Below are 55345 nucleotides of genomic sequence, written 5' to 3' on the forward strand. Positions count from 1 at the left end.
CGAGGTGACGCAGCAGAACGCGGCGCTGGTGGAAGAGGCGGCCGCGGCGGCAGGTTCGCTGCAGGAGCAGGCGCAGCGCTTGTCCGAGGCAGTTGCCGTGTTCAAGATCAACGCGGGCGAAGTGATCGAAGTCCCCGCGCACCAGTTGTCGGGCGGTTACGGAGCGCCGACGCTGACGCAGTCATGAGGTCTGCCTGCTGAAATCTGCAAGAGGACCGCGGCCGCGCTGATGCGCGGCCGCGGTCCATGTGCCTTGCGGTTTGGCGTGCGCAGAAATCATGCGCACGTTAAGTTTTCGAAAATATGGCCGTTAACAACAATAACGCCTGAAAAGGGCGGTGAACAGTGTTCGAAAGTGCCAGGGGACAAGCTACCCCGGAGCCTGACGAATCTGGCGGGGGAACACGTCTAAGCGGGGCGTCAGATCCGGTTTGCTCGCCGATATTCATTCGCTGCTCGAAATGAAGCACCCGGAGGCAAGCTGTGCGCGTCAACCTACCCATCCACAATGTAGAAACCAAGCTGCGCGAGGATCAGTACCTGATCTCGCGCACGGATACCAAGGGCCGGATCGTCTATGCGAATCCGGCCTTTGTCGAAGTCAGCGGCTTTTCCCGTGAAGAACTCATCGGCAAGCCGCACAACATCGTGCGCCATCCCGACATGCCGCCCGAGGCCTACGAAGACCTGTGGGAAACCCTGCAGGCCGGAGAATCGTGGCTGGGGCTGGTGAAGAACCGGCGCAAGGACGGCGGCTACTACTGGGTGCTGGCCAATGCGACGCCCATCGTCGAGAACGGCGAGGTCGTGGCGTATTCGTCCGTTCGGGTGCGCCCGTCCGACGAGCAGATCGAAATGGCCGAGGACCTGTATGCGCGCATCCGCGAGGGTACGGCCAGGGGCGTGCGCATCCTGCGCGGACGTCCCGTGCGTGCAGGCTGGCGCCGCGGCGTGGATGTGCTGGCATTTCCGTTCCGGCACAACGTCCGCAGCCGCATGCTGCGCCACGCGCTGCTGTCGTCCGGAATCATGGCTGGCGCGGGCGTCTACGGCTTGCGGGCCAATTGGGCGGAACTGAGCACCCTGGGCGCGAGCGTCGGCTGCGCAGCCATCGCACTGGGCGTGGTCGCCATTTTCGGCATGGGCTGGCGTTTGTCCCGGTCGCTGCTGGATCCGATGGTCGATGCGGCCAATATGGCGCGCCAGGTTGCCGCGGGTAACCTGACCACGCAGATCGTGGCGGATTCCGATGACGAAGTCGGGAGCCTGAAGTTCTCGCTCGAAGTGATGCGCAAGAGCCTGATCGGGATCGCGCAGGACGTGTATCGCGGCATCGAAGGCACGACCCATGCCGCGGCGCATATCGCGCGCGGCAACCAGGAACTGGCGGGCCGTACCGAGGGGCAGGCTGCGTCCTTGCAGCAGACCGCCGCCAGCATGGAGCAACTGACCTCCACCGTGCGGCAGAACGCCGACAATGCGCGCCAGGCCAACCAGCTTGCGGCCAGCAGCATGGAAGTGGCGCGCAAGGGCGGCGTGGCGGTCGGGCAGGTGGTGAGCACCATGCATGGCATTTCCGACAGCTCGCGCAAGATTGCGGACATCGTCAGCATCATCGAAGGCATCGCGTTCCAGACCAATATTCTGGCGCTGAATGCCGCGGTCGAAGCGGCGCGGGCCGGGGAGTCCGGCAAGGGCTTCGCGGTGGTCGCAGGCGAAGTCCGCAGCCTGGCGCAGAAGAGCGCCCAGGCGGCCAAGGAGATCAAGGGCTTGATCGAGGATTCGGTGGAACGCGTGACGGAAGGCTCCCAGCAGGCCGAGCAGGCGGGCGCGACGATGGAGGACATCGTCGCCGCCGTGCACCGCGTCACTGACATCATCGGCGAGATTTCGCAGGCTTCCCAGGAGCAGTCCAGCGGTATCGAGCAGGTCGATACGGCGGTGTCGCAGATGGACGTGATGACCGTGCAGAACACCGCGCTGGTGCAGGACCTGGGCGGCGCCGTCATGCAGCTGGGTAATCAGTCCGGCGCGCTGCGCGAAACGATCCGCGTGTTCCGTCTGGTCGGGCAACAGTAAGGTTGACGAGGCGGCGCCAGGCGCCGCCTTGACGCCGGGGGGGTAATCAGGGCTTCTACTTGCCGGCCAGCGCGTCGGCGACGCGGCTCATCGCAGTGAGGCCCGATTCGAACAGCGACTCCAGGAACGGCCCGGCATGCGGCAACACGACGGTCAGAATCGTGACGCCGATAATGAGTGTCACCGGAAAGCCGATGGAGAACACGGACAGCTGTTGCGCGGCGCGGTTCAGGATACCCATGGCCAGGTTGATGGTCAGCAGTGCGCAGATCAACGGCAGCGCCAGCAGCAGGCCGGATATGAAGATGGTCTTGCCCCATTCCACCACGACGCCAAAACCGTTCTGGTGCAGCTGGATCATGGCGACGGGCAAGGTGTCAAAGGAGCGAACCAGCGCGGCCAGGACCAGCAGATGGCCGTCCAAGGCCAGAAAAGTCAGCATCGCAATGATGTTGAACATGCGCGACAGCACCGCGGTATTGGCGCCGGAGGCCGGGTCGAAGAACGAGGCGAAGGACAAGCCCATCTGCAGGCCCACGAATTCGCCGGCGGTTTGCACGGCGGCGAACACCAGCCGCATCGTGAAGCCCAGCGAGATGCCGATCAGCACTTGCTGCATGACCATCCACAGCCCGGTAAACGAGCCGGGCGCGATGGGTGGAACGGGATCCAGCGCGGGGCTGATCGCGACGGCGAGGATGAAAGACAGCCCCACCTTGACCTTGATCGGAATGAGCGATTCGGAGAACAGGGGGGCGGTGCCCACGAGCGCCAGAATGCGCACGAACGGCCAGAGAAACTGGCCGATCCAGCCGTTGAGCTGCTCGAGCGTGAAGGCGATCATGAGGGAGGTCGGGTGCCCGGCGGCGGCTGCCGCTCAGGACACCAGCATGGGGATCTGGCCGATCAGTTGCCGGATGTAGTCGACCATGACGCCGATGAGCCAGGGGCCCAGCAACACCAGCACGCCGCACATGGCCAGCAGCTTCGGAATGAACGACAGCGTCATTTCGTTGATCTGCGTGGCAGCCTGGAAGATGCTGATGACCAGACCCACCACCAGCGTCACGAGCAGCAGCGGCCCGGCCATCGCCAGCACGATCTTCATCGCCTGGTAGGTCATGGTCATGACGGTTTCGGCGGTCATGGCGATTCTCCTCCAGGAGTTATTGATAGAAGCTCTGGGCGAGCGAGCCCATGAGCAGGTTCCAGCCGTCGGCCAGCACGAAAAGCATCAGCTTGAAGGGCAGGGCCACCGTCACCGGCGGCACCATCATCATGCCCAAGGCCATCAGCACGCTGGCGATGACCAGGTCGATGATGAGAAAGGGAATGAAGATGGTGAAGCCGATCTGGAATGCGGTTTTCAGTTCGCTGGTGATGAAGGCGGGCACCAGGATGCGCAGCGGCACCTGCGAGGGGTCTTCCAGGGCGGGCTGCTTGGCCAGGTTGGCGAACAGGGACAGATCATTTTCGCGCGTCTGGTGCAGCATGAAGGTGCGCAGCGGCGCGGCGGCGCGTTCGACGGCAGCTTCGAACTGGATCGAGCCCTCGGACAGCGGCTTGTAGGCGTCGGTGTAGATCTTGTCGAACACCGGCGACATCGTATAGAAGGTCAGGAACAGCGCGAGGCCGATCAGCACATGGTTGGGCGGCGACATGGCCGTTCCCATGGCGCTGCGCAGCAGGCCCAGCACGATGATGATGCGGGTGAAACCCGTCATCATCAGCAGCGCGGCAGGCAGGAACGACAGCGACGTCATCAGCAGCAGGGTCTGCATGCTGAGCGAATAGGTTTCGGAGCCGTTGGGGCCGGGTGTGGCGGTCAGCGCGGGCAAGGTGGCCTGCGCGACGACACCCGCGGGGAACAGGGCCAGTCCCAGCAGCGCGGCGGCGCCGAGCAGGGGCAGCGCGCCGGAGCGGGCGCGGACGGGTGTCGTGCTTGTGGGCAAACTCATGGGTGTCGCTTGGAGGGCGCGGCCGCGCTAGCGGCGCTTGAGCGCCTGGCCCAGCTTGGCCGCGAAGGCGGCGGCGGGCAGGGTCGAAGCCTCCGGCAACTGGCCGGCGGGCAGGGTATGCAGGGTGTTGAGCTGGTTCGGGCCGACGCCCACCACCAGCCAGGTGTTGTCGACTTCGACCACCACGATGCTCTGGCGCGGACCGACCGGCAGGCTTGCCACCTGCCGCAGCAGGTTGCCGCCGCCGCGCGGCGTCAGCCCGGCGCGGCGCGCCAACCAGGCCGAAACCAGGATGGCGGCCACGACCAGGATCAGGCCGACAATGACGCGCAGGAGAGCGGATTCGTCCATGGCGCCAGGGTCAGCGGCGGTTGTTCAAGCGGTTGATCCGCTCGGAAGGCGTAATGATGTCGGTCAGGCGGATGCCGTACTTGTCTTCCACGACCACGACTTCGCCCTGGGCGATCAGGTAGCCGTTGACGAAGATGTCCATCGGTTCGCCCGCCAGGCCGTCCAGCTCGACCACGGAGCCCTGGCCCAGCTGGAGCAGGTTCTTGATGGTCAGGCGGGTGCGGCCCAGTTCGACCGTCAGTTGGACAGGTACGTCCATGATCAGGTCGATATCCGCGCCGGCGCCGCCAGTCGTGCCGGCCAGGGGCTTGAACACGGATTGCGCGGCGGGTTGGGCGGCGGCTTGCGGGGCAGATGCGGCGGGAGCGGCAGGCGCCGCCGCAGCGGGCGCCGGCGCGGCAGCGGGTGCCGCCGCGCTGGTCTGCTCGGCCATGGCGGCGGCCCAGTCGTCCTGGGGCTTCAGGCCGTCGGCTTGGGTCGGCGGGTTGGCGCGGGATTGTTCGGCGAGCGCGTCGGCCCAGTCGTCGGCCGGGGACGAGCCGGTACCGGGCTCGTTCTTGTCAGTCATGGTCAGAGGCCTCGTTGGATTCTGTATCGTGGGTAAACATGTTCTGTACGCGCAGGGCGTACTGGCCGTTGAAGACGCCGTAGCCGCATTCCATCAGCGGCACGCCGTCGACGCTGGCGACTATGGTTTCGGGCACGGTCACGGGCAGGATGTCGCCTACCTTCAGGCGCATCAGTTCGCGGATCGAAGAGGGAATGCGGGCAAATTCCGCAACTACGTCGATGTCGGCGCTGCGCACCTGGCGCGATAGCTGTTGCGCCCAGCGCTGGTCCACTTCTTCGAGCGTGGTTTCCTGCAGCGGGCGCGTCAGCAGATCGCGCACCGGCTCGATCATGGAGTAGGGCAGGCAGATGTTCAGGTCGCCGCCGGTCGCGCCGAATTCGATGTGGAAGGAGGTGACGACCACCACTTCGTTGTTGCCGGTGATACTGGCGAACTTGGTGTGCATCTCCGAGCGCACGTACTCGAATTCGATTGGATAGACGGGGTCCCAGGACTTGCCGTAGCTTTCCAGGGTCAGGTTGAGCAGGCGCCGGATGATGCGCTGTTCGGTCGTGGTGAAGTCGCGGCCTTCGACGCGCGTGTGGTAGCGGCCATCGCCGCCGAACAGGCTGTCGATGACCAGGAACACCAGGTTCGGGTCATAGGTAAAGAGCGCCGTGCCGCGCAGGGGCTTCATCTGAATCATGTTCAGATTGCTCGGCACCGGCAGGTTGCGCTCGAAATCCGCGTACTTCAGGATCTTGATCGAGCCCACCGTGATGTCGGCGCTGCGGCGCATGAAGTTCAGCAGCACATGGCGCATCTGGCGCGCGAAACGCTCGTTGATGAGCTCCAGCGTCTGCATGCGGCGGCGCACGACGCGCTCGGGCGAGCTGAGGTCGTAGGCGCGGGCGCCGGCGTTCTGGTCGGTCGCGCTAGCTTTGCTGTCGCTTTCGCCGGTGACGCCCGCCAACAGCGCATCGACCTCGTCCTGCGAAAGAAATGCCTCGTAGGCCATGCTTATTGCACCACGAACGCCGTGTACAGCACGTCGGTGACGTACTGGCCGTCCGGCAGGGGCGAGAAGGGGCGGTTCACGGCCTGCTTGATGGCGTTGGCCATGTCGGTCTTGCCTTGCTGCGTCTGCACGCCGGTGGGCGATTGCGACGACAGGACCATCAGGATGCGGCTGCGCACTTCAGGCATGTACTTTTCGAGGCGCGTGCGGGTCTGCTCGTCGCTGACGCGCAGCGTCAGGCCCACGTGCATGATGCGCTCGGTGTCGGGATTCTGCAGCGTGACGGTGAAGGGCTCGATCGGCACGAAGATCGGCGCGGGCACGGCTACCGGGTTGGCAGGAGGCGCGACGAAAGTGGCCGGGGTCGCCTGGGGGCCCTGCGCAGCTTGTCCGGGCTGGCCGGGCTGGCCGGGTTGACCTGGTTGACCGGCCGGGACCTGGCCGACGCCGAGCTGCACGGTTGCGCTGTTTTGCGGCTGCATGCGTTGGGTGATGAACCAGGTTGCCCCGGCGCTGGCCGCGGCAACGATGAGCAGGACCAGGATTGCCAGCAAGGGGCGAAGAATACGGCCCATGCCGCCGGAGCGGGAAGAAGGCGCGCCGCGCGCAGGCATGGGTGAAGGTTTGGAAGTCGCCATCTCGGAGTCGATGCGTATTTTGCCGCTGATGAAAACGGGTTCTTAGTGGATGAAAGCATTCTGCCCCAAATGCCGCCTCCGCTTGGAGGCGAAAAACAGGGCGAAAGCCGCGTATCTCAAGCTATTGCTGCAGCGCCCGCAGGCGCGGCCAGAGGCGATGCGCTTCTTTGTCAGGCGAAGGTGTCCACCAGCGCATTGGCGTTGCGCGGAGCCGTCACCGCGACGGGCGCTTCGGCCACGCTGTCGGCGCCAGCCTGGCCGCCGCCAGCATGGCGTTGCGAACCGTTGCCGCCGTGTTGCGCGAATTCCTGTTGGGCGGCCTGTTCGCCCACGCTGGTCTGGCCCAGCGAGATGCCGGCCTGGGCCAGCGCCTGCTGCAGTTGCGGGATGGCGGTTTCAATGGCCTGGCGCACCGAGGCGTGGGCCGACACGAAAGAAGCGCTGGCCACGCCGTCCGACAGGTTCAGGCTGACGCGCAGCGGACCCAGATCGGGGGGATCGAGGCGCAGCTCCGCCGTTTGCATGCCTTGGCGCGCGCTGTGGCTCATCATGACGACCTGTTGGCCGAGCTCGGTGCCCCAATGCGTGCCGCCAACGGGAGTGGCGACTTGCAGCACGACCGGTACGACGGGTGCCGCGATGGCCGCCGGGTTTGCAATCGGCGCGGCGGCCGGGCGTTGCGTGGCGGCGGCAAGCGCCTGTGCCAGGTGGTCCTGGGCGGAGGCGCCATGCTGCGGCGCCTGGAATTGTTGTTGGGTGCTGGCCAGGACCTGGGCCTCGGCGTCATCGGCCTGCTCAGGCATGGCGATGTGGCCGGCTTCGGGGCGTGCATCGCGCGCGGGGCGCGGCATTGCGGCTTCCGCGGCGAGGCGCGGCGTTTCGGCCTTGACGGGCGCGGCAGCGGCGGGGGCGCGGACCGGCGCTTGCGCGGCGGGGGCTGCGTCAGTGCCGGGCTTGGCTGCAGCAGTGATGATAGGCACGGCGATTTCGGCGTCGCGGGCGGCGAGCGCGGCGGCTGCCTCGGCCTGCGGGGCGGTAAAGGCGCCAGCGGCTGCCGCGGCTGCGCCGGCGGCCTGCGTCGCGGGTGTCGCAGGCGCGACGTCGGCGGCATTCAACGCGGCGGTCAGGACCGCTGCGCCGCTGCTCATCGCGGCGGCGGCTGCGGCGGCGTTGCCGCGCGCGAGCTGCACCTGTTCGGCGGCCTGGGCCGCGATCTCCAGGGCTTGCTGCGGCAGGATCACGGCGGGTTGCGCGGCCGCGACGGCCAGCGCGCCAGCCTCGGCCTGCGCGGCGGTCTGCACTGCCGTGTCGATGGCGCTGGCGGCGGCGCCTTCGGCGCGGGCGGCAGGGTCGCCGGAATTCTTGCCGTCAGCGGACGTCTTGGCGCCATTGTTCGCCGGCCGCGAGTCGGCGGCCTGGTTGGGGCGCTGCCGGGCCAGTACGTCCGAAAAGCTGGGGCCCTTTTTGTTCACGGGCACGGACTTGGCGCTGAGCGCGTCAGCGATCGAGGTCGGCGCGGCGGGCGCGACGGCGGGCAGGGGCAGGGGCAGGGGAGCGTTCATCTTGGGCTTCCTGTGAGATATCGCTTAATGCATGCCGGTCTGGCGTTGGACCAGGCGGGCGGAATATTCGTCGTTGGCACGCTGTTCGCGGCGGGATTCCACCACGGCCTGGGCGCGCAGTTCGCGCTGCGCCAGGGCGTCGTAGGAGTTGAGCTTGCGTTTTTCCTGTTGCCAGTAGAGCCGGCCTTTGGCGAGGTTGTCGTCGGCCTGGCGCAATACGCCTTGTTGCTGGCTGATGGCGTCGTCCAGCGTGCTGATGAAGCGCTGGTAGTTATGGCAGTCGCTTGCCGACATGCCGCTGGTCATCGCCTGCTGCAGCCGTTCCAGGTAATCCTGGCGGTAGTCGTGCAGCATGGACAATTGGCGCTCGGCATTGGTGCGCTCGGCGTTGAGCCTGCCGAGCAGGCGCGCCGCTTCGTCCGTGCTTTCCTTGGCCAGGTTGATCAGCATGTCCAAGGGCAATTGGCTAGGCATAGGCGTTCCTCAATTCGAAACTGGCGCGCAGCTGGCTCACGGCGGCTTCATAGCCGACGTTTTCGCCGATGTCCTGCTGCAGGAAGGCTTCCAGGCGCGGGTAGCGGGCGATGGCATCGTCCAACTGCGGATCGTTGCCGGCGGCGTAGGCGCCCACTGCGATCAGGTCGCGGTTGCGCTGATAGCGCGACAGGCTTTGCTTGAAGCGGCGAACCACGGCGAACTGCTCGGGCGTGATCAGCGAGGTCATGGCGCGCGAAATCGACGCTTCGATGTCGATGGCGGGGTAGTGGCCGGCTTCGGCCAGGTGGCGCGACAGGACGACGTGGCCGTCCAAGATGGCGCGGGCCGAATCGGCGATTGGATCCTGTTGGTCGTCGCCTTCGGCCAGCACGGTGTAGAACGCGGTGATCGAGCCGGCCTTGCCGGAAGGTCCGGGCGCGCCCATGCCGGCGCGCTCGACCAGCATCGGCAGCTTGGCGAAGACCGAGGGCGGATAGCCCTTGGTGGCGGGCGGCTCGCCGATGGCCAGCGCGATTTCGCGTTGGGCCATGGCGTAGCGGGTCAGCGAGTCCATGATCAGGAGCACGTCCAGGCCCTGGTCGCGGAAGTGTTCGGCCAGCCGCGTGGCGTAGGCGGCGCCCTGCAGGCGCAGCAGCGCCGACACGTCGGCCGGCGCGGCCACCACGACCGAGCGCGCCAGGCCCTCGGGCCCGAGGTTGTGCTCGATGAATTCCTTGACTTCGCGGCCGCGTTCGCCGATCAGCCCGACGACGATGACGTCGGCTTTGGTGTAGCGGGCCATCATGCCCAGCAGCACGCTTTTACCGACGCCGGAGCCTGCGAACAGGCCCATGCGCTGGCCCCGGCCAACCGTGAGCAGGCCGTTGATGGCGCGCACGCCGGTGTCCAGCACCGTATCGATGGGCGCGCGTGACAGGGGATTGATCGGCTGGGCCGACAGGGGCGCGAGTTCGGCGCCCGTCAGCGGACCCAGTCCGTCCAGCGGCCGCCCGGCGCCGTCCAGCACCCGGCCCAGCAGGGCATTGCCCACCGGCAGGTGGCGGCCCAGCTGGGGCTTGGCGTTGCCGTTCAGTTCGGCCTTGCGCGGCAGCGGAATCTGGCGCTGGACCGGTGGCTCGCCAGGTACGACGCGCGCGCCGGGCGGCAGGCCGGAAATATCGGCCTGCGGCATCAGATAGAGGGTGTGGCCGTCGAAACCGACGACTTCGGCGTCCGCCCAGTGGTCGTGGCCGCGGGCGATTTCGATGCGGGCGGCCGCCCCCACCGGCAGGCGCAGGCCGGTCGCGTGCAGCACCAGGCCGGTGGCGCGCGTGATCTTGCCGCTGACCAGCCAGGGGTCGGTCGAGGCGGCGCGGATCGAGCCGATCTGCAGCTGGGTCTGCCAGCGGTCGATGACCGGCACGGCGGCGGTGGACGCAGCCGGCTGGCCGGGCAGGGGGGAGGCCGGATTGGCGCTCACACCGGCTCCTCCCAGGAGACGTTGCGGCCCAGCGAGGCCGCGACGCGGCGCCAGCGCGTCTGCAGGGTGGCGTCGATGTCGCCGAAAGGCGTTTCGGCGCGGCAGCCGCCACGCGAAATGGATTCATCGGCCAGGACGCGCCAATGGCCTTCCTTGAGTTCGTCCGCCAGGTGCAGGCGGATCAGGTCGATGTCTTCGGGGTTGGCCCACAGACGCATCTGTCCGCCGGCGGTGGGATTGATGTGCAGGACTTCGCGCACGGCGCTGACCACGGTGTCCGGCTGCTCGGCGAGGGTGGTGCGCACGACCTGCTGGGCGATGTCCAGAGCCAGGGTCAGCAGGCCCTGGCCCATTTTTTCTTCAAGCGAGCCGAGGGACGCGGCGCAAGCCTCGACCAGCGCATGCAGGCGCTGCGCTTCGGCGGCGCCTTGTTCGCGCGCCTGAATGAGGCCTTCGGCATAGCCTTGCTCGCGGCCGGCGGCGAGGCCGGCTTCGTGGCCGGCCTGCAGGCCGCTTTCCAGGCCGGCGGCGTGGCCCAGGGCACGGCCTTCCTCGTGGCCTTCCGCAAGCGCCTGGGCACGCAGTTGGGCCATCACCACTTCCGGGTCCGGGCCCGGATCGGGTTCGGGCTCGGGTTCCGGTTCAACGACCGCGGGCTCGTCGAACGACAGCATCTGCCAGCGCCGCCAGGCGGCGCTGCGCGAGATGAGCGTCGTGGCGCCGCTGTCCACCTCAGACATAGGTGTCGTCTCCCTGGTTGCCCAGGACGATCTGGCCGCTCTCGGCCAGGCGGCGGGCGATCTGCAGGATCTTCTTCTGTTCGGTCTCGACCTTGGACATGCGGATCGGGCCTTGCGCGTCCAGGTCTTCGCGCAGCATTTCGGCGGCGCGGCTGGACATATTGCGCAGGAACTTCGCGCGCAGCTCTTCCGGTGCACCCTTGAGCGCGACCATGAGCGTGTCGTTGTCGATTTCCTTGAGGATGAGCTGGATGGCGCGATCCTCGACGTCGAGCAGGTTGTCGAAGACGAACATCTCGTCGATGATCTTCTGTGCCAGGTCGTTGTCGCGCTCGCGCAGGCTGGCGACCACGGTTTCTTCCTGGGTCGAGTTCATCATGTTCAGGATTTCGGCCGCGGTGCGCACGCCGCCCATCTTGCTGCGCTTTGCGCCCTGGCCGGCCAGGACCGAATTCAGGACTTCGGTCAGCTCGGACAGCGCCGCGGGCTGCACGCCGCCGAAAGTGGCGATGCGCAGCATGACGTCGTTGCGCAGGCGGTCCGTCAGCAGCGCAAGCACGCCGGCGGCGCGGTCGCGCTCCAGGTGCACCAGGATGGTCGCGATGATCTGGGGGTGTTCGTCGCCGATCAGCTCGGCCACGGTGTTCGGGTCCAGCCAGTTCAGCGCATCGATGCCGCTGCCGCCTTCGCCGGCTTCCAGGATGTCTTCGATCAGGCCGGCGGCGCGGTCGCTGCCCAGCGCCTTGGTCAGCACGGTGCGGATGTAGTCGTCCGAACCCAGCGTGACGGCCATGAACTGGTCGGCTTCCTGGCGGAATTCTTCCAGGACCACGGCCACGTCGCTGCGCGTGACCTGCTTCAGGCTGGCCATGGCGGCGCCGACCTGCTGGACTTCACGGGCGCCGAGGTACTTGAAGACCTCGGCCGCGGCGTCTTCGCCCAGCGACATCATCAGGACGGCGCTGCGCGTCATGCCGTCCAGCGGAGTGGAATCATTTTTCATCTTTGCTCATCCAGGTGCGCAGAACCATCGCAACGGCGCGCGGATCTTTGGTGGCCATCGTGCGGGCGCGTTCCAGGTTGTCCTGGTACCGGTCCACTTCCTTGGCGCGGGCCACGTCCTGGGCCTCGCGCGCCGCTTCGATGCGCTCGGCTTCGGCTTGTTCCGGATCGACCGGCGGGTAGAGGTAGTCGCCCACCGTGCGGCGCAGCACGCGATACAGCCACAGTGCCAGCACGCCACCGACCAGCCAGGCCAGGATCGTCTTGAACAGCGAGATCATTTCAGGATCGCGCCACATCGGCACCGGCGGCGGGCCGTCGTTGAACTGGCTGTTGACCAGGTTGAGCGAGTCGCCGCGGGTTTCGGAGTAGCCCATGGCTTCGCGCACCAGATTGGTCAGCTTGTTCAGTTCTTCGGGCGGCAGGGCCTGCAGTTCGCCGTCCTTGTCGCGGACGTAGTTGACGACCACGGCCACCGACAGGCGCTTGAGGTTGCCCACCGGTTGCTTGATGTGGCTGATCGTGCGGTCCACTTCATAGTTGGTGGTGGCGTCGCGGCGCTCGTTCAGGTTGCCGGTGACGGCCTGCGTGCCCGTTTGCTGCTGGGCGTTGGCGGGCTGCTGCGGCTGGCCTGGGCGGGGCGGCTGGGGTGCCGGTGGATTGGCGATGGCGGCCTGCGGATTGGCGATGGCGGCCTGCGGATTGGCCGGCGCCTGGTTCGATAGCGCGCCGGGCACGCCTTGCGCGGGATTGACGCCGCGCTGGGTCGAGTCGCTGGTCTGCTGGCTGCGCACGGCGGCCTGGCCAGGTTCCTGGTTCGGGCGGTAGACCTCGGAGGTTTCTTCGCGGCGGGCGAAGTCGACGTCGGCGCTGGCCTGGGCGTGGACGTTGCCCGGACCGACCAGCGGATTGAGGATGGTGAGAATGCGTTCGACCGTGCGCTGTTCCATTTCGCGCACGAAGCGCATCTGGTCGGCGTCCATGCCGCGGCCTTCGCCCATCGGCGCCGACAGCAGGCGGCCGTTCTGGTCGACGATGGACACGTTCTCGGCGGTGAGTTCGGGGACGCTGGAGGCCACCAACCAGGAAATCGCTGAGACCTGGGCGTCGCTCAGGCTGCGGCCGGGATGCATGTTCAGCAGCACCGAGGCGGTGGGCGCCTGGCGTTCGCGCACGAACAGCGACTGGCGCGGCATGGCCAGGTGCACGCGGGCATGCTGCACGGTGTGCATGGCTTCGATGGAACGCGCCAGCTCGCCTTCAAGACCGCGCTGATAGTTGATCTGTTCCGTGAACTGGCTGGCGCCGAAGCGGGCGTTGTCCATCAGTTCGAAGCCAACCGAGCCGCCGCGAGGCAGTCCCTGGGACGCCAGTTGCAGGCGGGCGTCGTACACGCGGTCGGCCGGCACCAGCACGGCGGTGCCCGTTTCGTTGTAGCGGTAGGGCACGTTCATCGCCCCCAGCGCCGTCACGATGGCGCCGCCATCGCGGTCGTCCAGGTTTGAGAACAGCACCTTGTACTTGGGCTCGCTGCTCCACATCGCCACGGCGACGATGATCGCGACTAAGGCTGCCGCGCCGCCCAGCAGTATGGGCTTGGGCAGCGCGCGCACCTTCTCCAGCACGGGGAATTTCGTCAACAGCGACGAACTCAGGGTGGCCTGCTGGTTCATTGGCGGCCCCCGCTGGCCACGCGGAGCTGGAACTGGGACTTCATGTCTGGGTAGGGCAGATTACACATGCAACGTGCTTCTGGTCTGGGGAGAGCGTGGATTATTGCCCCTGAGACGTCCATCCCAATCGTCGAAAACGGCCGGTTTTTGGCGTTACTTATCTCCTATGTCCCCGACAAGGCGAAAGTCGCCGCAGCCGCCCGGGATTCGGGTGGTCGCATTCGCGGAAATGTCGGGTTTTTTGGCGGTTTTTGTCGGCTATGAACCGGCGGGGGCGGGGTTACGCTGTGCGCAATATTGGCGTAATCCCAAACAGCAAGGAATCAGGTAATGGCTGTATCAGGCTTGTCCGGCATCGAAAGCATGCTTCAGCAGATGCGCGCGGTAGTGAGCAAGGCGGAAACCGGTAACCTCGGCGCGGGTGAAATGGTCGGCCAGCCGGATGGCTTCGCCGCGGAACTGCAACGTTCTATCCGTCGCGTCACGTCCGCCCAGAATGCCGCCACGGCCCAGGCCAAGGCGTTCGAGCTGGGGGCGCCCGATATTTCGCTCAACGACGTCATGATCGACATGCAGAAGGCCAGCATCGGCTTCCAGACGGCGGTGCAGGTGCGCAACAAGCTGGTTGCGGCCTACAAGGAAATCTCCTCGATGGCGGTCTGAGTCCCGGTTGTCGGGGCGCGCTTGCGGCTTGACCGGAAGCGCAAGCTGACATCAGGCGGGAACTTGCTGCGCATGCTTCCCGCCGCGCGGCCTCAATTGCGCTGGGCGCTCTTTTCCAGGCGCCAGACCACCTGCTGCAGCCAGTTTTCCTGGCGCGCGTCCAGATTCAGGAAGACAGCTCCGAGGTGGCTGACCGGCGGTTCGCCGGTGAGCGAAACGTGCCTGGGCGCCGGTTCGTCAGGATCCGCGGATTGCTTCATGGGTTGCCCCGAGACCGGATACACATTGCGCACTTCCAGGCTGGCGCTGAGCTTGCCCTGGGCGCCGAAATCCAGTTGCACGTTTTCCATCACGGTGCCTCGTTCCGGCAGGGCGGGGACCGCCAGGTCTGCGCGCAGGCCCACGCCGTCCACCGAGATGTCGCGTATCGTGAACGTGTAGGGCTTGTCGGCGGGAGCGGCTTGCCAACTGGCGCGGCACACGTTGGCGGCCGCGATCAGGGAGGCGCGGAACATCTTGCGGCGCTGGATCCGGGCCAGGCGTTCCGGGAATGGCGAAACCAGCGCGGCGCTGCCGTCGTCGAAATGTATGACCTGGGGCCGTTGCACGCGAAAGCGGATCTGCACGCCGCCATAGGCGGTGGCATGGAAGTGGAAGGCGGTGCCGCTCAGCAAGCCCATGGAGTCGGATTGCTCGAAGTCCGCGCCGGCGTAATCGCGCGGCCTCCAGAAGAATTCGCCGGCCTGCTTGTCCACGCCGAGGATCAGCACGGCCATCTCCCGGTCCGCGGCGTCGCGCACCAGGATATGGCTGTCGGGGTGGGTCAGCTCGAACAGGGCCGAACGCATCTCGTCAGGCCGGGTCAGCAGGAACTCCGGATCGCTGGCATCCAACACTTTGGTCTTCCTCAGGTAATAGGGTCAGGCGGGCGGAGCGGGTTCGGGGAACTCGCGCGATTCCAGGCGGTAGAGCCAGGCCAGCAATTCTGCCACCGCTACATAGAGTTGGGGAGGAATATGTGAATCCAGGTCCACCTGCATCAGCAGGCCGACCAGCTCGCGCGACTCGTGGACGTAGAGACCGTTTTCCTGGGCGGCGCGAACGATGGTGTCCGCGAGCTGGCCGTAGCCCTTGGCGATGACGCGCGGAGCGCCGTCCTTTTCTTCGTAGGAAATGGCGACTGCCGCGTTGCGGCCGGCGTTCGGGTCCGATTCCGGACGAGGGGTGAGGCGGCTCATCAGATATCGGTGGGGATCTCGGGGCGCGGTTCGACCACGCTTACCGACAGATTGCTCAAGGTCAGGCCGGCGGCCAGCAGGCGTGAACGCAGCGCGTCCGAGGAGTCATTGATCTCGGCTGCGCTGTGCGGCGCAATGAGTTGCAGGACGATCTGGTCGCCGGCCAGGTTCAGCCGGGCATCGACCAGGCCCAGCCGGGGCAGGTCCAGCTTCAGCCGCGTGGCCCAGGTCGAAACCGCCGACTCCGGATCGCCGCCGTAGGGGTCGCGCTCGACTTCCCATTCCATGGGTGTTCCGGGCCAGGCTTCGCCTTGCCAGGTCAGCGTCTGGTTGGCCAGCACGTCCAGTTGCTGGCGGACCAGCACGGTCAGGTCCTGGTGTATGCCGCTGACCGGGGGGGCGGGGGCGGGCGAACTGGAGCCGCCCGTACTGGGCGCGGCGTCGGCGCCCGGGCGGCCGCTGGGGGCTGCGCCAGCCCGTGGCCGAGAGGGCGCAGGATCCTGCGTGGGCGGATTCTTGCCGAGCACGGCCTGCGGCTCGCTGCGCAATTGTGCCGGGGTGGCCCGGCCGAAGACCATGTCGGTCAGGTGGGATTCGTAAAACAGTCCGCTGCCTTGCAGCGCCTGACGCAGGGCCTGTCCCAGCGCGCGGGCGGAAGGTCCGCCAGCGGCCAGGGCTGCATGCGCCGCGGCTTCGGGTCCTTTGCTTGCGTTGGGGCTTGCGCCCGGTCCGGCCGGTCGCTCCTGTTTCGCGCCGGCCGCCAGGCCGTCACCGTCGAGCGTTGCCGCGACAGAGGCGGCGAGGGCCGGGGCTTGTTGCTGTGCAGTGGCCTGCGCCGGCATCTGGCCAGGCATGGGGTGGGATGCTTGCGCGCCAGTCTGCGCGGGTTGCTGGCCCGCTTGTGCTGCGGGCATGGGGCCGGCGCCAGCTGCGGGTTGGCCCGGCTGCGCATCGGTGGCCCACAGGGGCGCGCGTCCCTGGACTGCCGGCGCGGCCTCGGGAAATTGGGCCAGCAAGGCAAGAATGGCGCGCGCCGTCGTGCCCAGTGTCGTGGGAGCCGAGGCCGTGGTGTCGCTGCTGGTGACCAAGCCGCGAGCGGCCAGCGCCAGCGCGGCTGCGATCTTGGGGTCGACAACAGTATTCTGGCGGTCGCCGCGGGCGCCGCCAGTCTGTATGCCTTGTCGCGGGTCGCGCGCCGATCCGTCAGAGGCGCCGGGCTTTTCCAGGTTGCCTGGCTGGCTGACCGCGTCGGGCCGGGCTCCGGAGACTTGATTGGCGCTGGCGGCGGACATCGTCGTGCCTAGCACGGCGTCCAGCCGCTGCACCAGGACATTGCCGAGTGCGGCGGGACCTACACTCATTCTTCAGACGCCTGCTGGTAACCGTAGGCGGACAGCAGGGTCTGCTGGCGTTTCATGCGTCCCAGCAAATCGCCCAGGCGCGCCAGTTGCGGAAGCGCCAGGTCCCGGGTGAGCGCATCGTTTTCCAGGATGCGCACGAGCAGGTCGTACTTCATGGCGCGGCCGGCTTCGTCCAGCGGCGCGGAATGCTCGATCTGGCGCAGGCGTTCCACCAGCTCGCAATATTGCTGTCCATGGACCATCGCGCCATCCCAGTCGCCGGCTTGCGCCGCCGCTAGCATTTCTCCCGTGATGAGAGCGATCTCCTGGTAGTTTTCCAGGATAGGGGAGGTGTACTGGGTCGTGGACGTCATGGAAATCTCGGGCGTTCGATGGCTGGCTGGGGCATATGCAATGCCGTCAAGGCTGCACGCCCCCGACAGGGCGATCAATGGATGTTTGCCAGGCCTCGGCCAGATCGGCCAACAGGCGATCCGCCGTTTCGAGCGCTTCCGAGTCTGCTTTCAGATTCGCCATGAGCAGCGTGCGGACGATGTAGTCGTACAGACGGGCGAGGTTTGCGGCAATTTCGCCGCCCGCCTCCATGTTCAGCCCGGTCTTCAAGCCTTCATCGACGATCTTGATGGCCTTCGAAATGGCGGCTCCCCGTTCAGTGGTTCTGCCTTCTTGAAGGTGCAGGCGCGCCTGCCCGATTGCCGCCCGGGCACCCATGTAGAGCAGGGAGATCAGCCTTTCCGGGCTGGCCCCGAGGATTTGCGTTTCCAGGCCGATCTCGGCGTAGGAACGCACGGAATAGGATCCGGTGGGGCGGCGGGCGGCGTAAGTCATCGATACATCTTCTATAAGTTACTTGGACTTGCTCAAGGCCGCGAACTGTTGGGTCAGATAATTGGCGGTGGCGGTCTGTTGAGACACGAATTTTTCCAATTGAACGAATTGGGCGCGCATGGTCGCCATGGAGGCGTCGCTGCTGGACCTGGCGCGTGCGAGCTGATCCTTGACGTCCTTGATCGATTCGGTCAAGCCGTCTTGACGGATCTTGATTGAACCCTTGTCACCCAGCATGCCTTTTGCTGCCGCGGTGAACTGTGCGGTGAGTCCGTTGGCCGAGGTCATAATGCGTTTGACGTCGGCGGGGTTTTCGGTCAACGCCTTGTCGAGCTGCTTTTGATCGATCTTCAACGTGCCGGTCTTCGGGTCTAGCGCGACCCCCAGGTCCGCCAGCGTGCGCAGCGACCCTTCCGAGGTCGCGATTCGCAGTGCGTTGGACATGGTGGATTGGATGCCGCGAGTCGTGCTGTCGCCGGTCAGCGCCTGATTGGTTTCGGCCTTGACGTCGAATGCCGTGTGCTTGGCAATGGTGTTTTGCAGTGAGTTGTACGCATTCACGAAGTCCTGCACGGCCGTGCTTGCGACGCTTGTGTCGCTTTCCAGCTTCAAGGTGATCGGCTTGCCTGCCTCGGTCGTTGCCGTCAGGTTCAAGGTCAGGCCATCGATAGCGCTGGAAATGCTGTTGCTGCCGCTCTTGACCACAATGCCGTTGACTTCTATTTCGGCGTCCACAGGAGCGGTCTGTTGCGCCATTTTCGGGCTGGTATCAGCAGGGTCCTTGTTGTAGTTCAGGATGTCCTTGAGTTTTTGGTCGCCGGTTACGGTAATCGACTTCACTGACGCCTGTTCGCCCGTGTCCTTGGCGCTCAGCATCAGATAGCTGCCGCCGCTGCCATCATTGATGATGGTGGCGCGCACGCCGACCTTGTCGTCAGCATTGATTGCATTGGCGATGCCGTTGAGCGACGTGTCGTTCTTCAGGTCGATGGTGCGCTTTTCGCCATTGGTCAGTTCAATCGTGAACGAGCCGGTTGCGCCGTTGGACGCTTTCCGGTCCGCGACCACGCCGGATTGCAGCGTGTGTGCGGTGGCCAGCCTGTTTACCTTGATGGAGTATTCGCCCTTCGTGGCGCCATCGGCGCCCACGGTCGCGGTCAAGCCGCTGCCGGATACGTTGGCCTTCACGGCGTTCAAGACGGAATTCTTGCCTAGTGCTTCGGCGGTTTTTTGCACGGCTTCCACCGCGCTCTGGATTTGGCCAAAGGCGCTTACGCGAGCTTCATAGCTCGCTTGACGGTCCGTGTACAGACTAAGCTTCTTTTCCTCGACAGCTTGGAGCTTTTTGAGGATGTCTTCCAAAGGAAGTCCGGTGGTCGAGCCGAGGTTGGTGATAGAAGCCATGTGAAATTCCTTCCTAGCGATGCGATTTTGTCAAAAATATGGTGCCGGCGATTGGCCGGGTAAGGGCATAAGGCGGGCCTAATTCGACGCTTCCGGATCCAGGCTCACTCCGGACGGGCATTCGAGCCGATTTCGGGGGCGGATCAGGCAGAGGTCTTGATGCCGTTTCCTTGCATGTTGACGATCATTTTGGCGATTTTCAGCAATGTTTCGCTGGGGATCGTGCGGATGACATCGCCCGACTCCGCATCTACCACAGAGACCACGACTTGATGCACGTTGGGGTCGACTTCGAACTTCAACTGCGTGGACCAGGCTTTCATCTGATCGTTGATTTCGTCCAGAGCCTTGTCCAGGGGTAGCTTCTGCGAGTCGGACTGATCCGACGTCGCGTTGTCCGAAGCCCCGCTGTTCGTTGCGGCGGCCGTGGGCACGACGCTCACGGCGGGGTCCGGCACGAGCGGCGCGGGGGCGACCGGCGCTGGCGCAAACGATGCAGGGGCTATGGGGGTTACGGCCATGATCACTCCAACGGCGATGTGGGCGTCTCGGAGGAACGCGCTGTTTTCAGGGAATTCTCAGCTACGATTACGGCAGGCCCGCAGGGAACTTTAGCCACCGGCGAGCCAGATGTTTCACGTGCTAAACAGTTCGGACCGGGTAATGAGTGTCAAGACGGCGCTGCGAGTCATCGAAATCATCGAAACCTATGCCCGCGAAAAGCGCGCGCTGCCGCTATCGGAGCTGGCCCGGCTGCTGGATGTGCCGGTGTCGAGCTGCCTGGCGCTAATCCGCACGCTGACCGGCTTGGGCTATCTGTATGAAACCGGGCGGCGCCAGGGCTATTACCCGACCGGCAGGCTGCTGGCCATGGCGCAGCGCATCGCCCGCGCCGACCCGGTGCTGGACCGGGTCTATCCCAGTCTCACGGAATTAAGGGACGCTACGCGCGAAACGATTGTTTTCGCCAAGCTGAGCCAGGATGGCCGGGTGGTGTACCTGGACGTGCTGGATTCGCCCCATACGATCAGATACGCGCCGGTTGCCGGTGAGTTCAAAGACGTTCACGCTAATTCGCTGGGGAAGGCGTTGCTGTCCCTGCTGGACGAGCCGGCCCGCGACACCATGCTTGCGAGCATGACCATGACCCGCCACAACGAGCGCACGCTGGTCACGCGCGAGGCGCTGCTGGCGGACCTGGACCTGTCGCGCCAGCGCGGCTGGTTCATGAACAGCGGCGAGTCCATCGCGGACGTGGGCGCGATCGCCTGGCCGGTCACGCTGTCCGGCGAGCACTACGCGATTTCGGTGGGCGGGCCGATCTATCGGATCGAGCCGCAACAGGAGGCCTATGCGCGCATCCTGCGCTCGGCCTGCACCGCGCTGGAGCAGCAGGCCTGACGGGCAGGCCTGCGCGACCATCAAACGGCGCCGCTCAGTACGACTTGGGCAGCCCCAGCACTTTTTCCGCGATGAAGCACATGATCAGCTGCGGGCTGACCGGCGCAATGCGGGGAATGAAGCTCTCCCGCAGCAGGCGCTCCACGTGGTATTCCTTGGCGTAGCCCATGCCGCCCAGGGTCATGACCGCAGTCTGGCAGGCGTTGTAGCCGGCTTCCGCCGCCAGGTATTTGGCGGAGTTGGCGTAGGGGCCGCAGGGCTTGCCCGCGTCATACAGGCTGGCGGCCTTGAACACCATCAGGTCGGCGGCTTCCAATTGCATCCAGGCCTGGGCCAGCGGGTGCTGGATGCCCTGGTTCTGGCCGATGGGGCGGCCGAACACGGTGCGTTCGCCGGCGTACTTCACCGCCCGGTCCAGCGCGGCCCGGCCGATGCCCACCGCTTCGGCCGCGATCAGGATGCGCTCGGGGTTCAGGCCGTGCAGAATGTATTCGAAGCCCCGGCCTTCCTCGCCGATGCGGTCGGCCACCGGGATGCGCAGGCCGTCGATGAACAGCATGTTCGAGTCCACCGCCTTGCGGCCCATTTTCTCGATTTCGCGGACTTCTATCTTGCCGCGGTCCAGGTCCGTATAGAAGAGCGACAGGCCCTGGGTGGGCTTTTCCACGTCTGACAGCGGGGTGGTGCGCGCCAGCAGCAGCATCTTGTGGGCGACCTGGGCCGTCGAGATCCATATCTTGCGGCCGTGCACCACGTATTCGTCGCCCTGGCGCACGGCGCGGGTGCTGAGCTTGGTGGTGTCCAGCCCGGCGTCGGGTTCAGTGACGGCGAAGCAGGCTTTCTCGCGGCCGGCGATCAGGGGCTCCAGCCAGCGGCGGCGTTGTTCATCGCTGCCGAAGACCACCACCGGATTCAGTCCGAAGATGTTCATATGGACGGCCGAGGCGCCGGTGAAGCCCGCGCCGGAAGCCGCAATGGTCTGCATCATCAGCGCCGCCTCGGTCATGCCCAGGCCCGCGCCGCCATATTCCTGCGGCATGGCGATGCCCAGCCAGCCGTCGCGCGCCAGGTCGGCGTGCAGGGGCTCGGGGAAGCCGCCTTCGCGGTCGCGTTCCAGCCAGTATTCGTCGGGATAGCGCTCGCAGATGCGGGCCACGGCGTCCCGCAGCGCCAACTGGTCGGGGGTGAATTCGAAGTCCATCAGTCGTTTCCATCCAAGGTGATGCCGCGGGCCGCCATGGCGTCGATGCGGGCATGGTCATAGCCGGCCTCGGCCAGCACTTCGCGGCTGTGCTGGCCCAGCCTGGGGGCGGGGCGGCGCAGTGAGGTGGGGGTGCTTTCGTACTTGCCCAGCGGAGCGGTGGTGCGGATCGGACCTTCGCTGGGGTGATCCATGGTCCGGATGAAGCCGGTCGCCGCCAGGTGCTCGTCCTGCAGCAGGTCGTCCACGGAGTAGAGCGGCGAAGCGGGGATGTCCGCCCGCGCCAGGCCTTCCAGCCAGTCCTGGCTGCATCGGGTGGCGATGATGTCGGCGACAAAGGCATAGACCTCGCCAATGTGGGCGGCGCGCGCGCCGTGGGAGCTGAAGCGCGGGTCCCGCGACAATTCGGGCCGGCCGATCAGGTCGAAGAAGTTGCGCCAGTGCTTGTCGTTATAGATCAGCAGGCTGATGTAGCCGTCGGCCGTGGCGTAGGGGCGGCGATGCGGCGCCAGCAGGCGCGCATAGCCGGTGGGCCCCAGCGGCGGCTCGAAGGTGGCGCCGCCGAGATGATCGCCCAGCACCAGGTGGGCCATGCCTTCGAACATGGGGATTTCCACCTGCTGGCCTTGTCCCGTCCCGCGAGCGTGCAACACCGCGGACACGAGCGCGACGCCCACGTGCAGGCCGACCGCGCGGTCGGCCAGGGTCAGCGGCGCGTAGCGCGGCACGTCCCCGCTCTGCTGGGCGGAAAGCGCGGCGATGCCGGTCTGGCCCTGGATCAGGTCGTCGTAGGCGGGCCGTCCGGCGTAGGGGCCGGCCTCGCCATAGCCGTAGGCGCCCAGATAGACGATGCGCGGATTGCGCGCCGCCACCGCCTCGTAGGACAAGCCCAGCCTGGCCATCGCCTGCGGGCGGATGTTGTAGAGCAGGGCATCGCAGCTTTCGGCCAGCTTCAGGCAGGCCGCAAGCCCCTCGGGCGTCTTCAGGTCCAGCACCACCGATCGCTTGTTGCGGTTCAGGTGCAGGTAGATGTGGCCCATGCCGGGGTTGCGCATGGGGCCGACGGCCCGCATGTTGTCGCCGGCCGGCGGTTCGACCTTGATGACGTCCGCGCCCAGGTCAGCCAGGACCTGGGTGGCGTAGGGCCCCATCACCACTGTGCTCAGGTCCAGGATGCGCACGCCCGCCAGCGGGCCGCCGGGAGTGTCGGATTGCGGCCGCTCGCTCATTGCTGCTCGATCCCTGCGTCGCGGATCAGCTTGCCCCACAGGTCCAGCTGCGCGCCGACGAACTGGGAGAAAGCTTGCGGCGTGCTGGAGAAGGCGTCGAACCCTAGACCCGCCAACCGTTTTTTCACGTCGGGCTTGGCGACCACCTGATTGATCGCGGCATTCAGCTTGGCCACGATCTCCGGCGGCATGCCGGCGGGGCCGAAGTAGCCGTTCCAGGAGTTGAGGTCGAAATCCTGCACGCCGGATTCGGCCATGGACGGCAGGTCCGGGACGATCGCGCTGCGTTCGGCGGTAGATACGGCCAGCGCGCGCAACTGGCCCGATTGCACGAAGGGCAGGCCCGAGGCCAGGTCGGTGAACATGAAATCGACCTGGCCGCCGACCACGTCGGTCAAGCCTTGCGGCGTGCCTTTATAGGGCACGTGCAGGATGTCGATCTTGGCGCGGTTGGCCAGCGTGGCGCCGGCGACGATGCCGGTGCTGTTGCCGCTGGCATAGGTGATGCGGCCGGGCCGCTGGCGCGCGTCGGCGACCAGTTCGCCCACGGTTTTCCACGGCCGCTTGGGGTTCACCACCAGGATGAAGGGCAGGTTGCCGCCGCGGGCGATGGGGGTGAAGTCCTTGACCGGATCGTAGGGCACGTTCTTCATCAGCCAGGGGGCGGCGGAATGCGAGGTGTTGGTGGTGACGAACAGCGTGTAGCCGTCCGGCTTGGCGCGCGCCACGTAATTGGCTGCGATGGTGGCGTTGGCCCCGGGCTTGTTTTCCACCACGACCTGCTGGCCCAGGATGTTGCCCAGCTCGGCGCCGAAGATGCGGCCCACGGCGTCGGTGCCGGATCCGGCGGGAAAGGGGACGATCAGGGTGATGGGTTTGGTGGGGTAGTCGGCGCCGTGGACGGCGGGGCTGGCGACCAGCGCTGCGCCGCTGATGAGGGCGGCGCCCAACAGGTTTAGAGGGCTCATGGTTTTGTCTCCTGTGTGCTTGGGGTCCAGGCGCGGTTTCTGCGTCCGCTGCCCGGGGCTGCGCCGCGTCAGGCGGCTGGGGGTGGCGCCGGAAAGCCGCGTATCACGCGGTCTGGGGATTCTTCATAAGGGGGCGTGTAGATCACCAGCAGGCGGGCGGGCTCATCGCTGGTGACGGTGAAGACGTGCGGAATGTCCGGAGGGAAGTAGCAGCAGTCGCCCGGCCCCATGTCGGCCCATTCGTCCTGTACCTGCGCGCGCGCCGTGCCGGACAGCAGGTAGCAGACCTGTTCGATGCCGGGGTGGGCGTGCGGTAGCGCGCCCTTGCCCTTGTCGATCACGCCCAGCAGCACCTCCACGCCCCGCGAGCCGACGGTGTCCGGGCCGATCAGGCGCCGGTTCAGGGTGCCGGTGTGGTTGGCGGGGTGGTAGCCGGGCACGTCGGCCTCGCGCACCAGCCAAGCGGGGGTCTTGCTTTGCGTCATGTTTGATCCAATTAAATTTCCATACGTGAAATTATTTTTATGTATGAGAAAAATAGTGGCAAGCAATTTTTCGGTGGGGATACCTTGCCGCCCCCTGGGGGATTAGGGAAAACACCGTGCGTGGACTGCTAAAATCGAAGGCTGATCTCACTTACGGCCCTGTCATGTCTTCTGCCCGCACGCCCGACGTTTCCGCCACCCTGTCCGATTGGCTGCAGTACCTGGAATCGATCCACGCCACCGCGATCGACATGGGCCTGGACCGGGTGCGCGAGGTGGCCGGGCGCCTGGGGCTGGAGCTTTCCGGCGTGAAGTTCGTCGTCGGCGGCACCAACGGCAAGGGTTCCACCTGTGCCATGCTGGAGGCGATCCTGCTTGCGGCCGGCTACAAGGTCGGGCTGTACACGTCCCCGCACCTGATCAACTTCAACGAACGCGCCCGCATCAACGGGCAGATCGCCACGGACGAGGCCTTGATCACCCAGTTCCAGGCGGTCGAGGCCGCGCGCGGCGACGTGTCGCTGACCTATTTCGAGTTCACCACGCTGGCGATCCTGCGGCTGTTCTCGCAGTCGAAGCTGGACGCCGTGGTGCTGGAAGTCGGCCTGGGCGGGCGGCTGGACGCCGTCAACATCATCGACGCCGACTGCTCCATCGTCACCAGCGTGGACCTGGACCACACCGACTGGCTGGGCGATACGCGCGAAAAGATCGGATTCGAAAAAGCCCACATCTATCGCAGCGGCCGCCCGGCCATCTGCAGCGATCCGATGCCGCCGCAATCGCTGCTGGACCACGTCAAGGAGATCGGCGCCGACCTGTGGTTGTTCGGCCATGATTTCAACTATTCCGGCGACCGCCAGCAATGGGCCTACGGTGGGCGCGAACAACGCCGCAATTCCCTGGCCTATCCGGCGCTGCGCGGCGCCAACCAGTTGCTGAACGCTTCGGCCGCGCTGGCGGCGCTGGAGTCGGTGCGCGACCGCTTGCCGGTGCCGCAGCAGGCCGTGCGCCTGGGGCTGTTGCAGGCGTCGCTGCCGGGCCGCTTCCAGATCCTGCCGGGCCAGCCCGCGGTCATCCTGGACGTGGCGCACAACCCGCACGCCGCGGCGGTGCTGGCGCAAAACCTGGACAACATGGGCTTCCATCCGTACACCCATGCGGTGTTCGGCATGCTCAACGACAAGGACCTGGCCGGCGTCGTCGCCAAGCTCGGCACCCGCGTTGACAACTGGTATTGCGCCGGCCTGCCGGGTCCGCGCGGCACGTCTGGAGTAGCGTTGGCCGAACAGGTCGCCGCGGCGCTGCCGCCGGCGCCCGCTGATGGCGAAAAACCGGGCATCGCGGCGTACGCGGATCCTGCCCTGGCCTTTGCGGCGGCGCGCGAACGGGCAGGGGAGAATGATAGAATCGTAGTGTTCGGCTCGTTTCTCACCGTAGCCTCGGTTTTGCAGGCTCTGGGTCGCAAGGCATAGGCAACAGCGGGTCAATCGCGTCCAGGCGGCCCGCCGCCATATCGCCGCAAGGAATTCTCCTCCATGGGTTTTTTCAAACGCAAAGATCCTGCCGACCAGGCGCAGTCCTCCAAGCGAGCGGCAGTGCCCAGCGAGGTGCAGGCTGCGGAGCTGCGCGGCCGCGCGCGGCGCAGGCTGGCAGGCGCCGTCGCGCTGGTGCTGGCAGCCGTCATCATCCTGCCCATGGTGCTCGATTCGCAGCCCACGCCCGTCGACGACAACATTCCCATCAGGGTGCCGGAACGCAATACGCCGTTCCAGCCGCAAGTCAGCGAACCCCAGGTCGCCGCGCCGCAGACGCCCGCGCCGGGCAGCGCCGCGCCGACGGATCCTGCGGCGGCCATTCCCACGCCGCCTCCGGTCACGTCCGCGCAGCCGCCAGCAACGACGACGCCTCCGGCCGCGCAACCTGCGACGCCGCCTGCGACGGCGGCCGTCACGCCGCCCAAGCCCGAGCCCAAGCCGGCCACGCCGCCCAAGCCCGAACCCAAGCCCGCCACGCCGGCCAAGCCCGATACCCGTTCGGATGATGGCGCGCGCGCCCTGGCCCTGCTGGAAGGGCGGCAGGCGCCCGCCGCTACGACGCCTGCGCCCAAGCCGGCCGCCAAGGGCAATTTCGTGTTGCAGATCGCCGCCTACACCACCTCCGAGGACGCCCAGTCGCGGCGCGGCAAGCTGCACCAGGCCGGCGTCACCAACGCATTCGTCGAACAAGCCACCATCAATGGCAAGCAGCAGTACCGTCTGCGGGTGGGGCCGTTCCCCTCGCGCGAGGCGGCGCAGGCGGCCCAGGCGCGGTTGCGCACCCTGGGCTATGACAATGGTTTCATCGCCGCCCAATAGTGACCGGCTTCGACTTCGTCGTGCTGGCCATCCTGGTGGTTTCGGGTGTGCTGGGCCTGGTGCGCGGCCTGCTCAAAGAGGTGCTGTCGCTGGTTGCCTATCTGCTGGCCTTCGTGGCCGCGATATGGTGGGGGCCCACGGTCTATGCCTGGCTGGAGCCCTATATTGAAACGACGCTGTTGCGCATGGGTGTTTCATACGCCGCAGTGTTCATCATCGTGCTGCTGGGTGTGGGCTTGGTCAACATGACGCTTGCCGCCCTGATCCGCAGCACCGGACTGAGTCCCGCCGACCACGGCCTGGGCGGGATGTTCGGGCTGGCCCGTGGCCTGCTGATCGTGCTGGCGCTGGTCGCCGCCGCAGGTTACACGCCGCTGCCGCAGGAGCCGTGGTGGAAGGACGCCATGTTTTCGCATTCGGCCATCGAGGCCATCAAACATATCAAGACGTGGCTGCCGCCGTCCCTGGCGACGTGGCTGCCGTATTGATTAGCTTTAAATCAACCAGGAAATCTCACCATGTGTGGAATCGTAGGGGTCATCGGGCGCGGGCCGGTCAACCAGCTGCTCTATGACAGCTTGCTGCTGTTGCAGCATCGCGGGCAGGACGCCGCGGGCATCGCGACATCGCAGGGCAACCAATTCAATATGTACAAGGCACACGGCCTGGTGCGCGACGTCTTCCGCACGCGCAACATGCGCGCGCTGCCGGGTACGTCGGGCGTCGGCCAGGTCCGCTATCCCACCGCGGGCTCCAGCGCCAGCGAGGAAGAGGCCCAGCCGTTCTACGTCAACGCGCCGTTCGGCATCATGTTGTCCCACAACGGCAACCTGACCAACTGGCGCGAGCTGCGCGAATCGCTCTACCGCGTCGACCGCCGCCACATCAACACCAACTCCGATTCCGAAGTCCTGCTGAACGTGCTGGCGCACGAGCTGCAATCGGCGGCCAGCGGCGTGTCGCTGGACGACGATGCGATCTTCCGCGCCGTGTCGGCCCTGCACAAGCGCGTGCGTGGCGCCTACGCCGTGGTGGCGCAGATTTCCGGTTACGGTTTGCTCGCCTTCCGCGATCCCAACGGCATCCGTCCGCTGTGCATCGGCCGCCAGGAAACCGAAGAGGGCGTGGAGTGGATGGTGGCCTCGGAATCCGTGGCGCTGGAGGGCAGCGGCTTTGCCTTCGTGCGCGATGTCGAACCCGGCGAAGCCGTGTTCGTCGATCTGGACGGCCGCTTCGTCAGCCGCCAGTGCGCCGACAACCCCCAGCTGGTGCCCTGCATTTTCGAATACGTGTACTTCGCGCGCCCGGATTCGCTGATCGACGGCGTGTCCGTGTACGACGCCCGCCTGCGCATGGGTGAGTACCTGGCCGACAAGGTGGCGCGCAACATGCGCCTGGGCGATATCGACGTCGTCATGCCGATTCCGGATTCCTCGCGTCCCGCCGCCATGCAGCTGGCCGCGCGCCTGAACCTGGACTACCGCGAAGGCCTGATCAAGAACCGCTACGTGGGCCGCACGTTCATCATGCCGGGCCAGGCCGTGCGCCGCAAATCCGTGCGCCAGAAGCTCAACGCCATCGGCATGGAATTCAAGGGCAAGAACGTGCTGCTGGTGGATGACTCCATCGTGCGCGGCACCACCAGCCGCGAGATCGTCGACATGGCCCGCGCCGCCGGCGCTAACAAGGTCTACTTCGCCTCGGCCGCTCCCCCGGTGCGTTTCCCGAACGTCTACGGCATCGACATGCCCACGCAGAGCGAACTCATCGCCACCGGCCGCAGCGACGAAGAAATCGCCCGCGCGATCGGCGCCGACTCGCTGATCTACCAGGACCTGCACGACATGCAGCAGTCGGTTCGGGACATCAATCCCAAGCTGTCGCGTTTCGAGGCGTCCTGCTTCGACGGCCAGTACGTCACGGGCGACATCACCCCCGAGTACCTGGCTCGCCTGGGTCAATCCCGCGGTGAACCCGGCGAGGAAGGGGGCGCGAGCGGCCTGCAGTTCAACATGGGCTACGCCGCCAGCGACGCCTGAGAGGCTTGCCACGATGAAAAAATGCCGCCCCACCGGGCGGCATTTTTTTTCATCGCATGGTCAATGGCGAAGTCACATCATCTTGGAGTATTTCAGCGTCCACCGCGCGACGCCCATGCTTGCATAGTTGTTGATGGTGAAACGATAACGGCCGGGTTCACCAGGGTAGCTTATCGACGAGCCTTTGGTCATGACGGTCCAGGTGCCGTTTATTTCCTTTTCGATCTGCAGCCAGAGTTTGTTGCCGCCGCCGTCAAGTGTGATCTCGCCGTGCATGCCGCCAGAGCATGTCTGAGTGAATGGGTCGATAACCACATCGGTGGATCCCGCTTTGGTCGCGCCCATGTATTGAGAGCGAAATACGTGGGTGCATGCGCCAGCGTGTGAGACGGTTGCAGCGCCAGCGAGTGCTGAGGCAAGCAATCCAGCGAGAACCAATTTCTTAGCGTTTTTCAAAACAGTCTCCGTATTGGGTTTGATATCTGAACTCCCGAGCTCGTTCTCGAATTTTCGGGAGAAGAGCTGGAAGTGGTTTTTGAATCCGGCATGTCGGACAGGATGTGTCAATCGAAATGGCGCAATGCATGCGCGGCCAGATATATCGCGATATACACGTATGCTGAAGCCAGGTTAATAAAATCATAAAATTAAGGATGGTCTGTCGCGGCGCAGAGTTTACGGATTATTGCGCGACAACCTCACCTCTTCTTTTGAATAGTTTTTATTTTTCATGGTTGCCTATATGGTTGCGCACTTCCTCCATATATAGCGATTTCGAGACGTGGTGCAGCAGTGGGGTCAGCGGTCAGCGCCGCTTCTAATCCGATTGGAATCCATATGCCAGTCGTATCGCGTAGGCGCAGAAAGCACTGTTGTCCTTAAATCTGTCTCTCTCGAGATTGGAACTGGGCAAACCTGTGCTTTTTTGGGGGCGTCCGGATCGGGGAAAAGCACTTTGCTGAACATTCTTGGGCTTCTAGATCAGCCGCGGTCGGGGTCATTCCTCTTCCGCGGGCGAGATATGACAAAGGCCGATGAAAATGAAAGATCTTACTTTCGCAATCGGGAAATCGGCTTTGTTTTTCAGTCGTTCAATTTGCTGCCACGACTAACTGCGTTGGATAACGTTGCGTTGCCTTTGACCTATCGCGGCGTCGGTCGTACCGAAGCAAGGCTGCGGGCGATGGAGCAGTTGGACGCGGTTGGTCTAGGCTGCAGAGCTGCTCATGTACCCGCGGATCTTTCGGGAGGGCAGCGCCAGCGTGTGGCGATCGCCCGAGCCCTGGTGGGTGAGCCTTCGGTCATTCTCGCGGATGAACCGACCGGCAATCTCGATAGCGATTCGGCGTCTGACGTCTTGTCGCTGCTCCTGAAGCTCAATGCGGAGCGCGGAGTTACATTGGCCGTAGTTACGCATGATGCATCATTGGCGGCACGTTTTGACCGTCGGTTTTGCGTGGCCAATGGAGAACTAATGGAGCTTGAATCTCGGGAGGCTCGAGATCGTGGATGAATCCGCTACCCCATTCCGTGGAATGTCATTCGCACAGCGCCTGCGTGAATCAAGTGACAACCTGAAAAGTTTGGGCAGGCGCGCACTGCTGGCGTTGCTTGGGATTGTCATGGGCTGCGCCGCGATTGTCGCGTTGCTGACGATCGGTCACTCTGCCGCCCAGGATGTGATGCTTATTTTCAAGGGCATGGGAACTGACGCGTTGGTCGTTACATTTCCAGAAAAGCGCGGCGATCGCCCATTGCCGCCCTACCTTGATTTGGTCGCGCTGCGCGCAGCGTTGCCGGAATTCGAGCTAGTCGCGATTCTTGCCACGTACGGCACACGTATGCGAGCCCGTGGTCGAACGGTTGATGCCCGTTTGGTTGGCGCGAGTAGTGAATTGGCTGACGCAATTGGATGGCGGCTGATTGCCGGGCGCAATCTTACCAAGTTTGACGGAAGTAGCCTGTTCGCGGTGTTGGGGGCGGCGGTCGCTCGATCATTGGAAAGTGAAGGCCGGCGCATTGCACCCGGTGAAACTATGCAGATAGGCAACTATCTCTATCGGATTATCGGTGTCGCCGATGTGCTGCCTGCCAATCCGTTCTTGCCGTTCTCGGCCGATGACGCCATATATATCCACTACGAGGGGTTGCGCCGCCAGATACCGGATCCGAAGCCGAGTGCTCTTATTTTGAAGGTGGTGTCCGGTACCGACCTGGACGCTGCCGGGCGCAAGCTGCAAGCCTATCTTGCATCGTCGCTAAGGGGGCGAGATGCGGATGTGCGGATCCCGCGCCAGTGGGTTGAGGGGATGAAGCGTCAGGCCGATACCTTTTCCTATTTGCTGGGAGCACTGGGCGGATTCTCGCTGCTCGTAGGCGGGGGAGGTGTCATGAACGTGATGCTGCTGAATGTTGCCGAACGGCGTAGAGAAATTGGGCTTCGCATGGCCGTCGGCGCTCGGCCTCGGGATATTTGCCTGCTATTTTTGTTGGAAGCGGCCAGCCTTGCTGCGGTGGGCGCTGCAATGGGCGTAATTGTTGGGGTGCTGGCTGCCTTCGTTTTCGTGAAACTCGCTGGTTGGGAATTTGTGTTGGCGCCGCTGGCTTTGCCATTGGGGGCTGGGAGTTCTCTGGCGGTGGGTTTGCTATCCGGTCTGTATCCGGCTCTGGCCGCGGCTCGATTGCAACCCGTACAGGCCTTGCGCGATGCTTGAAAAGGCGAGACGGGCGACGGGCTGGATACTGGCATTGGTCATGCATGGGCCCATTCTTGCGGACAATATCGCGCCGGCTTCACATGCAACGATGCGCAAGCCATCGGCAATAGTGCCGGGCGACCATATCGCGAATCTGACGCTCACGGAAGCGGTATTCCTGGGGTTACGTAGCAATCGTTCAATCCGGAGCGCATATCTTGAGCGCATCGCCCAGAAGTACGATTTGCGGGTTGCGGAAGATTATTTCACGCCTAAGCTGCTGTTGACGGGCCGTTATGTGGGCGTTCGCAATCAAGATGATCGCTATCGGCGGGGGGAGGTTACGCCGCAGACGACGAAGATCAGCGAAATTGGCACACGCTTCAGCCTCTCTTGGGCAAATGAACAGCATCAGGCCGATCGTGCGGGGCGCCAACGCACCGATGGCGTGACGTTTGCGGCGATACAACCTCTACTGCGGGGAGCGGGTAGGGAGGTGGTGACCGCGCCCCTGCGCCTTTCCCGGTTGGCAGAACGGAGCAATCGTTTGGGGCTGCAGGCCAGGGTTGCGCAAACAGTTACACAAATTGTGCTGGCGTATCGTGAGTTGCTGCGAGCCCAGGAACAAGTTCGTATTGCGCAGGACGCTTTGGGGCGTTCGCGCCGTCTGCTCGAAATCAACCAAGCGTTGATCTCCGCCGGCAGGATGGCTGAATTCGAGATTGTCCAGACCGAGGCGGATGCCGCTACGCAGGAGTTGAGTGTGGAAGATGCGAACAATATGCTGGCGGCACGCAGGCTGGAGTTGTTGCAATTGCTGGCCCTGGACCTGAGCAATCAAATATATGCGACGGAGGGGCTGGGAGCGGAGCGCATGCAGCTTAGTTTGGTGGAGGCGCAACGGGTCGCGTTGGAAAGGCAACCGGAGTATCTGATGCAGCTGATTGCGGCCGAGCAGGCTGATGTCAATCTGATCGTGGCGAGGAATCAGTCATTATGGGATGTTTCACTGGTAGGCGGCGCAACTCAGGGTCGAGATCGATATTCGAGGGGGGGCCATGTGCCGGGCTCGGATAGGCGGTGGGAGGGATATGCCGGGATACAGGTGGAAATTCCCATTGGAGACCTGGCCACGCGGCAGAATGAAGTGCGTGCACGGGTGGCCGCGCAGGATCAGGCCAATAAGTTGAAGAATGCCCAACAAGTGTTGGATCGAGAGGTCAGTGATGCAGTGCGCGATGTTGGGTCGCGCTGGCGTCAACTGGAAATAGCGACGCGCGCACACGAATTATCCCGACGCAAGCTCGATATCGAACGCGAGAAACTGCAGGTAGGACGTTCCAGCAATTTTCAGGTCCTCAGTTTTGAGGCGGATTTGCGTAATTCGGATAGCGCGCGGCTGGGTGCGCTGATTGGGTATCTCAATGCGCAGACGCTGCTGGACTTGCGGCTGGGTACGACCTTGGACAGCTGGGATATCGCACTCAATGACTAAACCCATGACTGTCAGGCGGGCATGGCGATGGGTGTTGCTTGCCGTGGCGGTATTGGCGCTTTGCGAATTGGGTTTGCGAACATGGAAAAGCTGGACGCGGCTGGAGATCGCTGCCTCCGGCGGGTGGTACAAGGTAGAGGCGCAGGGCATAGCGGTGCGCATTGGTCTGGTGGGACGAATCGAGCCTGCCGCGATATCGATTGTCAGCGCGCCTTTCGAGGGCAATATCAGGTCAATGCATGTTGTGGAAGGGCAACGTGTGGCGGCTGGGCAGATGCTTCTGGAAATGGATACTGCCGATATTGACATCCGATTGCGCCAGGCTAGCGCCGATCTACTCAAGGCCAAAAGTGCGGTGCAAGTTCTGGTGGACTGGACCCAGGGCGTCGAGGCGAGCCGGGCGCGTCGCGCCTTGGCTACTGCGCGTATGAGCTTTTCGGAAACGGCACGCAAACTGGCGGAGACTCGTACGTTGTTCGCTCGAGGCATTGTGGCGAGGGTGGAGGTCGACTCGCTTGAGCAACAGGCAAAAGTTCAACAATTGGAGATCGCCTCTGCGCAGGCCGATTTGAGTTCCACGCTGGCGCGCGGTGAAGGAGAGTTCCGGCAGATTGCCGATATGGAGCTGGCCAATGCACAAGCGCGGAAGGACACCTTGGCCGCTCTTCGGGCGCGGTCAATCATGACTACTCCATTTCCCGGTGTGGTTATGGGACCGCCCGCGTCGGCGCAGCAGGGGGCAACGGCTCCGCTGCCTGGGGCCCGGGTCGGCCAGGGGCAGGCGCTGTTACGCGTGGCCAGTGTTGAACGCTTGCATGCAGTTGCCAAGGTCGACGAAATCGACATCAATCAACTGAGTGAAGGAATGAACGTGCGGATCACGGGAGACGGTTTCGCGGGCTTGACGTTGGACGGCAGGATCGTGTCGTTGGGCGCGCGGCTAGCTGAGCCGGAGGGGCAGGGAAATCCGGTGAATTACGAGGTCGTGGTCGATATCGTCGCCCCGGAAGAACCTAACCGGCGAGCCGTAAGATTGGGAATGAGCGGTCAATTGGAAGTCGTCATTTATCGCAATGACCGAGCCTTTGTCATTCCGTCGGAGGCAATCAGATCGGTGGGGGAGAGGCACGTCGTAAGATTTCGCCGTGGCCCCAGCGACGCTGAAGAGTTGGTTGCTGTGACGATCGGTCGCCCTATGCCTCAGGGGGTAGAAGTTTTTGGACTAGACGAAGGCGAAGTTGCGCTTGCGGAAGAGCTGGTGTCGTAATGTTCGGCCTGCATCAACACTGGCCGCCGCCCGTCGCTTCCAGGTGCGTCAGGTACACCGCGGGGTCGGGGTTCCGTGTCGTGAGGGCCGGCAGGATAGCGCGCCAGTGGGCACTGCGCCCAGCCTGCCATGGTGGAGCAGCTTTGGGGCTTGAGTGAGCGGGGATTCCGGGTGTCCGATCTGGTATTTCAGGGTAGACATGATCGAGGCGGGAGCGGCGGCGGGGTGAGGTCAGGCTGCCCGGCGTTTTCCTGCGCCCCTGCCTTTTAGGCAAGGGGCGCGGAGCGGTCCTGGCTTAGGGGGCGGGCGTGGCGTCCGCCATCTTGGGTTGCCGCAGGTTGCGGACGAAGTTGACGAACTTCCAGACGATCACCAGTCCGATGACGCCCAGGAGGGTGGCGCTGATCGGCCGCGTCACGAAGACGTCGAACGACCCCCTGCTCAGCAGCATGGCCCGGCGGAAATTCTCCTCAAGCATGGGCCCCAGGATGAAGCCCAGCATGAGCGGCGCGGCGCCCATGCCCAGCCGCAGGAAGGCGTAGCCGATCAGCCCGAACACAGCCGTGATGTAGATGTCATCCAGGCTGTTGTTGATGCTGAAGGTGCCGACGATGCAGAAGAACAGGATCGAAGGGAACAGGACCGTATAGGGGATCTTGAACACGGAGAGCCAGTAGCGCACCAGCGGCACGTTCAGGATCAGCAGGAAGCAGTTGCCCACCCACATGCTGGCCACCAGGCCCCAGAACAGGTCAGGATGCGAACCGATCATGTTGGGGCCGGGCTGTACGCCCTTGATGATGAACGCGGCCAGCATCAGGGCCATCACGGCATTCTCGGGAATGCCGATGGCCATCAGCGGGATGAAGCTGGTGCGGGCAGCCGCTTCGTCCGCGGCAGCCTGGCCGGCCACGCCTTCGATCGCGCCGTTGCCCATTTCGTGCTTGTACTTGCTGAAGCGCTTGTCGGCCGCATAGGCCGCAAACTGCGCAATCGTGGGGCCGCCGCCGGGCAGAATGCCCAGGGCCGCGCCGATCGCGCTGCCGCGCAGGGCGCTCGGGATGATCCGCTTGAACTCGGCCCAGGTCGGCATGAGCTTGATCTTGCCGTTGAACGGGGTGAGTTCGTTGCGGTTATCCAGGTTCTTCACGATTTCCGCGATGCCGAAGCAGCCCAGCGCGATGCTGATCAGGCCGATCCCATCCTGCAAGAAGGCGAAATCCATGGTGTAGCGCGCAGTGCCGCTGTTGACGTCGGTGCCGATCGACGCGAGCAGCACGCCGACGATGGCCATCGCCAGGCCCGTCAGCATATTGCCGCTGCTGACGAAGCTGACGCAGAAGAAGCCCATCAGCATCAGTGCGGTGTAGTCCGCCGGGCCGAACAGGAAGGCGGCTTCGCCCAGGATCGGCGTCATGGTGGACAGCACCACGATGGCCACCGTGCCCCCGATAAAGCTGGAGACGCCTGCCGTGAACAAGGCGAGGCCGGTCTTGCCATTGAGGTTCATCTGATAGCCGTCTATACAGGCGACGATACTGCTTGCATGCGGAATCTTCATGGTGATGGCGCTGACGCTGTCACCATATTGCGCGCCGTAATAAATGCCGGCCAGCATGATCAGCGCGCCGCCGGTGGGAATGGAATAGGTCAGCGGCAGCAGCAGGCTGATCGTGGACAAGGGGCCCAATCCGGGCAGCAGTCCGACCAAGGTGCCGATAACGCAACCCATCGCGCAATAAAGCAGGTTTTGCCATGTCAAGGCATGCTCGAAGCCGAGCATCAGATTATTTATGATTTCCATCGCGCGCTCTCTTCAGAGTAAGGGCAGGTTAAGGCCGAGAAAACTCTTGAATGCAAAAGCCACGGCAATCAGCCCTCCTGAGATTTTCAGGTTTCTCAGGGTTGAATATGAAGTGGCGGCCAGCGAGGCGCAGAAAACCAGGAATATGATGCCGACGATCATATTGACTGCGCCGGATATGGCGGCGCAGCCGACCAGGCTCAGCATGATGATGGAAATGTTCTTGATGCTGTGGCTCATCGGAACCGGCGGCGTGAAGAACGAGGTGATTGCCGTGATCAGGCCGATGGCGAACAGCGCTGAGCTTGCCATGAGCGGAAAGAGGCCCGGTCCGCCCCTGGAAAATGTTCCTACCTGGTACTTGAGTGCTGTAACTCCGAAAAAAAGGGCGAATATCATCATGAATACGCCCCTGACAAAATTCTGGTTATTCATATGCCTATGAATACCCCTCTCCACATTTATATTGCCGCTGCTTTCTTGAAGCACCATGCTCTCCTTGTTATATGAATGCGCTTGCAAGGAGCTGGAATTCTCGATCCCCTTACAAACGCCTGAGAGAGTCTAATAACGGCCACTTTCACTCGGCTTTCGGCTTTTAGAGAGAAATTTGAGATTTCATGCTCGCTAACCCTAGGGGTAGCAAAAAATTTTTCTGCCGGAATGTGGTATTCAGCTTTTATTAAGCAGAGAGAAAGGAAAGTTAAAGTAATCAGTCAGTATGGAGTCAGAATTCGTTCAGAAAATATTCAGAATATGGTGTCAGAAGAAGCCGCAAATTAATCTCTTCGCACGACCCGGGTGATATTCGGTGCGATTAACTATGCCTTTGAATCCCACAAGGGCTGGCGCGTCGCTTCCAGGTGCGTCAGATAAAGGCGCAGATCGAACTCATACTGGTGGTACTGCGGCTCCATGCGCAGGCACATGCTGTAGAAGGCTTTGTTGTGGTCTTTTTCCTTCAGGTGGGCCAGCTCATGCACCGTGATCATCTTCAGGAATTCCGCCGGCACGGTCTTGAACAGCGTCGCCACCCGGATTTCATGCTTGGCCTTGAGCTTGCCGCCCTGCACGCGCGAGATATAGGTGTGCTGGCCGAGCGCATGCTGGATCACGTGGATCTTGCTGTCGAAGGCGACTTTGTTGATCTGGTCGCCATTGCGCATATAGGCGTTCTTCAGGTCCGTCACATATTGGTAGAGCGCCCGGTCGGTACGCACGTCGTGAGGGCCCGCAGGATAGCGCGCCAGCAGCGCCGGGCCCAGCTTGTCTTGGTCGAGCAGCTTTTGGGCCTGGGCGAGCAGGGATTCCGGATATCCGGTCAGGTACTTCAAGGTGGACATGATCAAAAATGGAGTTACGGCATGACGGTCAGGCGCGGCCAGGTCTCGGCATGGCGTTTGGCGGCGAGCCGCGAAGCATAGGCTTCGGGGTCCGCGGCGGGACTGGGCCGCAATACCAGCGCGAACAGGTCGGTCAGGCCGTGCGGGGCGATGATCTGCACCTGGTCGTCGTGCGTCAGGCGCACGGCGATGCAGGTGGCGGTTTCAGGCCAGGCCGCGATGCCGGCCGCCAGCGATGATGCCGGGGGCGGAGCGACGCCCTCGCTGTTTCGGCGCCACAGGTGCACGCGGGCCTGGTTCACCACCTCCCAGGGCACCTCGGGCGCGGCGTCGCGCAGGCGGCGGGCGACTTCCTCTTCATGTGCGGTAGAGAGGTCGGTGGGGTCGTGGTAAACGAAGTCGACGTCGGTTGGGGCATGGCTGCCTGCCGGGTAGCCGTGCAGGTGATTCCAGACCAGGGCGCGGACCGCGCCGGCTCCTATGCAGCCATCCACGGGCCCGTGATCACGGGCGACGCGCAGCCAACGCATCAGCGGCGCGTGCCCCAGGACCAGCCGGCGCAGCGTGGCGGCGTGCCGATCCCCGGGCAGCGCCTGCACGGTGCTTACTGCGAACCGCCGCGCCGGAACACGACAGGCAGCGCCATGAAGAAAATGACGACGAAGAGCGTGAGGCTCCACAGGGCGTACTCGATGCCCAGCACCGGCACCTTGGCGTCCATGCAGGTCGCATAGATGCCGAACAGCCAAGGCACGGCGCTTTCCAGGCCGATGCCGGTCATGAAGCGGTCGGCGAAGGTCTGGTCGCAGGACAGCATGTTGGCGGCCACGCTGTACTGATACCACGCGGCCGCGATGCCGCTCAGGGACAGCAGCGCGGTGAGCGCGCCGCACAGGCGCGTCAGGGCGCGTCCGCCGCCGAATCCGCCGATCAGCGCGATGACGCCGATCACCAGGTAGATCAGGCGCTGCATGACGCACCAGGCGCAGGGCGGCATGTCGAAGACATGCTGGGAAACCAGGGCGAGGCCGACGGCGGCGAAGCAGAAGAGGGCGATCAGGCGGAGCAGGCGTTCTGAGCGAGAGGTCATTGTTGCTTTGCAAGGGTTGAAAAAAGGGCTGGACGCGGCGTCCGGCCAGGCTTAGGCCTTGGGAATCGGAATTGGTTGCATCACTTGCTGCAACACGCCCAGCAGCAGCTCGCGCGAGCCTTCCCAGAAGATCTGCACGCCCAGGCACAGCATGATGAAGGCCGATAGGCGCATGAACACCGCGGTGCCGTTGTCGCCCAGGCGGTGCAGCATCTGCGCGGCAAAGCGTAGGCAGATGTAGAGCGTCACCGACACGACGATGATGCCCGGGATGGATCCGCCCAGCCGCAGCAGGCTCAGCACGTGGTTCTGGTCGCGCAGCGACACCCCCACGGTGATGGCCGCGGCGATGGACCCGGGGCCGCAACTGATGGGGAAGGTCAGGGGATAGAACGCGCGGGCCTTGGCCATTTCCGGGGTGAAGGACTCGGCCATGCGCGCCACGCGTTCGGTGTCGGCGTCGGGCGAATTCACCAGCCGCCAGGCGCTGGCAATGACGAGCATGCCGCCGCCGACCCGCACGATGGATAGTGAAATGCCGAAGAAGCTGAGCAATACGTTGCCCGCGACCATGGCGACGATCAGCATCAGGCAGACATTGATGGCCACGCGCTTGGCCAGCACCATCCGGGTGGATGATGACGCGCCCTCGGTCAGCGACAGGAAGATCGGCGCGATCGCAGGCGGGTTCAGAAACGGCAATAGGGTGGCCAGCGCGAAAAAGAAGCTGGTACCGAAAACGCGCAGATAATCGTTTAGCTCCATGGGGAGGGCGTCGCCTGGCCGAAAACCGGGATTGTATGCGGTCCCGGCGGCGCTGGCGATGCCAGGCGCCCGGGCTCAGGCGGCGCGCTGCTGGGCTTCCTCGCCCGCGAGGGCGTCCAGGATGTCGCGCTCGAACTGCATCTGGCTGCGCGGGCGCGTCAGCGCCGAGCCATCGACGATGAACACGTCCTCGACCCGGTCCCCCAGCGTCATGATCTTGGCCATCAGCAGGTTCACCTCGTGGCGGGCGAAGACGCGCGCCAGGGCGTGCAGCAGGCCGGGGCGGTCGGTCGCGGTCACGGACAGGCGCCAGGAGGTGCTGCGCTCGTCGGGCTGCAGTTCGGCCTGCGGCATGACCGGGAACACCCGCGACACGCGCGACTGGCGGCCGCGGCCGTAGTAGCCGCCGCGGGCGGGCTGCTGCAAGGCGGCGGCGTGCGGGTCTTTCAGGCGTTCGGCCAGCTCGTGTTCGACCAGGGTGGCCTGGGCGCGCAGGTCGCTGGTGCCTTCCGGCAGCAGCACGATGAAGCTGTCCAGCGCCCAACCGTGGCGCGTGGTGTGGATGCGGGCATCCTGAATGGAAAGCGACTTGGCGTCGAAATAGCCGCAGATCGCCACGAACAGGTCGGGCGCATCGCGGGTGTAGACCATGATCTGCAGGCCTTCCCCGTGCTCGGTGGGGCGGGCCTTGACCACGGCCCGGGCCGGCTCCACCTGGTGGTAAAGGTGGCGCGTGTGCCAGGCGATGTCCGAGGCGTCGTGGCGCAGGAAGTACGCCACGTCGAGCTGGTTCCAGAAGGCTTCGCGGGCGTCGTCGCGCAGGCCCGCCAGGCGGGTCAGGCGGGCGGCCTCTTCCTTGCGTTCGGTCAGCACGGTGTGGGCGTCGGCATGGGCGCCGCCCAGGGCGGCCAGCGTCAGCTTGTACAGGTCTTCCAGCAACTTGCCCTTCCAGGCATTCCAGACCTTGGGGCTGGTGCCGCGGATATCGGCCACCGTCAGCAGGTACAGCGCGGTCAGGTGGCGCTCGTCCTTCACGGTGGCGGCGAAGTCCTGCACCACGGCGGGGTCGGACAGGTCGCGCTTCTGCGCCACGGCCGACATCAGCAGGTGCTGGCGCACCAGGAATTCGACCAGTTGGGTGTCCTCGGGCTCCATGCCATGGTCTTGCGCGAACTTGCGCACTTCGCGCGCGCCCAGTTCGGAATGGTCGCCGCCGCGGCCCTTGGCGATGTCGTGGAACAGCGCCGCCACATACAGCAGCCAGTGCCGGTCCAGGCCGGCGATCAGCTGGCTGGCCAGCGGATACTCCTGGGCATGTTCGGGCATGGTGAAGCGGCGCAGGTTGCGCACCACCGCCAGCGTGTGCTGGTCGACCGTGTAGGCATGGAACAGGTCGTGCTGCATCTGGCCCACGATACGGCGGAACACCGGCAGATAGCGCGGCAGGATGTTCAGCATGGTCATGCGCCGCAGCTCGTGCACGATGCCGCGCGGTTGCTGCAGGATCTGCAGGAACAGCTTGCGGTTGACCGGGTTGCGGCGGAACTGCGCGTCGATGCGGTGGCGCGAATGCCAGATGGCGCGCAGCGTCCGCGCCGACATGCCGGTCAATTCCGGATGCTGCTGCATCACCAGGAAGGCGCGCAGCAGCAAGGTGGGATTGCGCTCGAAGCCGTCGTCGCGAATGATGTCCAGGCGGTCGCGCAGGTTGCGGAAGTCGTCGTCGATGTCGCGCGCGTCGCTGTCCGGGCGCGGGAACAGGCGCTCCTCGATGTTCTGCACCAGGATGCCGTTGAGCTGCGTCACCAGCCGCGCCGCCCAGTAGTAGCGCTGCATCAGCAGCTCGCTGCCGCGGCGGGTGGCGGTGGCGTGGATGCCGTAGACCTCGGCCAGGGCCGGCTGCAGGTCGAATAGCACGCGATCCTCGCGCCGGTTCGCCAGCAGGTGCAATTCGATGCGCAGCCGCTTGAAGGCTTGTTCCGCTTTACGCAGGTCACGCGCCTCGGACGAGGTCAGCAGGCCGGCCTGCGCCACGGATCGCCAGCTGTCGCCAAAGCCTGCCGCGCGGGCCATCCACAGGATGACCTGCAGGTCGCGCAGCCCGCCGGGCGACTCCTTGCAGTTCGGCTCCAGCGCGTAGGGCGTGTCGTGGTAGCGCGCGTGGCGCTGCTGCATTTCGACGCGCTTGGCGCGGAAGAAGGCGCGCGGGTCCAGCCGGGATTTGGTCGCGGCTTCGAATTTCTTCATCAGCGCGCGGCTGCCGGCCAGCCAGCGTGACTCCAGCAAGGCCGTTTCCACCGTGATGTCGGCGTCCGCTTCGCGTTCGCAGTCCTCGATGGTGCGCACGCTGTGGCCGGGCTCCAGGCCCAGGTCCCACAGCGAGGCGACCAGCTTCTCGATGGCCGACTCGTCCTCGGGCGTGGGGACGTGCGGCAGCAGGATCAGCAGATCGACATCGGAATGCGGGTAGAGTTCGCCGCGGCCATAGCCGCCCACGGCCGCCAGCGTGGCGCCGGCGGGCAGGGGGCAATGCTTGACCAGGTCGCGCAGCGCGGCGTCGACGATGCGGCGCAGCTCGGACAGCAGGGTGTCCGGCCGCAGGTGCGCGCGGAACTGCGCCACCGCGGTTCGCCGGGCTTCCTGGATGCGTTCGCGCAGGGCGCTGAGGGTTTCGGCGGTCATGGTGGCGGCAGGCTGTGTTTCAGACGGCGGGGATGACCAGGGGCTCGGTGATGAAGGCCGGCGGCTGGGGCATGCCAGGCGACAGGGTCAGGACTTCGTAACCGGTTTCGGTGACGCAGACAGCATGCTCCCATTGGGCCGACAGGCTGTGGTCGCGGGTGACGACCGTCCAGCCATCGGACAGCTGGCGGATCTCGCGGCGTCCGGCGTTGATCATGGGCTCGATGGTAAACAGCATGCCGGTCGTCAGGGGCACGCCCGTGCCGGGCTTGCCGTAGTGCAGCACCTGCGGGTCTTCATGGAAGCGCTGGCCGATGCCGTGGCCGCAGAATTCGCGCACCACCGAAAAGCCATTGGCTTCGGCGTGCTTCTGGATCGCGTTGCCGATGTCGCCCAATGTGGCCCCGTTTTTCACCTGCTGGATGCCTTTCCACATGCATTCGAAGGTGATCTCGGTCAGGCGGCGCGACAATATGGACTGATCGCCCACCGGGTACATGCGGCTGGTGTCGCCGAACCAGCCGTCCTTGATGATGGTGACGTCGATATTCAGCGAGTCGCCGTTCTTCAGCACCTTGTCGCCCGGGATGCCGTGGCAGACCTGGTGGTTGACCGAAGTACAGATGGCGCCGGGAAAGGGCGGGTAGCCCGGAGGGGCATAGCCCACGGTGGCGGATTTCACGCCCAGCTGGTCGGTCAGGTATTCCAGGCAGAGACGGTCCAGCTCCCCGGTGGTGACCCCAGGCTTGACGTAGGGGGTGATGAAATCGAGGACTTTGGCCGCGTCCTGGCAGGCGGCGCGCATCTTGGCCAGGTCGGCTTGATTGGTGATAGTGCCCATGGAGTCGCTTGGCGATATCTCGCTTGAATGTCTGCTTGAAAGGATAGTAGAATTATAGGCTTCCCTAAAATTTTGGGGAGCAATCGGGTTACGGCAAAGGCTGGCCCGGCGGGTGTTGGCAGCGGCATTAGGCGTTGCGCCACGCAAACCCGGCAGTTTTACTGGCAGCGGATCCTTTCATAGTGATCGGCGGCGCGCCCTGAAGTTTCACCGCAAGCGAAGGTTGTGGAGCGAAATCGGGTGGGTCGCGGGTTCCATGGACGGGCGCGCAGGCAGGAAACCAGTCGGGCTAACGTGGGCGGCGGTTGATCCAAAGCGGGCGCAAGCTGGGACGCGGCGTGCTTGTAAGCCCGGTCATGTTTTAGAGCGGCGATGCAGGCTCAGGGTCTGGACTCGGTGTGGATGTCGGCTTAAGTTCTTGAAAACGTTCGCGTTTTCTTAAGAAATGCCCCGATGGTCTGATGCGCGGTCGAACTGAAGCCAGGGCGTAAAACCCCACGCTTGAGCGCGAAGAGCTGGATTTTCCAGAGCTGGATTTCGCCGCCAACAAAACAGGTCCGGGTGCGCTTTCGGGAAACCGCCGGAAACTTCCAGGAAATTCCTGGTGGGTCTGGACAAGCGCCTGCAAGCGTGCGGTGCAAGGCTTTTGGTCGTGGCGGCCGTCTGGGTTTATCGCGGCAGCGTAGTAGAAGACGCCCTAGGCGTCGTAGTTATTGCGGCAGTGATCGGTCGGCCCGGTTAAAATTTTGTCATCCCGCATTTGCGGGAAATCGCGCGCAACACCACCCAGGGTGTCAGCCAGAGGCTGATGCAGGTGCGGCGCAAGAAATCAACCCTTGGAGAAAGTTATGTCTTTGATGCGCGAAATGCTGGAAGCGGGTGTCCACTTCGGTCACCAGACCCGCTATTGGAACCCCAAGATGGCCCCCTATATCTTCGGCCATCGCAACAAGATTCACATCATCAACCTCGAAAAGACGGTTGATAAGTACCAGGAAGCCACCAAGTTCGTGAAGCAGCTGGCTGCTCGCGGCGGCAACATCCTGTTCGTCGGCACCAAGCGCGCTGCTCGCGAGCTGGTCGCCACCGAAGCCGCCCGTTGCGGCATGCCCTTCGTCGACGCCCGCTGGCTCGGCGGCATGCTGACCAACTTCAAGACGGTCAAGACCTCGGTCAAGCGCCTGAAGGACATGGAAGTCGTGGTCGCCGAAGGCGGCGCCGAGCGCATGATCAAGAAGGAAGGCCTGCTGTTCCAACGCGAACTGGACAAGCTGAACAAGTCGATCGGCGGCATCAAGGACATGAACGGTCTGCCTGACGCCATTTTCGTGATCGACGTCGGCTACCACAAGATCGCCATCGCCGAAGCCAAGACCCTGGGCATCCCCGTGGTCGCCGTGGTTGACACCAACCACTCGCCCGACGGCATCGACTACGTCATCCCCGGCAACGACGACTCGGCCAAGGCCATCGCGCTGTACGCCAAGGGCATCGCCGACGCCGTGCTGGAAGGCCGCGAGCAGAACCTGAACGGTCTGGTCGAAGAGCTGGGCGAAGGCCAGGAAGAGTTCGTCGAAGTGCAGGACAACCAGGCCTAAGCCTGTTGTCATGTCCGGCGGTTAGCGTCTGGGAGCGGTGCCGAAAGCGGTCCGCTCCCGCCTCGCCGGCAATGCGAAGGTGGGCTCCCATCTTCCTGATCCGCTAGTCGCGGATGTCCCATCGAATCAAACCACTGTCCCGGTGCGCCGGGGCATGTTCTAGCAAATTGGAGCAAACATGGCTGAAATTACCGCTGCCCTGGTCAAGGAACTGCGCGAAAAGACCGACGCGCCCATGATGGAGTGCAAGAAGGCCTTGACGGAAGCCGAGGGCGACCTGGCCCGCGCCGAGGAAATCCTGCGCGTCAAGCTGGGCAACAAGGCCAGCAAGGCTGCCGCCCGCGTCACCGCTGAAGGCCTGATCGGTCTGTTCATCTCCGCCGACGCCAAGAAGGGCGCCGTCATCGAAATCAACTGCGAAACCGACTTCGTCGCCAAGAACGACGACTTCGTCGGCTTCGTGAACAAGCTGGCCGAGCTGGTCGCCACGCAGAACCCCGCCACGGTGGAAGCCCTGTCGGCGCTGCCCTACGGCGACGGCACGGTCGAAAGCACCCGCACCGCCCTGATCGGCAAGATCGGCGAAAACATCTCGATCCGCCGCTTCGAGCGCATCGAGACCCCGAACGCGCTGGCCAGCTACGTGCACGGCGGCAAGATCGGCGTGCTGGTCGAGTACACCGGCGCGGAAGAAGTGGGCAAGGACCTGGCGATGCACATTGCCGCCACCAAGCCCAAGGCGCTGAACGCCGACGGCGTGAACCCCGCCGACATCGCCGCCGAGCGCTCGGTTGCCGAGCAGAAGGCCGCCGAATCGGGCAAGCCGGCTGAAATCGTCGCCAAGATGGTCGAAGGTTCGGTTGCGAAGTTCCTGAAGGAAGTCACCCTGCTGTCGCAACCGTTCGTCAAGAGCGACAAGCACAGCGTTGAGCAGATGCTCAAGGAAAAGGGCGCTTCGATCAGCAAGTTCGTGCTGTTCGTTGTCGGCGAAGGTATCGAGAAGAAGACCAGCGATTTCGCCGCTGAGGTCGCCGCTGCCGCCGCTGGCCGCGCCTGACCCAGGGTAGTGCTTAAGGGCCGGCGCTAGATTAAATTCTAGTCCGGCCTATTTCTTGTCTTACACTTTCGTCGGATTGTTCCTCGGGATATCACCTATGAGCAGCAGAGCATACAAACGGGTTCTTCTCAAACTTTCCGGCGAGGCGCTGATGGGCGACGATGCATTCGGCATCAACCGCTCCACCATCGTCCGCATGACCGATGAGGTCGCCGAGGTCGCCGCCACGGGCGTCGAACTGGCCATCGTCATCGGCGGGGGTAATATTTTCCGTGGCGTCGCCCCGGGTGCGCAGGGCATGGACCGCGCGACCGCCGACTACATGGGCATGATGGCCACCATCATGAACGCGCTTGCGCTGCAAGACGCGCTCAAGCACAAGGGTATCGACACCCGCGTGCAGTCGGCCTTGAACATCGATCAGGTCGTCGAACCGTACATCCGCCCGAAGGCGCTGCGCTACCTCGAAGAGGGCAAGGTCGTCATTTTCGCGGCAGGTACCGGCAACCCCTTCTTCACCACGGACACGGCTGCCGCGTTGCGCGGCGCCGAGATCGGGGCGGAGATCGTGCTGAAGGCCACCAAGGTCGACGGCATCTACAGCGCGGATCCCAACAAGGATCCCACCGCCACGCGTTACTCGCGCATCAGCTTCGACGAAGCGATCGTACGCCGGCTGGAAGTCATGGACGCCACCGCCTTCGCGCTGTGCCGTGACCAGAAGCTGCCGATCAAAGTGTTTTCGATCAATAAGTCCGGCGCCCTCAAGCGGGTCGTCAGCGGCGAAGACGAAGGCACCTTGGTACACGTCTAAAGAAAAGGAAATTTCATGAGCGTCGCAGAAATCCGCAAATCCGCCGAAGCCAGGATGGCCAAGTCGCTTGACACGCTCAAGACCAACCTGGCCAAGATCCGCACGGGCCGCGCCCACACCGGCATCCTGGACCACGTGCAGGTCGAGTACTACGGCTCGCCCGTGCCGATCAGCCAGGTCGGCAACGTAAACCTCGTGGACGCCCGCACCATCAGCGTGCAGCCCTACGAGAAGAGCATGGCCGCCGCGATTGAAAAGGCGATCCGCGAGTCGGACCTGGGCCTGAACCCCATGTCGATGGGCGACACCATCCGCGTGCCGATGCCCGCGCTGACCGAAGAACGCCGCCGCGACCTGACCAAGGTGGTTCGCAGCGAAGGCGAAGATGCCAAGGTGGCCGTGCGCAACCTGCGCCGCGAAGCCAACGAAGCGTTGAAGAAGCTGGTCAAGGACAAGGAAATCTCCGAGGACGACGAACGCCGTTCGCAGGATGACGTCCAGAAGCTGACCGACCGCAGCGTGGCCGAGATCGACAAGATGGTCACGCAGAAAGAAGCGGAAATCATGACCGTATAATTCCTGGATGCCGTCAGGGTGATAGGCTAGGCCGTATCGCCCTGACGACCAGGATTTCCTGCCTGAGCGCCGTCCTGTCCATTGTTCCGCAGCATTGCTGCGCAGCGGTGGAGCGACGGCGCAGGCTTTTCTCCCTGTATTTCCGTTTTCGCCGTTTCACCGCGCGCAGCTCCAGACCAATGGCAACCAGTTCGACCCAGGCGGTTCCCGCTACCCGCGACATTCCCGAGCACGTGGCCATCATCATGGATGGCAATGGCCGGTGGGCGACGAGGCGGCTGCTGCCGCGCACCGCAGGCCACGCCAAGGGCGTGCAGGCGGTGCGCCGCGTGGTCGAGGCTTGCGGCCGAGCCGGCGTGCGCTATCTGACCCTGTTCGCCTTCAGTTCCGAGAACTGGCGCCGTCCCGCCGAGGAAGTGTCGCTGCTCATGCGCCTGTTCGTGCAGGCGCTGGAGCGCGAAATCGGCAAGCTGGACGAGCAGGGCGTGCGCTTGCACGTCATCGGCGATCTGTCGGCCTTCGAGCCCCGCCTGCAAGAACTCATTTTTGCCGCGCAGGAGCGCACCGCGCACAACGACCGCCTGCACCTCACGGTTGCCGCCAACTATGGCGGACGCTGGGACATCCTGCAGGCCACCCGCGCCATGCTGGCGGCCGAACCCGGGCTGGCCGCCCAGCCCCAATTGGTGGACGAGGAGCGCCTGTCCCGGCACCTGTCCATGGCCTGGGCGCCCGAGCCCGACCTGTTCATCCGCACTGGCGGCGAACAGCGCATTTCCAATTTCCTGATCTGGCAGATGGCGTACGCGGAGTTCTACTTCACGGATCGCTACTGGCCGGATTTCGGCGCCGCCGAACTTGCGGCCGCCTTTGACTGGTACCGCACGCGCGAACGCCGCTTCGGCCGCACCAGCGCGCAAATCAGCGAAGACGGCGCGAAATAAACGGACGACCAGCGCGTCTTTCCAGGCTGTACACGAGGAGACCGTCATATGTTGGGCCAGCGTATCGTTACCGCAGTCGTTCTGTTGGCCGTTCTGGCTGCCGCGATGATCAGCTCGAACCCCTGGTGGTTCGTTGCCTTGCTCGCCCTGGCTGCGGCCTGCGCCAACTGGGAGTGGCTGCGCCTGACGCTGCCGCAACCGCCTTCCCCCTTGATCGCCGTGGGCGTCGCCGTGCTGCTGCTTGCGGGCATGCTGGCCTTGGCTTCGGCCTGGTTGTCGGGCGCCGGCACGGGAATCGCCGATCCCGCCTGGGTGCTGCGCTACCTGGTGCCGGCAGTGGCCGCGGTGTGGTTGTTCGGTGGCTTGGCGGCGGTGGTGCGCGGCCGTTCCGATGCGCCTCCCGCCAGCCTGGGCTGGTCGGTTTTCTCCGTGCCCGCCGCGTTTGCCGCCTGGGCCGTGCTGGCCCAGATGTTCGTGGCGCACGGCGCCGGTTTCGTGGTGTCGCTGCTGGCGCTGGTCTGGGTCGCCGATATCGCCGCATATTTTGCCGGCAGGGCGTTCGGCAAGCGTAAACTGGCTCCGCGGGTCAGCCCGGGCAAGACGATGGCCGGCGCGGTCGCCGGCGTCCTGGGCGCGGTCATCTGGATCGGCCTTTCCAGTTTGTGGGAGGGCACTTACGGCCACGCGCTGGTCGAGCGCTGGAGCTTGTGGCTGGCCCTGCCCATCGCCGCGCTGCTGGGCGTGGTGTCGATCGTCGGAGACCTGTTCGAATCGCTGCTCAAGCGGCGCGCCGGCCGCAAGGATTCCAGCACGCTGCTGCCGGGCCATGGCGGGGTCTATGACCGCATCGACGCCATTCTCCCGGTCGCACCGTTTGCGCTACTTTTGTCTGGAGTGTTGTTTTGACGGCTTTTCAACGCGTCGTCGTGCTGGGATCTACCGGTTCGATCGGTGAAAGCACGCTGGATGTGATCGCCCGCCACCCCGAGCGCCTGGCGGTTTATGCCTTGTCGGCGTACAGCCGGATGGCGCGCCTGGCGCAACAGGCGCAGGCGAGCCGTGCGGCCGTCGTGGTGGTGCCCGATGTGGCGGCCCGAGAAAAATTCATTGCCGCCTGGGCAGGCGGCCAGCCCATGCCGGAGATTCGGGTCGGCGCGCAAGCGCTGGCCGATACCGCGGCTGATCCCCAGTGCGACTCGGTCATGGCCGCCATCGTGGGCGCTGCCGGTCTGCCGGCCGCCCTGGCGGCAGCCCGCAGCGGCAAGCGCGTGCTGCTCGCCAACAAGGAAGCGCTGGTCGCGGCCGGCTCGCTCTTCATGCAGGCCATACGCGACAACGGCGCTGAACTGCTGCCTATCGACAGCGAACATAACGCCATCTTCCAGTGCTTGCCCCATGGCGGGCGCGCGGTCGCGCCGGATAGCCCCGCGCCCGGCGTGCGCCGCCTGCTGCTGACCGCTTCCGGCGGCCCGTTCCGCGGACGCGACCTGGAAGACCTGCACGACGTGACGCCGGCCCAGGCCTGCGCCCACCCCAACTGGAGCATGGGCCGCAAGATATCGGTCGATTCCGCCACCATGCTCAACAAGGGGCTCGAAGTGATCGAGGCGCATTGGCTGTTCGCCATGCCCGCCGACCGCATCGAGGTGGTGGTGCATCCGCAGAGCGTGGTGCATTCCATGGTGGAGTACGACGACGGCTCCGTGCTGGCGCAGCTCGGCCAGCCCGACATGCGCACGCCCATCGCCTACGGCCTGGGCTTTCCCGAGCGCCTGGACAGCGGCGTCGGTCCGCTGGATCTGACGCGCCTGGGCCGGCTGGACTTCGAGAAGCCCGATCTGGCCCGTTTTCCGTGCCTGGCCCTGTCGTTCGCGGCGCTGCGCGCCGGGCAGGGGGCCTGCGTGACGCTGAATGCCGCCAACGAGATCGCGGTAGAGGCTTTCCTGGGCGGCCGGCTGGCCTACACCTGGATTCCGCGGGTTATCGAGGCGACCCTGGAGTGGCAGGCGCGACAAGCATCTGTTACGCTCAATAGTCTTGACGACGTGCTCGCGCTAGACTCGGACGCGCGCGTTTTCGCCGGCAACCTGGGCCTGGCCTGACGTGGGCGCCATCGCCATCGTCCGCCGGCCTCTGATTTTCTAGAATTCTCCGACCCCGATGCTTTTCACCCTGCTGGCCTTTGCGGTTGCGCTTGGCACCCTGATCATCTTCCATGAACTGGGGCACTATTGGGTGGCCCGCCTGTGCGGCGTGAAGGTGCTGCGCTTTTCGGTGGGGTTCGGCAAGGTCATCCTGCGCCGCACCGACCGCCACGGCACGGAATGGGCGGTCTCGGCCCTGCCGCTGGGCGGCTACGTCAAAATGCAGGACGATCCGCCCGCCGGCGCGAGCCCGGCGGAAGTCGCCGGCGCCTTCAACAGCAAGCCCGTGGGCCAGCGCATCGCCATCGTTGCGGCCGGCCCCATCTTCAACCTGATACTCGCGGTCTTCCTGTACGCCGGCCTGAACATGGCCGGCACCGAGGAGCCCGTGGCCGTCATCGCGCAGCCCGCGGCCGACACGCCCGCCGCGCGCGCCGGCCTGCTCTCGGGCGACCACATCCTGGCCATCGATGGCGAAGAAGTCGCCTCCTGGTCCGACGCGCGCTGGCGCCTGATGGACGTCATGGCGACCGGCGGCAGCGCCCGCATCGAGGTCAAGACTCCCGCAGGGGCCGTCCAGCAGCGTGAACTGGTCCTGCCGTCCAACACCATGGATCCCGCCGGCGGCGACCCGCTGGCCGCGGCCGGCGTACGCCTGGCCCAGCCCAAGCCTGCCGTGCGGGTCGTCAACGACGGCGGCGCAGGGCAGGCGGCCGGGCTGCGCACGGGCGACCTGGTCCTGGCCGTGGACGGCGTGCCCACGCCGGACACCGGCGCCCTGGTGCGGCAGATCCAGGAAAGCGCCGGCAAGACCCTGGCGCTTACGCTGGCGCGCGACGGCGCCAATATTTCCCTGAACGTCACGCCGCGCGCCGAGACCGTCAACGGCCAGGTGATCGGCCGCCTTGGAGTCCAGCTGGGCGGCGACATTCCCATGGTCACCGTGCGCTATGGCGTGTTCGAAAGCTTGTGGAAGGGCGCCGTGCGCACCTGGGATACCGCCTGGTTCTCGCTGCGCATGATGGGCCGCATGGTGACCGGCGACGTTTCCTGGCGCAATGTCAGCGGTCCCGTAACCATCGCGGATTACGCCGGCCAGACCGCTAGAATCGGAATTGTTGCGTATATCGCGTATATCGCCTTGATCAGCATCAGCCTGGGCGTACTAAATTTGCTGCCTATTCCCATGCTGGACGGTGGCCATCTGCTGTACTATCTCGTCGAAATTGTGCGGGGTAGCCCGCCGCCAGCAAGGTGGATCGATATCGGACAGCGCGCCGGCATAGGTTTATTGGCAAGCCTGATGGGGCTTGCGCTATTCAATGATTTCACGCGTTTGTTCACTTGAACGCGATTTAGCATAAAATCCACCGCCATTTGCACGACCGAGGATACTCAAGGATGTCTTTTCGCCGGATGTTTCATCACAAAAAGGGTGTACTGCCGGGTTTGATCGCCGCACTGCTGGTTCCGGCCATCGCCCACGCCTTCGACCCTTTTGTCGTGCGGGATATCCGCGTAGAGGGTATTCAGCGAACTGACGCCGGCACCGTCTTCGGCTATCTCCCCGTCAAGGTGGGCGAGAAGTTCACCGAGGAAGAAGCGACCGAAGCCATTCGCCGCTTGTACGGCACCGGCTTTTTCACCGACGTACAGATCCAGACGGACAACAACGTCGTCGTGGTGGTCGTGCAGGAACGCCCCACGATCGCGTCGGTGAACTTCAACGGCATGCGCGAGTTCGACTCCAAGGCCATCACCACGTCGCTGGCGCAGGTGGGCTTTGCCGAAGGCCGCATCTTCGACCGCTCCATGCTCGAGCGCGCCGAATACGAACTGAAGCAGCAGTACCTGTCCAAGGGCAAGTACGGCATCGAAGTGACTTCCACCGTGACCCCGCTGCCGCGCAACCGCGTGGGCGTGAGCTTCGACGTGTTCGAAGGCTCGGTCGCGCGCATCCAGGAAATCCGCTTCGTGGGCAACAAGGCTTTCTCGGAAAGCGATCTGCTTGACGAATTCAAGCTGACCACGCCGGGCTGGCTGACCTGGTACACCGATACCGACAAGTACTCGCGCGAAAAGCTCGAAGGCGACCTGGAGCGCCTGCGCTCGTTCTACCTGGACCGCGGCTACCTCGAGTTCTCGGTCGAGCCGCCCCAGGTCACGATTTCGCCGGACCGCAAGGACATCCGCATCACGATTACCGTGCACGAAGGTGAGCCCTACAAGGTGCGCAGCGTGAAGCTGGCCGGCAATCTGCTGGGCCTGGACAAGGAAATCGGCGCGTTGCTGGAGATCAAGCCGGAAGAGACGTTCTCGGCCGCCAAGGCCAACGGCTCGGCCAAGGCCATCACCGACTACCTGGGCGAACTGGGCTACGCGTTCGCCAACGTCAACCCCAACCCGCAGCTGGACCGCGCCAAGCATGAGGCCGACCTGACGTTCTACGTCGACCCCAGCCGCCGCGTGTACGTGCGCCGCATCCAGATCGGCGGCAATACCCGCACGCGCGACGAGGTCGTGCGCCGCGAAATGCGCCAGCAGGAAGCGGCCTGGTACGACGCCAAGGACATCAAGACCTCGCGCGACCGCGTCGACCGCCTGGGTTATTTCAGCGACGTCAACGTCAAGACCGATCCGGTTCCGGGCTCTCCCGACCAGGTCGACGTCAACGTGGACGTCAAGGAAAAGCCCACCGGCATGATCAACCTGGGCGTGGGTTACGGTTCGTCCGAAAAGGCCATTCTGTCGGCCGGCATCAGCGAAGACAACGTCTTCGGCAGCGGCACCAACCTGACCCTGCAGCTGAACACCAGCAAGACCAACCGCGCCGTGGTGCTGTCGCACACCGATCCGTACTGGACCAAGGACGGCATCAGCCGCACCACGTCCGCCTACTATCGCGTGACCGAACCCTGGAACAACAACGACGGCGACTACCGCGTCAAGGCCATGGGCCTGGGCATGAACTTCGGCGTGCCTATCTCCGAGTACGACCGGATCATGCTGGGCGCGAACTTCGAGCGCAACCAGATCGATCTGTTCAGCAACTCGCCGGCTGCCTACGAGAAGTTCGTCAGGGACTACGGCGATGCGACCAACTCGGTGATCTTCACCACTGGCTGGACCAAGGACACGCGCGACAGCGCCCTGGCTCCCACCAAGGGCGGGTACACCCGCCTGAAGGCGGACCTGTCGACCATCGACCTGCAGTACACGATGCTGACGGCCCAGCAACAGTACTTCGTGCCGCTGGGCGGCTCCTACACCCTGGCCTTGAACGGCATGGTGGATTGGGGCCAGAGCTACGGCGGCAAGGACTACCCGGTCATCAAGAACGTCTACGCCGGCGGTATCGGCACGGTACGCGGCTACGAGGGCTCATCCTTGGGCCCGCGCGACTCGAAGACGGGCGACTACCTGGGCGGCACGCGGCGCATCGTGGCCAACGCGCAGCTCTACCTGCCGTTCCCGGGGGCTTCGAAGGACCGTACCCTGCGTTGGTTCATTTTCTCGGACGCGGGCCAGGTTTCGGCGGGCAGCGGCCTGAGCTGCACCAACGGCAAGCCCGGCAGCGAGGTCGAGGATCCTTGCGGTTGGAGGTTCTCGGCCGGTATCGGCCTGTCGTGGCAGTCGCCGATGGGACCGCTGCAGCTGTCCTATGCCCGACCGCTCAATTCGAAGCCGGGCGACGACAAGCAAAGCTTCCAGTTCCAGATCGGGACCGGTTTCTAAGCACGCCGTTACGCTTGAAAACAAGGGAGAGGGGCACACGGCCGGCTCCCTTGCTGTTTAGTGGCACAATACACACTTTGGCTTTGCCTTACTGGAAGGTGAGATTTTCATGATGTCTGATTCCGCACTTAAAACCTCGAATTCGCTGCGCGCGAAGCGCCGCGGCAAACTGGGCGGCTCCATTGCCCTGGTAGGTGCGCTCATACTCGGTTCGGCTGCCGCGATTCCCGCGCAGGCTCAAGGCACGAAGATCGGTTTCGTCAATACCGAGCGGATCCTGCGCGAGTCGAGCCCGGCCAAGGCGGCACAGAGCAAGATCGAAGCCGAATTCAAGAAGCGCGACGATGAACTCCAGCGCCTGAACAACAGCCTGCGTTCGCAAGCCGAGAAGTTCGACAAGGACGCGCCCGTCCTGTCGGAGTCGGATCGCGTCAAGCGCCAGCGCGAACTGTCCAACCTGGATACCGACCTGCAGCGCAAGCGCCGCGAGTTCCAGGAAGACTTCAACCGCCGCCGCAACGAAGAGTTTTCGGGCATCGTGACGAAGGCCAATGATGCCATCAAGCGTATCGCCGAACAGGAAAACTACGACCTGATCATTCAGGACGCCGTGACGGTCAACCCGCGCATCGACATCACCGACAAGGTGATCCAGAGCCTGGGCAAGTAAGCAGCACCCGTCACGCCATGCCGGTTTTACTGGATCTTGCCCGCGCGCCAACGCTGGAAACACTGTTGAGCGCCGCCAACACCCAGGGAATGGACTGGCGTATCAGCGCGGTTCCCGGCGCGGACCCCATGCGGGTCTGCGGCATTGGAACCCTGTCATCGGCGGGTCGGCAGGAAATCGCTTTCCTGGCCAACCCCCGCTACCAGAGCCAGCTAGGCGCCACTCAGGCAGGGGCGGTCATCGTCTCGCCCGACGTGGCCCAGGCTCTGGAAACGGAAGGCAATGCCCGGCCGCCGTTCGCGCTGGTCGTCTGTCAGCATCCCTATCTGCTTTATGCCCGCGTGGCGCAATGGTTCGACGCCGCCAGGCGTCCCGCGCTGCCCGCGTCCACGCATCCTTCCGCGGTAGTCGCCGCTGACGCCATCATCGAAGAGGGCGTGCGTATCGGCCCGAATTGCGTCGTCGAATCCGGCGCCCGCATCGGCCGCGATACGGTGCTCGGACCCGGCTGCGTCGTAGGCGCAGGCTCGTCCGTCGGGCCCGGCAGCCGCTTGTACGCCCACGTCACCCTGTATGACGGGGTCAAGATCGGTGCGCGCGCGATCATCCATAGCGGCGCCGTGCTGGGCGCGGATGGTTTCGGCTTCGCGCCCGATCCCACGCTGGGCAAGGGCGCCTGGGGCAAGATTCCCCAGCTCGGCGGCGTGACTGTCGGTGACGACGTCGAAATCGGCGCCAACACCACCGTCGACCGCGGCGCGCTGGAAGACACCGTTCTGGCCGACGGCGTGAAGCTGGACAACCAGATCATGGTCGCGCACAACTGCCGCATCGGCGCGCATACCGCGATTGCGGCCTGCGTCGGCGTGGCCGGCTCGACCACCATCGGCGAGCGCTGCACCATAGGCGGTGCGGCCATGCTGTCCGGCCACCTCACGCTGGGCGACGATGTGCATGTTTCCGGCGGCACCGCGGTGACCTCCAGCATTTCGAAGCCTGGCCGCTATACCGGGGTCTTCCCGTATGCGGAGCATGGCGAATGGCAGCGCAACGCCGCCGTGATACAACAGTTGGCGCAATTGCGCCGGCGCGTGCGGACGCTGGAAAAAGACTAGGACGGCG

Annotated in this window: 55 protein-coding genes and 1 pseudogene; 23 read left to right on the plus strand and 33 right to left on the minus strand. The window is 64.6% G+C overall.

All coding sequences use genetic code 11. The annotated features are described in order from the left end of the window. Both BRO63_RS12630 and BRO63_RS12635 read left to right on the plus strand, forming a co-directional pair. A pseudogene (locus BRO63_RS12630) lies at window positions 1-187 on the plus strand (methyl-accepting chemotaxis protein); the annotation flags it as partial. Window positions 188-483: 296 nt separating this feature from the next. Further along, a complete protein-coding gene (locus BRO63_RS12635; protein WP_088140133.1) occupies window positions 484-2079 on the plus strand; it encodes a methyl-accepting chemotaxis protein in 1596 nt (531 codons plus the stop codon). Between the two features lie 55 nt (window positions 2080-2134). On the opposite strand, the gene fliR is transcribed toward BRO63_RS12635, so the two are convergent. The 13 genes from fliR to fliF all read right to left on the minus strand — a co-directional run bounded on the left by fliR (window position 2135) and on the right by fliF (window position 13528). Beyond that, window positions 2135-2923, minus strand: coding sequence for a flagellar biosynthetic protein FliR (gene fliR, locus BRO63_RS12640; protein ID WP_088140134.1), 789 nt, complete (start codon window positions 2921-2923; stop codon window positions 2135-2137). Between the two features lie 33 nt (window positions 2924-2956). Continuing rightward, window positions 2957-3226 carry a flagellar biosynthesis protein FliQ gene (gene fliQ, locus BRO63_RS12645; RefSeq protein ID WP_008163193.1) on the minus strand — a complete coding sequence of 90 codons (270 nt, stop codon included), beginning with the start codon at window positions 3224-3226 and terminating at the stop codon, window positions 2957-2959. Window positions 3227-3245: 19 nt separating this feature from the next. Further along, window positions 3246-4037, minus strand: coding sequence for a flagellar type III secretion system pore protein FliP (gene fliP / locus BRO63_RS12650; RefSeq protein ID WP_173149434.1), 792 nt, complete (start codon window positions 4035-4037; stop codon window positions 3246-3248). Window positions 4038-4064: 27 nt separating this feature from the next. Continuing rightward, window positions 4065-4388 (minus strand): flagellar biosynthetic protein FliO, encoded by a 324-nt coding sequence (gene fliO / locus BRO63_RS12655; protein ID WP_088140135.1) that lies wholly within the window; start codon window positions 4386-4388, stop codon window positions 4065-4067. A gap of 10 nt (window positions 4389-4398) precedes the next feature. Next, window positions 4399-4956 carry a flagellar motor switch protein FliN gene (fliN, locus tag BRO63_RS12660; protein WP_088140136.1) on the minus strand — a complete coding sequence of 186 codons (558 nt, stop codon included), beginning with the start codon at window positions 4954-4956 and terminating at the stop codon, window positions 4399-4401. Next, on the minus strand, window positions 4949-5956 hold the full coding sequence (gene fliM / locus BRO63_RS12665; RefSeq protein ID WP_088140137.1) for a flagellar motor switch protein FliM: 1008 nt from the start codon (window positions 5954-5956) through the stop codon (window positions 4949-4951). Before fliM ends, fliN begins: the two co-directional genes overlap by 8 nt. A gap of 2 nt (window positions 5957-5958) precedes the next feature. Beyond that, complete coding sequence (gene fliL, locus BRO63_RS12670; RefSeq protein WP_088140138.1) at window positions 5959-6594, minus strand: flagellar basal body-associated protein FliL; 636 nt, start codon at window positions 6592-6594, stop codon at window positions 5959-5961. Window positions 6595-6764: 170 nt separating this feature from the next. After that, entirely contained in the window at window positions 6765-8156 is a 1392-nt protein-coding gene (locus BRO63_RS12675; RefSeq protein ID WP_088140139.1) for a flagellar hook-length control protein FliK, read from the minus strand. A gap of 24 nt (window positions 8157-8180) precedes the next feature. Further along, the gene (gene fliJ, locus BRO63_RS12680; RefSeq protein ID WP_088140140.1) at window positions 8181-8630 is read right to left on the minus strand and encodes a flagellar export protein FliJ; all 450 of its coding nucleotides are present in this window, start codon (window positions 8628-8630) and stop codon (window positions 8181-8183) included. Further along, window positions 8623-10113 (minus strand): flagellar protein export ATPase FliI, encoded by a 1491-nt coding sequence (gene fliI, locus BRO63_RS12685; protein WP_088140141.1) that lies wholly within the window; start codon window positions 10111-10113, stop codon window positions 8623-8625. The genes fliJ and fliI overlap by 8 nt, the downstream gene beginning before the upstream one ends. Beyond that, complete coding sequence (gene fliH / locus BRO63_RS12690) at window positions 10110-10853, minus strand: flagellar assembly protein FliH (protein WP_088140142.1); 744 nt, start codon at window positions 10851-10853, stop codon at window positions 10110-10112. Before fliH ends, fliI begins: the two co-directional genes overlap by 4 nt. Then, window positions 10846-11856: a flagellar motor switch protein FliG gene (fliG, locus tag BRO63_RS12695; RefSeq protein WP_054456694.1), complete on the minus strand. Its 1011-nt coding sequence runs from the start codon at window positions 11854-11856 to the stop codon at window positions 10846-10848. Before fliG ends, fliH begins: the two co-directional genes overlap by 8 nt. Then, complete coding sequence (fliF, locus tag BRO63_RS12700) at window positions 11846-13528, minus strand: flagellar basal-body MS-ring/collar protein FliF (protein WP_088140143.1); 1683 nt, start codon at window positions 13526-13528, stop codon at window positions 11846-11848. Before fliF ends, fliG begins: the two co-directional genes overlap by 11 nt. Before the next feature lie 330 nt (window positions 13529-13858). Between fliF and fliE the strand changes: the two genes are divergently transcribed. After that, a complete protein-coding gene (gene fliE / locus BRO63_RS12705) occupies window positions 13859-14191 on the plus strand; it encodes a flagellar hook-basal body complex protein FliE (RefSeq protein ID WP_088140144.1) in 333 nt (110 codons plus the stop codon). A 92-nt stretch (window positions 14192-14283) separates the two neighbouring features. Here fliE and BRO63_RS12710 read toward each other — a convergent pair whose 3' ends face one another. The 7 genes from BRO63_RS12710 to BRO63_RS12740 all read right to left on the minus strand — a co-directional run bounded on the left by BRO63_RS12710 (window position 14284) and on the right by BRO63_RS12740 (window position 19543). Beyond that, window positions 14284-15087, minus strand: coding sequence for a flagellar brake protein (locus tag BRO63_RS12710; RefSeq protein ID WP_088140145.1), 804 nt, complete (start codon window positions 15085-15087; stop codon window positions 14284-14286). A gap of 24 nt (window positions 15088-15111) precedes the next feature. After that, window positions 15112-15429, minus strand: a complete 318-nt coding sequence (locus tag BRO63_RS12715) for an EscU/YscU/HrcU family type III secretion system export apparatus switch protein (RefSeq protein ID WP_088140146.1) — start codon at window positions 15427-15429, stop codon at window positions 15112-15114. Further along, window positions 15429-16790, minus strand: a complete 1362-nt coding sequence (gene fliK / locus BRO63_RS12720; protein WP_088140147.1) for a flagellar hook-length control protein FliK — start codon at window positions 16788-16790, stop codon at window positions 15429-15431. The genes BRO63_RS12715 and fliK overlap by 1 nt, the downstream gene beginning before the upstream one ends. Beyond that, on the minus strand, window positions 16787-17143 hold the full coding sequence (locus BRO63_RS12725) for a flagellar protein FliT (RefSeq protein WP_088140148.1): 357 nt from the start codon (window positions 17141-17143) through the stop codon (window positions 16787-16789). The genes fliK and BRO63_RS12725 overlap by 4 nt, the downstream gene beginning before the upstream one ends. A 46-nt stretch (window positions 17144-17189) precedes the next feature. Next, complete coding sequence (gene fliS, locus BRO63_RS12730; protein ID WP_088140149.1) at window positions 17190-17618, minus strand: flagellar export chaperone FliS; 429 nt, start codon at window positions 17616-17618, stop codon at window positions 17190-17192. An 18-nt stretch (window positions 17619-17636) separates the two neighbouring features. Further along, window positions 17637-19022 (minus strand): flagellar filament capping protein FliD, encoded by a 1386-nt coding sequence (gene fliD / locus BRO63_RS12735; protein ID WP_088140150.1) that lies wholly within the window; start codon window positions 19020-19022, stop codon window positions 17637-17639. Between the two features lie 143 nt (window positions 19023-19165). After that, on the minus strand, window positions 19166-19543 hold the full coding sequence (locus BRO63_RS12740; protein WP_088140151.1) for a flagellar protein FlaG: 378 nt from the start codon (window positions 19541-19543) through the stop codon (window positions 19166-19168). Window positions 19544-19685: 142 nt separating this feature from the next. Between BRO63_RS12740 and BRO63_RS12745 the strand changes: the two genes are divergently transcribed. Beyond that, window positions 19686-20423, plus strand: coding sequence for an IclR family transcriptional regulator (locus BRO63_RS12745; protein ID WP_088140152.1), 738 nt, complete (start codon window positions 19686-19688; stop codon window positions 20421-20423). Window positions 20424-20457: 34 nt separating this feature from the next. Here BRO63_RS12745 and BRO63_RS12750 read toward each other — a convergent pair whose 3' ends face one another. The 4 genes from BRO63_RS12750 to BRO63_RS12765 all read right to left on the minus strand — a co-directional run bounded on the left by BRO63_RS12750 (window position 20458) and on the right by BRO63_RS12765 (window position 24306). Further along, complete coding sequence (locus BRO63_RS12750; RefSeq protein ID WP_088140153.1) at window positions 20458-21624, minus strand: acyl-CoA dehydrogenase family protein; 1167 nt, start codon at window positions 21622-21624, stop codon at window positions 20458-20460. After that, window positions 21624-22853, minus strand: coding sequence for a CaiB/BaiF CoA transferase family protein (locus tag BRO63_RS12755; protein WP_088140154.1), 1230 nt, complete (start codon window positions 22851-22853; stop codon window positions 21624-21626). Before BRO63_RS12755 ends, BRO63_RS12750 begins: the two co-directional genes overlap by 1 nt. Further along, window positions 22850-23821 (minus strand): Bug family tripartite tricarboxylate transporter substrate binding protein, encoded by a 972-nt coding sequence (locus BRO63_RS12760; RefSeq protein ID WP_088140155.1) that lies wholly within the window; start codon window positions 23819-23821, stop codon window positions 22850-22852. The genes BRO63_RS12755 and BRO63_RS12760 overlap by 4 nt, the downstream gene beginning before the upstream one ends. 68 nt (window positions 23822-23889) lie before the next feature. Then, on the minus strand, window positions 23890-24306 hold the full coding sequence (locus tag BRO63_RS12765; protein ID WP_088140156.1) for a cupin domain-containing protein: 417 nt from the start codon (window positions 24304-24306) through the stop codon (window positions 23890-23892). 164 nt (window positions 24307-24470) lie between these two features. On the opposite strand from BRO63_RS12765, the gene folC reads away from it, so the two are divergent. From folC to purF, 4 genes are all read left to right on the plus strand, one after another. Continuing rightward, window positions 24471-25781 (plus strand): bifunctional tetrahydrofolate synthase/dihydrofolate synthase, encoded by a 1311-nt coding sequence (gene folC / locus BRO63_RS12770; RefSeq protein ID WP_088140157.1) that lies wholly within the window; start codon window positions 24471-24473, stop codon window positions 25779-25781. A gap of 63 nt (window positions 25782-25844) precedes the next feature. After that, complete coding sequence (locus BRO63_RS12775; protein ID WP_088140158.1) at window positions 25845-26663, plus strand: SPOR domain-containing protein; 819 nt, start codon at window positions 25845-25847, stop codon at window positions 26661-26663. After that, window positions 26663-27151: a CvpA family protein gene (locus tag BRO63_RS12780; RefSeq protein ID WP_054456710.1), complete on the plus strand. Its 489-nt coding sequence runs from the start codon at window positions 26663-26665 to the stop codon at window positions 27149-27151. The genes BRO63_RS12775 and BRO63_RS12780 overlap by 1 nt, the downstream gene beginning before the upstream one ends. 30 nt (window positions 27152-27181) lie before the next feature. Then, window positions 27182-28702 (plus strand): amidophosphoribosyltransferase, encoded by a 1521-nt coding sequence (gene purF / locus BRO63_RS12785; RefSeq protein ID WP_088140159.1) that lies wholly within the window; start codon window positions 27182-27184, stop codon window positions 28700-28702. Window positions 28703-28774: 72 nt separating this feature from the next. On the opposite strand, the gene BRO63_RS33945 is transcribed toward purF, so the two are convergent. Then, window positions 28775-29158 carry a hypothetical protein gene (locus BRO63_RS33945; protein ID WP_143219470.1) on the minus strand — a complete coding sequence of 128 codons (384 nt, stop codon included), beginning with the start codon at window positions 29156-29158 and terminating at the stop codon, window positions 28775-28777. A 328-nt stretch (window positions 29159-29486) separates the two neighbouring features. Here BRO63_RS33945 and BRO63_RS12795 point away from each other — a divergent pair, with 328 nt between their 5' ends. From BRO63_RS12795 to BRO63_RS12810, 4 genes are read left to right on the plus strand one after another with little or no spacing between them, the layout of a single operon-like run. Next, a complete protein-coding gene (locus BRO63_RS12795) occupies window positions 29487-30215 on the plus strand; it encodes an ABC transporter ATP-binding protein (RefSeq protein WP_256943296.1) in 729 nt (242 codons plus the stop codon). Continuing rightward, window positions 30208-31416, plus strand: a complete 1209-nt coding sequence (locus BRO63_RS12800; protein WP_256943294.1) for an ABC transporter permease — start codon at window positions 30208-30210, stop codon at window positions 31414-31416. The genes BRO63_RS12795 and BRO63_RS12800 overlap by 8 nt, the downstream gene beginning before the upstream one ends. Further along, entirely contained in the window at window positions 31409-32893 is a 1485-nt protein-coding gene (locus tag BRO63_RS12805) for a TolC family protein (RefSeq protein ID WP_088140163.1), read from the plus strand. Before BRO63_RS12800 ends, BRO63_RS12805 begins: the two co-directional genes overlap by 8 nt. Then, complete coding sequence (locus BRO63_RS12810) at window positions 32886-34160, plus strand: efflux RND transporter periplasmic adaptor subunit (protein WP_179215088.1); 1275 nt, start codon at window positions 32886-32888, stop codon at window positions 34158-34160. The genes BRO63_RS12805 and BRO63_RS12810 overlap by 8 nt, the downstream gene beginning before the upstream one ends. A 295-nt stretch (window positions 34161-34455) precedes the next feature. Here BRO63_RS12810 and BRO63_RS12815 read toward each other — a convergent pair whose 3' ends face one another. The 8 genes from BRO63_RS12815 to map all read right to left on the minus strand — a co-directional run bounded on the left by BRO63_RS12815 (window position 34456) and on the right by map (window position 42685). Next, window positions 34456-35964 (minus strand): tripartite tricarboxylate transporter permease, encoded by a 1509-nt coding sequence (locus tag BRO63_RS12815; protein WP_088140165.1) that lies wholly within the window; start codon window positions 35962-35964, stop codon window positions 34456-34458. Window positions 35965-35976: 12 nt separating this feature from the next. Further along, window positions 35977-36399: a tripartite tricarboxylate transporter TctB family protein gene (locus tag BRO63_RS12820; protein WP_088140242.1), complete on the minus strand. Its 423-nt coding sequence runs from the start codon at window positions 36397-36399 to the stop codon at window positions 35977-35979. 386 nt (window positions 36400-36785) lie between these two features. After that, entirely contained in the window at window positions 36786-37307 is a 522-nt protein-coding gene (locus tag BRO63_RS12825) for a YgjP-like metallopeptidase domain-containing protein (RefSeq protein ID WP_088140243.1), read from the minus strand. 14 nt (window positions 37308-37321) lie between these two features. After that, window positions 37322-37801, minus strand: a complete 480-nt coding sequence (locus BRO63_RS12830; RefSeq protein WP_218824093.1) for a nucleotidyltransferase family protein — start codon at window positions 37799-37801, stop codon at window positions 37322-37324. A gap of 110 nt (window positions 37802-37911) precedes the next feature. Beyond that, window positions 37912-38397, minus strand: a complete 486-nt coding sequence (locus BRO63_RS12835) for a disulfide bond formation protein B (protein WP_088140166.1) — start codon at window positions 38395-38397, stop codon at window positions 37912-37914. 51 nt (window positions 38398-38448) lie between these two features. After that, window positions 38449-39162 carry a MarC family protein gene (locus BRO63_RS12840; protein WP_059380355.1) on the minus strand — a complete coding sequence of 238 codons (714 nt, stop codon included), beginning with the start codon at window positions 39160-39162 and terminating at the stop codon, window positions 38449-38451. Window positions 39163-39237: 75 nt separating this feature from the next. Further along, window positions 39238-41844 carry a [protein-PII] uridylyltransferase gene (locus BRO63_RS12845; protein WP_088140167.1) on the minus strand — a complete coding sequence of 869 codons (2607 nt, stop codon included), beginning with the start codon at window positions 41842-41844 and terminating at the stop codon, window positions 39238-39240. Window positions 41845-41863: 19 nt separating this feature from the next. Next, window positions 41864-42685, minus strand: a complete 822-nt coding sequence (map, locus tag BRO63_RS12850) for a type I methionyl aminopeptidase (RefSeq protein WP_088140168.1) — start codon at window positions 42683-42685, stop codon at window positions 41864-41866. An 848-nt stretch (window positions 42686-43533) separates the two neighbouring features. Between map and rpsB the strand changes: the two genes are divergently transcribed. From rpsB to lpxD, 11 genes are all read left to right on the plus strand, one after another. Then, a complete protein-coding gene (rpsB, locus tag BRO63_RS12855) occupies window positions 43534-44283 on the plus strand; it encodes a 30S ribosomal protein S2 (protein WP_013393438.1) in 750 nt (249 codons plus the stop codon). 178 nt (window positions 44284-44461) lie between these two features. Then, on the plus strand, window positions 44462-45340 hold the full coding sequence (gene tsf / locus BRO63_RS12860) for a translation elongation factor Ts (protein WP_088140169.1): 879 nt from the start codon (window positions 44462-44464) through the stop codon (window positions 45338-45340). Between the two features lie 97 nt (window positions 45341-45437). After that, entirely contained in the window at window positions 45438-46154 is a 717-nt protein-coding gene (gene pyrH, locus BRO63_RS12865) for a UMP kinase (protein WP_088140170.1), read from the plus strand. A 15-nt stretch (window positions 46155-46169) separates the two neighbouring features. Continuing rightward, window positions 46170-46730, plus strand: coding sequence for a ribosome recycling factor (gene frr, locus BRO63_RS12870; RefSeq protein WP_013393441.1), 561 nt, complete (start codon window positions 46170-46172; stop codon window positions 46728-46730). A 179-nt stretch (window positions 46731-46909) separates the two neighbouring features. Further along, window positions 46910-47674, plus strand: coding sequence for a polyprenyl diphosphate synthase (uppS, locus tag BRO63_RS12875; protein WP_088140171.1), 765 nt, complete (start codon window positions 46910-46912; stop codon window positions 47672-47674). 48 nt (window positions 47675-47722) lie between these two features. Beyond that, window positions 47723-48580, plus strand: coding sequence for a phosphatidate cytidylyltransferase (locus tag BRO63_RS12880; RefSeq protein ID WP_088140172.1), 858 nt, complete (start codon window positions 47723-47725; stop codon window positions 48578-48580). Then, window positions 48577-49776: a 1-deoxy-D-xylulose-5-phosphate reductoisomerase gene (locus BRO63_RS12885; RefSeq protein WP_088140173.1), complete on the plus strand. Its 1200-nt coding sequence runs from the start codon at window positions 48577-48579 to the stop codon at window positions 49774-49776. Before BRO63_RS12880 ends, BRO63_RS12885 begins: the two co-directional genes overlap by 4 nt. 58 nt (window positions 49777-49834) lie before the next feature. Further along, window positions 49835-51166 (plus strand): RIP metalloprotease RseP, encoded by a 1332-nt coding sequence (rseP, locus tag BRO63_RS12890; protein ID WP_088140174.1) that lies wholly within the window; start codon window positions 49835-49837, stop codon window positions 51164-51166. Between the two features lie 53 nt (window positions 51167-51219). Continuing rightward, on the plus strand, window positions 51220-53553 hold the full coding sequence (bamA, locus tag BRO63_RS12895; protein WP_088140175.1) for an outer membrane protein assembly factor BamA: 2334 nt from the start codon (window positions 51220-51222) through the stop codon (window positions 53551-53553). A 109-nt stretch (window positions 53554-53662) separates the two neighbouring features. Continuing rightward, entirely contained in the window at window positions 53663-54223 is a 561-nt protein-coding gene (locus tag BRO63_RS12900) for an OmpH family outer membrane protein (protein ID WP_088140176.1), read from the plus strand. 17 nt (window positions 54224-54240) lie between these two features. Continuing rightward, entirely contained in the window at window positions 54241-55338 is a 1098-nt protein-coding gene (lpxD, locus tag BRO63_RS12905) for a UDP-3-O-(3-hydroxymyristoyl)glucosamine N-acyltransferase (RefSeq protein WP_088140177.1), read from the plus strand. The last annotated feature ends 7 nt before the right edge of the window (window positions 55339-55345 follow it).

The sequence above is a fragment of the Achromobacter xylosoxidans genome (assembly GCF_002192695.1).
Lineage (GTDB): Bacteria > Pseudomonadota > Gammaproteobacteria > Burkholderiales > Burkholderiaceae_B > Achromobacter > Achromobacter xylosoxidans_C.

What these genes read in the sequence shown, in the direction of transcription:
- fliR (WP_088140134.1), bottom strand. Translation starts at nt 2,923, where the DNA reads ATGATCGCCTTCACGCTCGAGCAGCTCAACGGCTGGATCGGCCAGTTT.
- fliQ (WP_008163193.1), bottom strand. Translation starts at nt 3,226, where the DNA reads ATGACCGCCGAAACCGTCATGACCATGACCTACCAGGCGATGAAGATC.
- fliP (WP_173149434.1), bottom strand. Translation starts at nt 4,037, where the DNA reads ATGAGTTTGCCCACAAGCACGACACCCGTCCGCGCCCGCTCCGGCGCG.
- fliO (WP_088140135.1), bottom strand. Translation starts at nt 4,388, where the DNA reads ATGGACGAATCCGCTCTCCTGCGCGTCATTGTCGGCCTGATCCTGGTC.
- fliN (WP_088140136.1), bottom strand. Translation starts at nt 4,956, where the DNA reads ATGACTGACAAGAACGAGCCCGGTACCGGCTCGTCCCCGGCCGACGAC.
- fliM (WP_088140137.1), bottom strand. Translation starts at nt 5,956, where the DNA reads ATGGCCTACGAGGCATTTCTTTCGCAGGACGAGGTCGATGCGCTGTTG.
- fliL (WP_088140138.1), bottom strand. Translation starts at nt 6,594, where the DNA reads ATGGCGACTTCCAAACCTTCACCCATGCCTGCGCGCGGCGCGCCTTCT.
- BRO63_RS12675 (WP_088140139.1), bottom strand. Translation starts at nt 8,156, where the DNA reads ATGAACGCTCCCCTGCCCCTGCCCCTGCCCGCCGTCGCGCCCGCCGCG.
- fliJ (WP_088140140.1), bottom strand. Translation starts at nt 8,630, where the DNA reads ATGCCTAGCCAATTGCCCTTGGACATGCTGATCAACCTGGCCAAGGAA.
- fliH (WP_088140142.1), bottom strand. Translation starts at nt 10,853, where the DNA reads ATGTCTGAGGTGGACAGCGGCGCCACGACGCTCATCTCGCGCAGCGCC.
- fliG (WP_054456694.1), bottom strand. Translation starts at nt 11,856, where the DNA reads ATGAAAAATGATTCCACTCCGCTGGACGGCATGACGCGCAGCGCCGTC.
- fliF (WP_088140143.1), bottom strand. Translation starts at nt 13,528, where the DNA reads ATGAACCAGCAGGCCACCCTGAGTTCGTCGCTGTTGACGAAATTCCCC.
- fliE (WP_088140144.1), top strand. Translation starts at nt 13,859, where the DNA reads ATGGCTGTATCAGGCTTGTCCGGCATCGAAAGCATGCTTCAGCAGATG.
- BRO63_RS12715 (WP_088140146.1), bottom strand. Translation starts at nt 15,429, where the DNA reads ATGAGCCGCCTCACCCCTCGTCCGGAATCGGACCCGAACGCCGGCCGC.
- fliK (WP_088140147.1), bottom strand. Translation starts at nt 16,790, where the DNA reads ATGAGTGTAGGTCCCGCCGCACTCGGCAATGTCCTGGTGCAGCGGCTG.
- BRO63_RS12725 (WP_088140148.1), bottom strand. Translation starts at nt 17,143, where the DNA reads ATGACGTCCACGACCCAGTACACCTCCCCTATCCTGGAAAACTACCAG.
- fliS (WP_088140149.1), bottom strand. Translation starts at nt 17,618, where the DNA reads ATGACTTACGCCGCCCGCCGCCCCACCGGATCCTATTCCGTGCGTTCC.
- fliD (WP_088140150.1), bottom strand. Translation starts at nt 19,022, where the DNA reads ATGGCTTCTATCACCAACCTCGGCTCGACCACCGGACTTCCTTTGGAA.
- BRO63_RS12740 (WP_088140151.1), bottom strand. Translation starts at nt 19,543, where the DNA reads ATGGCCGTAACCCCCATAGCCCCTGCATCGTTTGCGCCAGCGCCGGTC.
- BRO63_RS12745 (WP_088140152.1), top strand. Translation starts at nt 19,686, where the DNA reads ATGAGTGTCAAGACGGCGCTGCGAGTCATCGAAATCATCGAAACCTAT.
- BRO63_RS12750 (WP_088140153.1), bottom strand. Translation starts at nt 21,624, where the DNA reads ATGGACTTCGAATTCACCCCCGACCAGTTGGCGCTGCGGGACGCCGTG.
- BRO63_RS12755 (WP_088140154.1), bottom strand. Translation starts at nt 22,853, where the DNA reads ATGAGCGAGCGGCCGCAATCCGACACTCCCGGCGGCCCGCTGGCGGGC.
- BRO63_RS12760 (WP_088140155.1), bottom strand. Translation starts at nt 23,821, where the DNA reads ATGAGCCCTCTAAACCTGTTGGGCGCCGCCCTCATCAGCGGCGCAGCG.
- BRO63_RS12765 (WP_088140156.1), bottom strand. Translation starts at nt 24,306, where the DNA reads ATGACGCAAAGCAAGACCCCCGCTTGGCTGGTGCGCGAGGCCGACGTG.
- folC (WP_088140157.1), top strand. Translation starts at nt 24,471, where the DNA reads ATGTCTTCTGCCCGCACGCCCGACGTTTCCGCCACCCTGTCCGATTGG.
- BRO63_RS12775 (WP_088140158.1), top strand. Translation starts at nt 25,845, where the DNA reads ATGGGTTTTTTCAAACGCAAAGATCCTGCCGACCAGGCGCAGTCCTCC.
- purF (WP_088140159.1), top strand. Translation starts at nt 27,182, where the DNA reads ATGTGTGGAATCGTAGGGGTCATCGGGCGCGGGCCGGTCAACCAGCTG.
- BRO63_RS12805 (WP_088140163.1), top strand. Translation starts at nt 31,409, where the DNA reads ATGCTTGAAAAGGCGAGACGGGCGACGGGCTGGATACTGGCATTGGTC.
- BRO63_RS12810 (WP_179215088.1), top strand. Translation starts at nt 32,886, where the DNA reads ATGACTAAACCCATGACTGTCAGGCGGGCATGGCGATGGGTGTTGCTT.
- BRO63_RS12815 (WP_088140165.1), bottom strand. Translation starts at nt 35,964, where the DNA reads ATGGAAATCATAAATAATCTGATGCTCGGCTTCGAGCATGCCTTGACA.
- BRO63_RS12820 (WP_088140242.1), bottom strand. Translation starts at nt 36,399, where the DNA reads ATGAATAACCAGAATTTTGTCAGGGGCGTATTCATGATGATATTCGCC.
- BRO63_RS12825 (WP_088140243.1), bottom strand. Translation starts at nt 37,307, where the DNA reads ATGTCCACCTTGAAGTACCTGACCGGATATCCGGAATCCCTGCTCGCC.
- BRO63_RS12835 (WP_088140166.1), bottom strand. Translation starts at nt 38,397, where the DNA reads ATGACCTCTCGCTCAGAACGCCTGCTCCGCCTGATCGCCCTCTTCTGC.
- BRO63_RS12840 (WP_059380355.1), bottom strand. Translation starts at nt 39,162, where the DNA reads ATGGAGCTAAACGATTATCTGCGCGTTTTCGGTACCAGCTTCTTTTTC.
- BRO63_RS12845 (WP_088140167.1), bottom strand. Translation starts at nt 41,844, where the DNA reads ATGACCGCCGAAACCCTCAGCGCCCTGCGCGAACGCATCCAGGAAGCC.
- map (WP_088140168.1), bottom strand. Translation starts at nt 42,685, where the DNA reads ATGGGCACTATCACCAATCAAGCCGACCTGGCCAAGATGCGCGCCGCC.
- rpsB (WP_013393438.1), top strand. Translation starts at nt 43,534, where the DNA reads ATGTCTTTGATGCGCGAAATGCTGGAAGCGGGTGTCCACTTCGGTCAC.
- tsf (WP_088140169.1), top strand. Translation starts at nt 44,462, where the DNA reads ATGGCTGAAATTACCGCTGCCCTGGTCAAGGAACTGCGCGAAAAGACC.
- pyrH (WP_088140170.1), top strand. Translation starts at nt 45,438, where the DNA reads ATGAGCAGCAGAGCATACAAACGGGTTCTTCTCAAACTTTCCGGCGAG.
- frr (WP_013393441.1), top strand. Translation starts at nt 46,170, where the DNA reads ATGAGCGTCGCAGAAATCCGCAAATCCGCCGAAGCCAGGATGGCCAAG.
- uppS (WP_088140171.1), top strand. Translation starts at nt 46,910, where the DNA reads ATGGCAACCAGTTCGACCCAGGCGGTTCCCGCTACCCGCGACATTCCC.
- BRO63_RS12880 (WP_088140172.1), top strand. Translation starts at nt 47,723, where the DNA reads ATGTTGGGCCAGCGTATCGTTACCGCAGTCGTTCTGTTGGCCGTTCTG.
- rseP (WP_088140174.1), top strand. Translation starts at nt 49,835, where the DNA reads ATGCTTTTCACCCTGCTGGCCTTTGCGGTTGCGCTTGGCACCCTGATC.
- bamA (WP_088140175.1), top strand. Translation starts at nt 51,220, where the DNA reads ATGTCTTTTCGCCGGATGTTTCATCACAAAAAGGGTGTACTGCCGGGT.
- BRO63_RS12900 (WP_088140176.1), top strand. Translation starts at nt 53,663, where the DNA reads ATGATGTCTGATTCCGCACTTAAAACCTCGAATTCGCTGCGCGCGAAG.
- lpxD (WP_088140177.1), top strand. Translation starts at nt 54,241, where the DNA reads ATGCCGGTTTTACTGGATCTTGCCCGCGCGCCAACGCTGGAAACACTG.